General features: G+C 56.9%; 46 protein-coding genes, 1 tRNA gene, 3 pseudogenes and 1 CRISPR repeat array (1 of these 51 running past the window's edge). Of the genes and pseudogenes, 15 read left to right on the top strand and 35 right to left on the bottom strand.

Annotated features, from left to right (window positions below; genetic code table 11):
- Positions 1-35 precede the first annotated feature (35 nt).
- Together A7P95_RS06475 and cah are read left to right on the top strand one after the other, a co-directional pair.
- Positions 36-688, top strand: a pseudogene (locus tag A7P95_RS06475) (IS1595 family transposase).
- A gap of 413 nt (positions 689-1,101) precedes the next feature.
- Positions 1,102-1,860: a carbonic anhydrase gene (gene cah, locus A7P95_RS06480; RefSeq protein WP_067592898.1), complete on the top strand. Its 759-nt coding sequence runs from the start codon at positions 1,102-1,104 to the stop codon at positions 1,858-1,860.
- Positions 1,861-2,622: 762 nt separating this feature from the next.
- On the opposite strand, the gene uvrB is transcribed toward cah, so the two are convergent.
- The 4 genes from uvrB to A7P95_RS06505 all read right to left on the bottom strand — a co-directional run bounded on the left by uvrB (position 2,623) and on the right by A7P95_RS06505 (position 11,050).
- Complete coding sequence (gene uvrB / locus A7P95_RS06490) at positions 2,623-4,650, bottom strand: excinuclease ABC subunit UvrB (protein WP_067592904.1); 2,028 nt, start codon at positions 4,648-4,650, stop codon at positions 2,623-2,625.
- Positions 4,651-4,977: 327 nt separating this feature from the next.
- Complete coding sequence (locus tag A7P95_RS06495; RefSeq protein ID WP_425387464.1) at positions 4,978-6,465, bottom strand: efflux transporter outer membrane subunit; 1,488 nt, start codon at positions 6,463-6,465, stop codon at positions 4,978-4,980.
- A gap of 56 nt (positions 6,466-6,521) precedes the next feature.
- Positions 6,522-9,767, bottom strand: a complete 3,246-nt coding sequence (locus A7P95_RS06500; RefSeq protein WP_067592910.1) for an efflux RND transporter permease subunit — start codon at positions 9,765-9,767, stop codon at positions 6,522-6,524.
- A 14-nt stretch (positions 9,768-9,781) separates the two neighbouring features.
- The gene (locus A7P95_RS06505; protein WP_067592913.1) at positions 9,782-11,050 is read right to left on the bottom strand and encodes an efflux RND transporter periplasmic adaptor subunit; all 1,269 of its coding nucleotides are present in this window, start codon (positions 11,048-11,050) and stop codon (positions 9,782-9,784) included.
- A gap of 255 nt (positions 11,051-11,305) precedes the next feature.
- Between A7P95_RS06505 and mtrR the strand changes: the two genes are divergently transcribed.
- From mtrR to A7P95_RS06520, 3 genes are all read left to right on the top strand, one after another.
- Positions 11,306-11,980, top strand: coding sequence for a multidrug efflux system transcriptional repressor MtrR (gene mtrR / locus A7P95_RS06510; RefSeq protein ID WP_067592915.1), 675 nt, complete (start codon positions 11,306-11,308; stop codon positions 11,978-11,980).
- 152 nt (positions 11,981-12,132) lie between these two features.
- On the top strand, positions 12,133-13,368 hold the full coding sequence (locus A7P95_RS06515) for a chloride channel protein (protein WP_067593045.1): 1,236 nt from the start codon (positions 12,133-12,135) through the stop codon (positions 13,366-13,368).
- A 424-nt stretch (positions 13,369-13,792) separates the two neighbouring features.
- Positions 13,793-16,036, top strand: a complete 2,244-nt coding sequence (locus A7P95_RS06520) for a TonB-dependent siderophore receptor (RefSeq protein ID WP_067592919.1) — start codon at positions 13,793-13,795, stop codon at positions 16,034-16,036.
- A 107-nt stretch (positions 16,037-16,143) separates the two neighbouring features.
- Here A7P95_RS06520 and A7P95_RS06525 read toward each other — a convergent pair whose 3' ends face one another.
- The 8 genes from A7P95_RS06525 to hscB form a co-directional block, all read right to left on the bottom strand.
- Positions 16,144-16,389, bottom strand: a complete 246-nt coding sequence (locus tag A7P95_RS06525; protein WP_067592922.1) for a CsbD family protein — start codon at positions 16,387-16,389, stop codon at positions 16,144-16,146.
- A gap of 184 nt (positions 16,390-16,573) precedes the next feature.
- Complete coding sequence (locus A7P95_RS06530; protein WP_067592925.1) at positions 16,574-16,861, bottom strand: putative quinol monooxygenase; 288 nt, start codon at positions 16,859-16,861, stop codon at positions 16,574-16,576.
- 205 nt (positions 16,862-17,066) lie between these two features.
- Positions 17,067-19,919: an aminomethyl-transferring glycine dehydrogenase gene (gcvP, locus tag A7P95_RS06535; protein ID WP_067592928.1), complete on the bottom strand. Its 2,853-nt coding sequence runs from the start codon at positions 19,917-19,919 to the stop codon at positions 17,067-17,069.
- 432 nt (positions 19,920-20,351) lie between these two features.
- Positions 20,352-20,957, bottom strand: coding sequence for an NUDIX hydrolase (locus A7P95_RS06540; RefSeq protein ID WP_067592931.1), 606 nt, complete (start codon positions 20,955-20,957; stop codon positions 20,352-20,354).
- A gap of 241 nt (positions 20,958-21,198) precedes the next feature.
- A complete protein-coding gene (recX, locus tag A7P95_RS06545) occupies positions 21,199-21,663 on the bottom strand; it encodes a recombination regulator RecX (RefSeq protein WP_067592934.1) in 465 nt (154 codons plus the stop codon).
- Positions 21,650-22,348 (bottom strand): phosphoglycolate phosphatase, encoded by a 699-nt coding sequence (locus A7P95_RS06550; RefSeq protein ID WP_067592938.1) that lies wholly within the window; start codon positions 22,346-22,348, stop codon positions 21,650-21,652. The genes recX and A7P95_RS06550 overlap by 14 nt, the downstream gene beginning before the upstream one ends.
- Before the next feature lie 97 nt (positions 22,349-22,445).
- Positions 22,446-23,228, bottom strand: coding sequence for a BPSS1780 family membrane protein (locus A7P95_RS06555; RefSeq protein WP_067592941.1), 783 nt, complete (start codon positions 23,226-23,228; stop codon positions 22,446-22,448).
- A 100-nt stretch (positions 23,229-23,328) separates the two neighbouring features.
- A complete protein-coding gene (hscB, locus tag A7P95_RS06560; RefSeq protein ID WP_067592943.1) occupies positions 23,329-23,829 on the bottom strand; it encodes a Fe-S protein assembly co-chaperone HscB in 501 nt (166 codons plus the stop codon).
- A gap of 273 nt (positions 23,830-24,102) precedes the next feature.
- On the opposite strand from hscB, the gene prmA reads away from it, so the two are divergent.
- The 4 genes from prmA to A7P95_RS06580 all read left to right on the top strand — a co-directional run bounded on the left by prmA (position 24,103) and on the right by A7P95_RS06580 (position 27,207).
- On the top strand, positions 24,103-24,999 hold the full coding sequence (gene prmA / locus A7P95_RS06565) for a 50S ribosomal protein L11 methyltransferase (RefSeq protein ID WP_067592946.1): 897 nt from the start codon (positions 24,103-24,105) through the stop codon (positions 24,997-24,999).
- 139 nt (positions 25,000-25,138) lie between these two features.
- Entirely contained in the window at positions 25,139-25,963 is an 825-nt protein-coding gene (locus tag A7P95_RS06570; RefSeq protein ID WP_067592949.1) for an MJ0042-type zinc finger domain-containing protein, read from the top strand.
- Between the two features lie 100 nt (positions 25,964-26,063).
- Positions 26,064-26,609 carry a DUF924 family protein gene (locus tag A7P95_RS06575; protein WP_067592951.1) on the top strand — a complete coding sequence of 182 codons (546 nt, stop codon included), beginning with the start codon at positions 26,064-26,066 and terminating at the stop codon, positions 26,607-26,609.
- Between the two features lie 181 nt (positions 26,610-26,790).
- Complete coding sequence (locus A7P95_RS06580) at positions 26,791-27,207, top strand: hypothetical protein (RefSeq protein ID WP_179945908.1); 417 nt, start codon at positions 26,791-26,793, stop codon at positions 27,205-27,207.
- A gap of 103 nt (positions 27,208-27,310) precedes the next feature.
- Here the strand turns inward: A7P95_RS06580 and A7P95_RS06585 are convergent, their stop codons facing one another.
- Entirely contained in the window at positions 27,311-28,114 is an 804-nt protein-coding gene (locus tag A7P95_RS06585) for a c-type cytochrome (protein WP_067592958.1), read from the bottom strand.
- A gap of 217 nt (positions 28,115-28,331) precedes the next feature.
- Between A7P95_RS06585 and A7P95_RS06590 the strand changes: the two genes are divergently transcribed.
- Positions 28,332-28,408 (top strand) — tRNA-Arg (locus A7P95_RS06590).
- A gap of 82 nt (positions 28,409-28,490) precedes the next feature.
- On the opposite strand, the gene A7P95_RS06595 is transcribed toward A7P95_RS06590, so the two are convergent.
- From A7P95_RS06595 to ccoG, 4 genes are all read right to left on the bottom strand, one after another.
- On the bottom strand, positions 28,491-29,147 hold the full coding sequence (locus tag A7P95_RS06595; protein WP_067592961.1) for a protein-L-isoaspartate O-methyltransferase family protein: 657 nt from the start codon (positions 29,145-29,147) through the stop codon (positions 28,491-28,493).
- A gap of 175 nt (positions 29,148-29,322) precedes the next feature.
- Positions 29,323-31,605, bottom strand: a complete 2,283-nt coding sequence (locus A7P95_RS06600) for an NADP-dependent malic enzyme (protein ID WP_067592964.1) — start codon at positions 31,603-31,605, stop codon at positions 29,323-29,325.
- Between the two features lie 167 nt (positions 31,606-31,772).
- A complete protein-coding gene (locus tag A7P95_RS06605) occupies positions 31,773-32,360 on the bottom strand; it encodes a FixH family protein (protein ID WP_067592967.1) in 588 nt (195 codons plus the stop codon).
- A 5-nt stretch (positions 32,361-32,365) separates the two neighbouring features.
- Positions 32,366-33,814, bottom strand: coding sequence for a cytochrome c oxidase accessory protein CcoG (ccoG, locus tag A7P95_RS06610; protein ID WP_067592970.1), 1,449 nt, complete (start codon positions 33,812-33,814; stop codon positions 32,366-32,368).
- Between the two features lie 374 nt (positions 33,815-34,188).
- Between ccoG and A7P95_RS12495 the strand changes: the two are divergent.
- Positions 34,189-34,283: pseudogene (locus A7P95_RS12495) on the top strand (IS481 family transposase); the annotation flags it as partial.
- A gap of 404 nt (positions 34,284-34,687) precedes the next feature.
- Here A7P95_RS12495 and xth read toward each other — a convergent pair.
- From xth to A7P95_RS06655, 9 genes and pseudogenes are all read right to left on the bottom strand, one after another.
- Positions 34,688-35,455: an exodeoxyribonuclease III gene (gene xth / locus A7P95_RS06615; RefSeq protein WP_067592973.1), complete on the bottom strand. Its 768-nt coding sequence runs from the start codon at positions 35,453-35,455 to the stop codon at positions 34,688-34,690.
- Between the two features lie 78 nt (positions 35,456-35,533).
- Positions 35,534-35,728, bottom strand: a complete 195-nt coding sequence (gene iscX / locus A7P95_RS06620; protein ID WP_067592976.1) for a Fe-S cluster assembly protein IscX — start codon at positions 35,726-35,728, stop codon at positions 35,534-35,536.
- Between the two features lie 17 nt (positions 35,729-35,745).
- Positions 35,746-36,087 (bottom strand): ISC system 2Fe-2S type ferredoxin, encoded by a 342-nt coding sequence (gene fdx, locus A7P95_RS06625; protein WP_067592979.1) that lies wholly within the window; start codon positions 36,085-36,087, stop codon positions 35,746-35,748.
- A gap of 339 nt (positions 36,088-36,426) precedes the next feature.
- A complete protein-coding gene (gene mltB, locus A7P95_RS06630) occupies positions 36,427-37,473 on the bottom strand; it encodes a lytic murein transglycosylase B (protein ID WP_067592983.1) in 1,047 nt (348 codons plus the stop codon).
- A 215-nt stretch (positions 37,474-37,688) separates the two neighbouring features.
- On the bottom strand, positions 37,689-38,339 hold the full coding sequence (locus tag A7P95_RS06635; protein WP_067592986.1) for an FABP family protein: 651 nt from the start codon (positions 38,337-38,339) through the stop codon (positions 37,689-37,691).
- Between the two features lie 39 nt (positions 38,340-38,378).
- A complete protein-coding gene (locus tag A7P95_RS06640) occupies positions 38,379-38,771 on the bottom strand; it encodes a DarG family dialkylresorcinol biosynthesis protein (RefSeq protein WP_067592989.1) in 393 nt (130 codons plus the stop codon).
- An 86-nt stretch (positions 38,772-38,857) separates the two neighbouring features.
- A complete protein-coding gene (locus A7P95_RS06645; protein ID WP_067592993.1) occupies positions 38,858-40,018 on the bottom strand; it encodes a beta-ketoacyl-ACP synthase III in 1,161 nt (386 codons plus the stop codon).
- A gap of 121 nt (positions 40,019-40,139) precedes the next feature.
- Positions 40,140-40,639 (bottom strand): annotated as a pseudogene (locus A7P95_RS06650) (N-acetyltransferase family protein).
- Positions 40,640-40,746: 107 nt separating this feature from the next.
- The gene (locus tag A7P95_RS06655) at positions 40,747-41,730 is read right to left on the bottom strand and encodes a bile acid:sodium symporter family protein (RefSeq protein WP_067592996.1); all 984 of its coding nucleotides are present in this window, start codon (positions 41,728-41,730) and stop codon (positions 40,747-40,749) included.
- A 392-nt stretch (positions 41,731-42,122) separates the two neighbouring features.
- On the opposite strand from A7P95_RS06655, the gene A7P95_RS06660 reads away from it, so the two are divergent.
- The 4 genes from A7P95_RS06660 (at position 42,123) to cas2 (ending at position 47,514) form a co-directional block, all read left to right on the top strand.
- Positions 42,123-42,689 carry an L-threonylcarbamoyladenylate synthase gene (locus A7P95_RS06660; RefSeq protein WP_067592999.1) on the top strand — a complete coding sequence of 189 codons (567 nt, stop codon included), beginning with the start codon at positions 42,123-42,125 and terminating at the stop codon, positions 42,687-42,689.
- Between the two features lie 311 nt (positions 42,690-43,000).
- Positions 43,001-46,258 (top strand): type II CRISPR RNA-guided endonuclease Cas9, encoded by a 3,258-nt coding sequence (cas9, locus tag A7P95_RS06665; protein ID WP_067593048.1) that lies wholly within the window; start codon positions 43,001-43,003, stop codon positions 46,256-46,258.
- A 25-nt stretch (positions 46,259-46,283) separates the two neighbouring features.
- Positions 46,284-47,195: a type II CRISPR-associated endonuclease Cas1 gene (cas1, locus tag A7P95_RS11180; RefSeq protein ID WP_082890757.1), complete on the top strand. Its 912-nt coding sequence runs from the start codon at positions 46,284-46,286 to the stop codon at positions 47,193-47,195.
- On the top strand, positions 47,188-47,514 hold the full coding sequence (gene cas2 / locus A7P95_RS11185) for a CRISPR-associated endonuclease Cas2 (protein WP_082890758.1): 327 nt from the start codon (positions 47,188-47,190) through the stop codon (positions 47,512-47,514). The genes cas1 and cas2 overlap by 8 nt, the downstream gene beginning before the upstream one ends.
- Positions 47,515-47,577: 63 nt before the next feature.
- Positions 47,578-48,801: direct repeats of the CRISPR family, unit length 36 nt; unit sequence ATTGTAACACTACGAGATAAGAGAAGAAGCTACAAC.
- A 60-nt stretch (positions 48,802-48,861) separates the two neighbouring features.
- On the opposite strand, the gene A7P95_RS06670 is transcribed toward cas2, so the two are convergent.
- The 9 genes from A7P95_RS06670 to infB all read right to left on the bottom strand — a co-directional run.
- A complete protein-coding gene (locus A7P95_RS06670) occupies positions 48,862-49,668 on the bottom strand; it encodes an integrase core domain-containing protein (RefSeq protein WP_067593002.1) in 807 nt (268 codons plus the stop codon).
- A gap of 117 nt (positions 49,669-49,785) precedes the next feature.
- Entirely contained in the window at positions 49,786-50,823 is a 1,038-nt protein-coding gene (gene pyrC, locus A7P95_RS06675; protein WP_067593005.1) for a dihydroorotase, read from the bottom strand.
- Between the two features lie 86 nt (positions 50,824-50,909).
- Complete coding sequence (locus A7P95_RS06680) at positions 50,910-51,137, bottom strand: sulfurtransferase TusA family protein (RefSeq protein WP_067593008.1); 228 nt, start codon at positions 51,135-51,137, stop codon at positions 50,910-50,912.
- Between the two features lie 326 nt (positions 51,138-51,463).
- On the bottom strand, positions 51,464-52,222 hold the full coding sequence (locus tag A7P95_RS06685) for a HEPN domain-containing protein (protein WP_067593011.1): 759 nt from the start codon (positions 52,220-52,222) through the stop codon (positions 51,464-51,466).
- 48 nt (positions 52,223-52,270) lie between these two features.
- On the bottom strand, positions 52,271-53,179 hold the full coding sequence (locus A7P95_RS06690) for a DUF58 domain-containing protein (protein ID WP_067593014.1): 909 nt from the start codon (positions 53,177-53,179) through the stop codon (positions 52,271-52,273).
- Complete coding sequence (locus A7P95_RS06695; RefSeq protein WP_067593018.1) at positions 53,176-54,084, bottom strand: AAA family ATPase; 909 nt, start codon at positions 54,082-54,084, stop codon at positions 53,176-53,178. Before A7P95_RS06695 ends, A7P95_RS06690 begins: the two co-directional genes overlap by 4 nt.
- A gap of 115 nt (positions 54,085-54,199) precedes the next feature.
- Positions 54,200-54,571, bottom strand: coding sequence for a 30S ribosome-binding factor RbfA (gene rbfA / locus A7P95_RS06700; RefSeq protein WP_067593021.1), 372 nt, complete (start codon positions 54,569-54,571; stop codon positions 54,200-54,202).
- A 19-nt stretch (positions 54,572-54,590) separates the two neighbouring features.
- On the bottom strand, positions 54,591-54,923 hold the full coding sequence (locus A7P95_RS06705) for a hypothetical protein (RefSeq protein ID WP_067593024.1): 333 nt from the start codon (positions 54,921-54,923) through the stop codon (positions 54,591-54,593).
- A 291-nt stretch (positions 54,924-55,214) separates the two neighbouring features.
- Positions 55,215-57,671: the 3' portion of a translation initiation factor IF-2 gene (gene infB / locus A7P95_RS06710; RefSeq protein ID WP_067593026.1), read on the bottom strand. It continues 315 nt past the right edge of the window; 2,457 of the gene's 2,772 nt are visible here — the last part of the coding sequence; the start codon falls outside the window, past its right edge — the gene reads right to left on this strand; its stop codon occupies positions 55,215-55,217.

The following is a 57,671-nucleotide window of genomic DNA, read 5'->3' on the forward strand; positions in this document are numbered from 1 at the left end:
CTGACGTAGATTAGCAGCTATGCTAGGCTACGAAAATGCAAATAACCAATTGTAAACTAAGTGGGAAAATACAAAAGAAACTGCTCNAGTTTTTGNACTCGAAGNTACCGCCCGNGCCGCTGCTGATATTTTGGGCATNCAGNNACCNAAANCNCTCCTGTTCTACCACAAAATCCGCCAAGTCATCAGCCATCATCTGGCACTGGCGGCCGATGAAATTTTCGCCGGCCCGGTCGAATTGGACGAAAGCTATTTCGGCGGACGCCGCAAAGGCAGGCGAGGACGTGGTGCGGCAGGCAAGGTAGTGGTATTCGGCATCCTGAAACGGCAGGGACGGGTCTACACTATTGTGGTGGATAATGCCAAGTCTGAAACATTGATGCCTGTAATAAAAAGGAAAATTATGCCGGACAGCATTGTCTATACCGACAGCCTGAGCAGTTACGACAAGTTGGGCGTGAGTGGTTTTATCCATCACCGTATTAACCATTCCAAGGAATTTGCAGACCGTCAAAACCACATTAACGGCATTGAGAATTTCTGGAATCAGGCAAAACGTGTCTTACGCAAATACAACGGAATCGACCGCAAATCTTTCCTGCTGTTCTTGAAAGAATGCGAATTTCGGTTTAACTTCGGTACACCGTCCCAACAGCTTAAAATCCTGCGGAGATGGTGTGGAATTTAGGGCTAATCTACGTCAGCCCCTTGGGTTTTTACCACGCTGAAGTTTTATTTTCAGGTAGTCTTTTTGGGGGAAATAACAGAAGTGGGTAGGGAGTGTGGCACAGCCGCGCATGCGGAGATGGAATTTCAAGTAATGCGTGCGTGCCGATAGCACATAATTCTACGCGTTGTATTCACGGTTCATACAGTATGCAGTTAGTGGGGAATACAGGCTACGGCTTGCTGTTTAACACTTACCTAAAATAAAGTAGGATTTATGGCGAAATGAATTCGCTTTAACTTCATTGCACTAATGGTTTGAAGGCAGGGAAAGCTTGACCGAATCATTTAATATAGCTATCTTTCTAAAAAATAAAAATATTTATATACGCACCGCAATGCTTTTTTCCACTCCTTAATAGAAAGGATCTTGCAATGCCTTGCATCCCCCGCACTTTACCGCGCCTGACCGCCATCCTGCTGTTAACCTGTACTGCAGTTTCCGCTGCTGCACACGGTGATCATACCCATTGGGGCTACACCGGACATGATTCTCCCGAAAGCTGGGGCAACCTGTCTGAAGAGTTCCGTCTGTGCTCCACAGGCAAAAACCAATCACCTGTAAATATTACCGAAACCGTTTCCGGCAGGTTGCCTGCCATTCAGGTCAATTACCGTCCGAGTGCCGTAGAAGTCGAAAACAACGGCCACACTATCCAGATTAATTATCCTGAAGGTGGCAATACCCTGACTGTGAATGGACGCACCTACACTCTGAAGCAGTTCCACTTCCACGTGCCTAGTGAAAACCAAATCAAAGGCCACTCCTTCCCGATGGAAGCCCACTTCGTTCACTTAGACGAAAACCGACAGCCTTTGGTATTGGCCGTGCTGTATGAAGCCGGCAGAATCAACAACCGCCTGTCTTCCATATGGAACGTAATGCCGATGACATCGGGAAAAGTGAAACTCAACCAACCGTTTAATGCTTCATCCTTGCTGCCGCGGAACCTGCAATACTACCGCTTTGCCGGCTCGTTGACCACGCCACCATGCACTGAGGGCGTATCATGGTTGGTGTTGAAAACTTATGACCACATCGACCAGGCACAAGCGGAAAAATTCACCCGCGCTGTTGGTTCACACAACAACCGTCCTGTACAGCCGCTGAATGCACGAGTAGTAATCGAATAAACGATAAAGCTGAAAACAGAAGAGGCTGTCTGAAAAATTAGACGGCCTCGTTGGTTTATTTGCAGTTGGAGTGTATCCATACACGTGGCTAGTATAGATGCAGTTTGCTATTTAAGCAGTTACACTTGTTCAAGTAAATATGAATGAATACTCTCTTCCAGCACTTTCATTTGGTTTGCCATGTTGCTTATTAATGTAAATATTAGTATAGGTAATAAACTTACCCCAAGATAAGCAATACCTTTTATGACTAATCGAATCACGTTAAACTCTAAAAAAGCTATTGCTATCACTAGGTAGATTATAAAAGGGGTAACAAAACATCCGGCTGTTGCAAATAAGGTAGCAATAAAACGAATGCAAGCATCTGTTTTGTTATGTTTTTTTGTTAATTTATCCAGGTAGTACTTCCAAAAGCTGATGATATTCCGCCTTTTGCATAGATAACGGCAAGCAAATCATTCAAATCAATATTTGACTTCAAGAGGTAATCCAACTCATCAACAGAAAGATTTCGTAAATAGAGGATCTTCCTCTGTTCAATTTGCCTAATCAAATTCGATTTATGCTCACTAAATTGCAAAGGTATAATTTTTTTCAAGATATTCTTGAATTTTATCCAATTCATCCGATGCTAAATCTATCTATCCAATCAGATATTTATAGATATTTCTTCTATTCAATATTAAGAAGAAGCTAGTAAATATCTTACTCAACTGTTTCATAGTTATCTCCAATCTCTAACATTCGTCAGGGAAATATTCACTCCGCCCCAAAAAGCAGATTCTCCTTAATCCCCCGAATCCTATCCCGCAACACCGCCGCCTCTTCAAACTGCAAATCCCGTGCCGCCTGCTGCATGGCTTTTTCCAGTTTGGCGATTTCTTTGATCGCGTCTTCTTCATTGTGGATTTCGCCGACTTTAACCTTGTTTTTGCCTTTCAGACGACCTTTGCCGCTGCCTTCTTCGTGGTACACGCCGTCGATGATGTCTTTGACTTGTTTTTTAATCTGCTGCGGTACGATGCCGTGTTCTTCGTTGAATTTCATCTGTTTTTCGCGGCGGCGTTCGGTTTCGTCGATGGCGGCTTTCATGGAATCGGTGATTTTGTCGGCGTACAGGATGGCCACGCCGTTCACGTTGCGCGCTGCCCTGCCGATAGTCTGAATCAGGCTGCGGTGGGAGCGCAGGAAACCTTCTTTGTCGGCGTCGAGGATGGCGACGAGGGAGACTTCGGGGATGTCTAGGCCTTCGCGCAAGAGGTTGATGCCGACGAGTACGTCAAACAAACCTAATCGCAAATCTCTAATGATTTCAACGCGCTCTACGGTGTCGATGTCGCTGTGCAGGTAGCGCACTTTGATGCCGAGTTCGCTGTAATAGTCGGTGAGTTGTTCCGCCATGCGTTTGGTGAGGGTGGTAACGAGTACGCGTTCGCCTTTTTGGATGCGGTCGTTGATTTCGCTCATTAAGTCATCGACTTGGGTGGCGACGGGGCGGATGATGATTTGGGGGTCGACCAGCCCTGTGGGGCGGACGACTTGTTCGACCACTTGTCCGGTGTGTTCTTCTTCGTATTTGGCGGGGGTGGCGGAAACGAAGACGGTTTGCGGCATGACTTTTTCAAATTCGTGGAATTTGAGCGGGCGGTTGTCGCGGGCGGAAGGCAGGCGGAAGCCGTAATCGACGAGGTTTTGCTTGCGCGATGCGTCGCCTTTGTACATGCCGCCGATTTGGGTAACGGTAACGTGGCTTTCGTCGATGAACATGATGGCGTTGCTTGGCAGGTAGTCCATCAGCGTGGGCGGCGGTTCGCCTTCTTTTTTGCCGGAGAAGTGGCGGGAGTAGTTTTCAATGCCTTTGCAGAAGCCCATTTCGTAGAGCATTTCGAGGTCGAAACGGGTGCGCTGTTCGATGCGCTGCTGTTCGACGGGGCGTTGTTCGCGGGCGAAAAATTCGATGCGTTCGCGCAGTTCTTCTTTGATGGACTCGCAGGCGCGCAAGACGGTGTCGCGCGGGGTAACGTAGTGGCTGGACGGGAAGACGGTGTAGCGACCGACGCGCTGGTGCAGGCTGCCTGAAAGCGGGTCGAACATATCGAGGCGGTCGATTTCGTCGTCGAACAGGCTGATGCGCAGGGCGTTTTCGGAGCTTTCGGCGGGATAGACGTCAATCACGTCGCCGCGCACGCGGAAGCTGCCGCGTTTGAAGTCCAAATCGCCGCGTTCGTACTGCATGGAAACGAGCGTGGCGATGATGTCGCGCTGCTCGATGGTGTCGCCTTCTTTGACGGACAACACCATTTGTTGGTATTCGGTCGGGTCGCCGATACCGTAAATGGCGGACACGGTGGCGACGATAATCACGTCGTCGCGCGTCATCAGGTTTTTGGTGGCGGAAAGGCGCATCTGTTCGATGTGTTCGTTAATCGCGCTGTCTTTTTCGATGAACAAGTCGCGGCTGGGAACGTAGGCTTCGGGTTGGTAATAGTCGTAGTAGGAGACGAAATATTCCACCGCGTTTTCGGGGAAAAACTCGCGCATTTCGGCGTAGAGCTGGGCGGCGAGGGTTTTGTTGTGCGCCATGATGATGGCGGGGCGGCCGCTTTGGGCGATGACGTTTGCCATGGTGTAGGTTTTGCCCGAACCGGTTACGCCGAGCAGGGTTTGATAGGCCAGGCCGTCTTCCAAGCCTTCCAATAATCCTGCAATCGCAGTCGGCTGGTCGCCGGCGGGCGGGAAGGGCTGGTGGAGTTTGAAGGGGGAATTTGGGTATTGGATGATGTCCATGAGGCTACCTGAAAAATGGCAGATGGGTAAACGGGGCGGGCAAAAGGGAGATTATAACGCTAATTGATTAGTAGACCGGGAGCGGGGAGGCTACCTGAAAAGTTTCTATGCGGCTCAAATTTTTCAGGTAGCCTTTGATTGTTGGCATGGTGATACCGATTGAGGGCTGGCGGCTTAAAGGCTACCTGAAAAATAGAAAGGTGCGGCGCTTGGATTGGGGGACACGGTTTTCAGGTAGCCTCAAGCTCGCTTGGGATGCGGGCAAAAGAACTGCCGGCCATGCTGTGGTGTTGCGGCATGGCCGGCAGGCTGGGGCTGCCTGAAAAATTATTTGCTGCTGCCGGCTTCGGCAGGGGCGGATGCGTTGCCGGCGGCTGCGTTTGCAGCGGGCGCGGCTTCGCTGTATTGCTTGAGGCCGCCGCCGAGGGCTTTATACAGGTCGGCCAGGTTTTCCAGCATATTGAGCTGGGTAGCGAGCACGGCGGAATCGGCGGAGTAGCTGCTGCGCTCGGCATCAAGCACTTCCAGCGAGCTGGACACGCCGTGGCGGTAGCGCAGGTTGATCAGGCGCAGGCGGTCGTTGTAGGCCTTTTGGGTTTGCAGGCGGGAATCGTATTGCTGCTGCAGGGTTTCGCGCGCCACCAAGGCGTTGGATACGTCTTGGAAGGCAGACTGCACGGCTTTTTCATAGGCGGCCACGGCAGACTGCTGGCGCAGTTTGGCCACGTCGAGGCTGGCGCGCAGGCTGCCCCAGTTGAAGATGGGCACGTTGATGGTGGGCGAGAACACCCAGGTGCGGTTTACGCCGTCGAACAGGCGCTTCATCTCGGTGCTGCCGGTGCCGATGGTGCTGGTGAGGCTGATGCTGGGGAAGAAGGCGGCGCGGGCGGCGCCGATGTTGGCGTTGGCCTGGCGCAGGTTGTGCTCGGCGGCGCGGATGTCAGGGCGGTTTTGCAGCACGTCGGAGGTGAGGCCGGCTGGCAGCTTGGTGATGCGGAACTGCTTATCCAGCGGCAGGCCGGCGGGCAGGTTGGCGGGCACGGGCTGGTTGATGAGGGTAACTAGGGCGTTGTGCGCCTGCTCGCGGGTGCGCAGGGCGGCGGCGTAGTCGGCTTTGGCCGATTCGATCAGGCCTTCCATTTCGCGCAGGTTGACGGCGGAAATCACGCCGGCGTTGTGCTGGATTTGGTTGAGGCGGTAGGTTTGCTCGCGGGTTTGCAGCACGCGTTGCGCCAACTTCATGGATTCTTCGGCGTAGCGTTCGTTGAAATAGGCTTTGGCCACGGAGGAAACGAGCGAGAGGTGGGCGGAATCGCGGGCGGCCACGCTGCTGAAGTAGCTTTGCAGGGCGGCGCGGTTGTTGCTGCGGGCTTTGCCGAAAAGGTCGATTTCGTAGGAGGCGATGCCGAGGCCGACGTTGTAGGATTCGGCGATGTAGGATTGGCCGGTGCTGCTCAAATCTTGTGCCACGCGGGCGCGCTGGCCGGTGCCGCTGGCGTTGATGCCGGGCAGGGAGGCGGCGCGGGTGATCACGTATTGGGCGCGCACGGCTTCGGCGTTGAGCGCGGCCATGCGCAGGTCGGGGTTGTTTTTCAGCGCCAGGGTAATCAGCGATTTGAGGCGCGGGTCGGCAAAGTAGTCTTCCCAGCCGGTGTCGGCGGCGCGGCTGACGCTTTGGCCGGCGGCGGTGTCGTAGCGGAATTGGGCGGGCACGTTTACTTCGGGCTGACGGTAGCTTGGCGCCAGGGTGCAGGCGGAAAGCAGCAGGGCGGAGGCGATGCCGGCCGCAATCGGTTTCAAATTGGTTTGCATAATGGGTCCTTGTATTTTTCAGGTAGCCTCATGCGGGGCAGAGGCTACCTGAAAAAAGCTTAGTCGTGGTGCAGGTCTTGTTTCTCTTCGTCGCTGAGGCCGCGTTCGGCTTCGGAAACGTACATGTCGGCCAGCTCGTGGCTGATGTTGCTGTGGGCGGCCGTGATTTCGGTTTCATGCTGGGTGGGCTTGAACAGCTTGCGCACCAGTACGTAGAACAGCGGCACGAGGAACACAGACAAGAGCGTGCCGATGGTCATCCCCCAGAATACGGTGGTGCCGATGGCGCGTTGGCTGGCGGAGCTGGCGCCGGAAGCGATATACAGCGGCACCACGCCCAAGATGAAGGCGAAGGAGGTCATCAAAATCGGGCGGAAACGCAGATGCGCGGCAGCAAGGGCGGATTCCATGGCGGTTTTGCCCTGGGCTTGCAGGTCTTTGGCAAACTCGATAATCAGAATGGCGTTTTTCGCGCTCAGGCCGATTACCGTAATCATGCCCACCATGAAGTAGATGTCGTTGAAATACACCTCCTGCGTGCGGAGCAGGCCGTTAAACATATTGCGGCCGAACACGCCGAGCACCACGCCGAGGAAGCCCAAAGGCGCCACCAGCAGCACGGCGGCCGGAATCGACCAGCTTTCATACAAGGCGGCCAACACCAGGAACACGGCTACCAGCACGAAGATATACAGGGTGGTGCGCTGGGAGGCGCCGCTGGCCTGTTCGCGCGATTCGCCGGCCCATTCCACGCTGTAGCCGTCCATCTGCGATACGATGCGTTCCACTTCGGCCATAGCGTCGCCGCTGGCAAAGCCGGAGTTTACCGCGCCGCTGATCGACATGGAGGGATAGCCGTTGAAGCGGGTGCTCTGCTCCATGCCGGCCCCCCAAGAGGCACTCACCACGGTGGAGAGCGGCACGGCCACGCCTTGGCTGTTGGGCACAGTCATGGCCAGAATCTGCTCAGGCTGCATGCGCGCCTGCGCATCGGCCTGCACGTAAACGCGCTGCAAACGGCCTTTGTTGGGGAAGTCGTTGATATAGGAGCCGCCCAATGCGGTGCTCAAAGCGGCACGGATGGAAGCCATGCTGATGCCTTGTGCGGCGGCGGCTTCGCGGTCGATCGACAACTTGAGCTGCGGCGCGTCTTCCAGGCCGGAAGAGCGGGTGTCGCCGAACATCGGGTTTTTACGCATTTCGGCAATCAGCTGGTTGCGGGCGGCAACCAGGGCCTGGTGGCCGTGGTTGTTACGGTCTTGCAGGTGGAATTCCAAGCCGCCGTTGCCCAGCTCGCGGATGGGCGGCGGGTTCACAGCAATGGCGAAACCGTCGCGGATTAGACCGCTGCCCATAAAGGCGCCAGTGAGTTTTCTAGTAACGCTGGTGGCATCTTGGCCCGCGCCTTTGCGTTCGTCCCAGTTTTTCAAAATCACGAAGCCCAAGGCCATGTTTTGGCCGCTACCTGAAAAGCTGAAGCCGGATACGGTGAACACGTCTTTCACTTCGGGCATGCCCATGGCGATTTTTTCCACGTTCAGCAAAGTGGCGTCGGTGCGCTCTTTGGTGGCGCCGGCAGGCAGCTGGATGCTCACCATCAGGTTACCCTGGTCTTCGGTGGGCAGGAAGGAAGACGGAATGCGGGTGAACAGGAAGGCGGCCACAGCGATGAGGGCAGCATACACAATCACCATCCGGCCGGCACGCAGCAGCAGGGCGGCCACCCAGCTTTCATAGCGTTTGTTGCCGGCATCGAATTTGCGGTTGAACCAGCCGAAGAAGCCGGTTTTTTCCTCGTGGTGGCCTTTGGCTACAGGCTTGAGCAGCGTGGCGCACAAAGCAGGCGTAAGCGACAGCGCGAGGAAGGCGGAGAAGGCGATGGAAATCACCATGGTGATGGCGAACTGTTGGTAGATTTTGCCGGTGGCGCCGCTGAACATGGCCAGCGGTACAAACACGGAAATCAACACGGCGGTAATGCCGACCACGGCGCCGGAAATCTGGCCCATGGCCTTATGCGTGGCTTCTCGCGGCGGCAGCCCTTCTTCCGACATGATGCGTTCTACGTTTTCCACCACCACGATGGCGTCGTCCACCACGATACCGATCACCAGCACCATGGCAAACATGGTGAGCACGTTGATTGACATGCCGAGATAGTAGATGCCGGCAAAACCGCCCAAAAGCGAAATTGGCACCACGATGGTGGGAATCAGGGTGTAGCGGATATTTTGCAGGAACACGAACATCACAATGAACACCAACACCATGGCTTCCACCAAGGTGTGCACCACTTGGTTGATGGAGATTTCTACGAAGGTGGAGGTGTCGTAGGGTGCATTCCATTTCATGTCGCCGGGGAAGTAGTTTTCCAGCGTGTTCATGCGGTCTTTCACCAAGGCGGCGGTGGCGGTGGCGTTACCGCTGTTGGAAAGCATCACGGCTAAGCCGACGGTGGGCGTACCGTTCAGGCGGGTGCTGGAAGAATAATCTTCCGAACCCAGCTCGATTTTGGCTACATCGCGCAGGTATACGTTGGCGCCGTCGGTGGTGCTGCGCAGAATGATGTTGCCGAATTGCTCAGGAGTGCTGAGCTGGCCTTCGGCGGTGATGGTGGCGGTGATGGTTTGCCCTTGGTTGGCCGGCAGCGAGCCGAGCGAACCGGCGGAAATCTGCGCGTTTTGGGCGCTGATGGCAGAAGAAACATCGGCAAACGATAGATTGAAATTTTGCAGTTTCTGCGGATCCACCCACACACGCATGGCGCGCTGAGAAGCAAATAGGCGCACCGCGCCCACGCCTTCCAAGCGTTGCAGTTCGGGCACGATGTTGCGCTGGGCGTAGTCGGCCATTTCTTCCAAGCTTTGGCTGGTGGAAGAGAGCGCCACCACCATCAGGAAGTTGGAGCGGGATTTCGATACGTTCACACCGTATTGCTGCACGGTGGTGGGCAGGCTGGACAACACTTCGTTCAGTTTGTTGTTTACCTCAATCTGCGCCACGTCTTCGTTGGTGTCGGGGGTAAACGTGAGCGTTACCGTGCCCCTACCGCTGGAGTCGGCAGAAGTGGACATATAATCCAAGCCTTCCACGCCGTTCATGTTGCGCTCAATCACGGCCAGCACGCTGTCTTCCATCACTTGGGCGGAAGCGCCGGGGTAGGTGGCGGTAAGGTTGAAGGTGGGCGCGGCCACAGACGGATACTGCGATACCGGCAGCTTCTGAATGGCCAGCACACCTGCCAGAATAATGAAAATAGAGATAACCCACGCAAACACGGGGCGGTCGATAAAGAATTTAGCCATTTATAGCAGCCCCTTTATTTGGCTTCGGAAGCGGGTTTGGCAGTGGAAGCGGTCGCAGGAGCCGAGGCGGCGGCAGGCTGTTTGGCCGGTGCGCTAGCGGGCGCGGCTGGAGCAGGCTGCTGTTGCGGCTGCGAAGCCTGCCATTCCTGTACCTGTACTTTCTGCGCACCCATCATGCCGGCAATCATGGTGCCGTCCACGGCCACTTTGTCACCGTCTTTCAGGCCGCCGCTAACAATCCAGTTGTTGCCGCTCTGGCCGGCAATGGTCACTTCCTGCGGGCGCATCGAACCGTCGGCAGCCACCACGATTACCGTATCTTTCTCGCCACGGGTAACCGCACGCTGCGGAATCAGGTAGGCACGGCTCATCTGCGCCTGTGGCAGGCGCACCTGCACATACAGGCCAGGCAACAGGATGTTATCTTCGTTTGGCACTTCCACGCGCAGGGAAACTTGGCCGGTGGTCTCGTTCACGGTCGGGTCGGTGAAGAGCAGGCGGCCTTTTTGCGGATATTCGCTGCCGTCTTCCATGATGATGGACACTTCCACTGCGCCGTTTACCGCGCTCATCTGGCCTTCGGCAATCTGGCGGCGCAGTTTCATCACTTCCAGCGCGGATTGGGTAACGTTTACATACATCGGGTTGGTTTGCTGGATGGTGGCCAGCACGGTGCTGCTGCCGGCAGTGAGCAGTGCGCCTTCAGATACGTTGGAGCGGCCGATGTAGCCAGAAATCGGCGCGGTGATGCGGGCGTGGTTCACGTTTACCTGAGCTGAGCGGACGGCGGCGCGGGCAGCGTTCACATTGGCCGCGGCCGAGCGCTGGGCGGCCACGGCGGCATCGTATTCCTGTTTGCTGATGGCATCGGCGGCCACCAAGGGCTGATAGCGTGCCAAATCGGCATTGGCTTTGGCTTGGGCGGCTTCGGCAGCGGCCAATTGGGCGCGGGCGCTGGCCAAGCCGGCGGAATAGGTGGCATCGTCGAGCTGGTAGAGCGCTTGGCCGGCCTGCACGTAGCTGCCTTCTTGGAACAGGCGGCGCTGGATGATGCCACTCACTTGCGGGCGGATTTCAGCGGAACGGAAGGATTCCAAGCGGCCGGGCAGGCTGGTGCTGATGGTGGTGTCTTCCGCTTTCACGGTGAGCACGCTCACCACCGGCGCGGGGCCGCCCTGTTGCTGTTGTTCGTTTTCCCCGCAGGCAGACAGAGCCAAAACCGATGCAAGTGCGATTGCGCTCAGTTTGAAGCCCGTTTTCCCTGATATGTTGAAAGATGTCATTATGGTGGCCTTATGAAAGTGTCGTTTAATTAACGAATTATGGCTGCTTGTGAGCCTTGGTGGCATAAGCAGCCGCAGAGAATAAGGCCGGCATTTTACGTGCATTGATGTATGTTGTCTATGATGGTTTACAAAAAACATAGCAAAACGCCAAAAAGCAACATTGCCGGCAGAGCGGGCGGGCGGGCCACTTGAAAGCAAACTCTAGGCATGACAAAATTCGATAATAAATAAACCAGATACAATAAAATAACGATGCGAAAAACCAAAGTTGAAGCACAAAAAACACGCAACTATCTGCTAAGGGCAGCGCTGGATACGTTCTATTTGCGCGGCATCAGCCGTTCATCTCTAAATGAAATTGCGCAGACCGCCGGCGTAACGCGCGGGGCGCTGTATTGGCACTTTAAAAACAAAGAAGACTTGTTTGAGGGCTTGTTTCAGCAGGTGTTTGCCGAATTGTCGAACGAATTGGCGCACGATGTGGAAACCCAGTCGCCCGATATTTGGGAAAGCTTCGAAGTGGCCACCATCAATATGTTTCAGCGGCTGGAAACCGATGAAACCATGCGGAAGTTCTGCAATATCATCCATTTAAAATGCGAATACACCGAGCAGAACCATTCGGTGGTGAAAATTATGCGCAGCTATCAGGATATGTGGCAGCGCCTGCTTACCGATACGCTCACGCTGAGCCTGCAAAAGAAACAGCTGCCGGAGGATTTGAATGTGAATCTGGCGGTGGTGTTTATGATGTCAGTGATTAGCGGGCTGATGAATATTTGGCTGAATATGCCGGAGCAGTTCAGCATCGGCAAAACCGCGCCGCATATCATTCGGGCGGCGATGGGGGCGTTGAAATATTCGCCGGATTTGTGTTCGCCGTCTGGCAAACAATTGCCGCTGAGTATGCGCCAGTATCGCGCTTAGGCTGATGCGCGAGTGAGGCTACCTGAAATTTCAGGTAGCCTTTTGGTTTTCTTTGGGCTACATTGCAGCAGCTTGAGGCTACCTGAAAATATGGTTTCAGCGAAGTGAAATATTTTCCTGTGTTTGTTGTGAATCTCAAAAATCTTGTTCTCATGAAATCCCTTTCTCCCAAATTGATTGTTTCCCTGCTGGCGGTGGGTGTGGCGGCGGGCATCACGGGCATTGTGCTGACGCTGCTGCTGCATGCGGTGCAGCATTGGGTGTTCGGCTATCCGGCGGATGTGGTGTTGCCGTATCGGGTGATGGTGGAGGAGAGCTCGCCGCTGCGGCGTTGGCTGGTGTTGCTGCTGTGCGGCGGGGTGGTGGGCGCGGGCTGGGTGTGGCTGCACCGCAAGGCGGCGCCGTTGGTGCCGATTAAAACGGCGGTGGTGAGCGGGCGGGAAATGCCGCTGGCGGCAACACTGCTGCACGGTTTGTTGCAGATTGTTACGGTGGCTTTGGGCTCGCCGCTGGGGCGGGAGGTGGCGCCGCGGGAAATCAGTGCGGCGCTGGCGGAGCGGTGGGCGAAGTGGCGCGGGCTGGATGCGGAGGAGCGGGGGGTGCTGCTGGCTTGTGCTTCGGGGGCGGGCTTGGCAGCGGTGTATAACGTGCCGCTGGCGGCGGCAGTGTTTGCGCTGGAAACGCTGATGTTGTCGTGGTCGCGGGAGCGGTTGTTGGCGGCGCTGATTGCTTGCGGGACGGCGGTGTTGGTGGTGCGCGCGGGGCTAGGGGATGTGATTCAGTATCCGATGCCGGCGTTTCCGCTGCCGGATTGGGGGTTTAATGTGTGGGCTTTGGCAGTGGCGCCGTTGTTGGCTTTGGGGGTGTGGGGCTTTGAGCGGTGTATGGGGAGGCTACCTGAAATTCCGCGGCGCAGTGTGCGGATGGTGTGGGTGGCGTTGGCGGCGTTTGGGCTGATCGGGTTCTTGGCTTGGTGGTTTCCGGAGATTATGGGCAACGGGAAGGCGGGCAATCAGCTGAGTTTTGCGGGGGATTTGGATTGGCGCTATGCGCTGGGGCTGCTGGGGGCGAAGTGGGCGGCGCTGCTGCTGGCCACGCTGGCGGGGGCGTATGGCGGGCGGATTACGCCTTCGATGATGTTGGGCGGGCTGATTGCGTTTGCGGCGGCTTGCGGGTGGAATGTGCTGCTGCCGGGGGTGGATGCGGGGGCGGCGGCGTTTGTGGGGGCGGTGGTGTTTTTGGGTGTGGCGCAGAAAATGCCGGTAACAGCGCTGGTGTTTATGCTGGAGCTGTCGCGCCAATCGCCGGCGCTGTGGCTGCCGCTGTGTTTGTGTATGGGGCTAGCACTGGGGGTGTACCGTTTGCTGCCGGCGGGGGAGGGCGGCTGAGGCGGGCTGTGTGGGACGGGAAAAGGCTACCTGAAAAATGGTTTCAGCTTTGCAGAAACTTGCTTTGCTTGTTTCGCTGCGTTGAAGCTTGCGTTTTAGCTTCGCTGAAACTCAGCCTTGCTTTACAAGATATCGTTTTCAGGTAGCCTTTTGTGTGGGCGTGGTGGCTACCTGAAAATGGGGCAGGGCTGATGTGCGGGATTTTCAGGTAGCCTGTTCTGCGGCGGGTAAGTGTTTGTCTAAAAGAATAATTGTGTTCTTGGGTTGGGCGCGCAGGGAATAACCTTGGCGGCGGCTGTGGTTATTTATCAACAGCCGGGCTGTTAATAAGAATTAAATTTATTTGCACTCGTTTGCAAAAGATTATAATGCGCCGCGTTGTTCTATTCTATTGCTTACTTTGTTTAATTTAAAGGGAAAAATCATGCAGCATCCGTTCAAGCCCACCCTCATCGCCGCCCTGCTGGCTGCCGCCGTGCCGGCCTGGGCCGACCAAAGCCCCGAGCCGGCCGATTCCGCCGAGCTGGAAACCATCCAAATCACCGCCCGTAACCGCAGCACGCGCACCGAAAACAGAAACAGCTACACCACCTCCGCCATGCGCACCACCACCGGTCTGGCCCTGTCGCCCAAGGAAACGCCGCAGTCGGTGAGCGTGATCACCAAAACCCAGTTGGATGACCAAAACATCAGCCGTATTGAAGATGCACTGAAAACCACCACCGGCGTGAATGTATTCCGTGATAGCAACCGTTTCCGCTTTCAATCACGCGGTTTCTACATCAACCGTATTGAAGAAGACGGCATGGCAGTAACCGTGAGCGGCTCGATGTTGAATACCAACGCTGATCCGCACAGCCAAACCGATTTGGCGATTTACGACCACATCGAAGTGGTGCGCGGCGCCACCGGTCTAACGCAAGGCAACGGCGAGCCCGGCGGCACCATCAACGTGGTACGCAAACGCCCGACTTCTATGAGGCAGGCCAGTGCCAGCATCAGCGCCGACCGATTCGGCAGCGTGCGCGGCGTGGGTGATTTCTCCGGCGCACTCAATGAAGCCCGTACCGTGCGCGGCCGTGCTGTGGTGGCAGCCGAACGTAGCGACTCGTTTAAAGATGAGGTGGACGGTCGCAAATATGTGCTTTACGGCGTATTGGATGCAGACCTTGGCGAAAACACCAAAGCCACCGTCAGCGCAACTTATCAAAACGAACACTCTGTTCCCGACCGCTACGGCGTGCCGATGGCTTTGGGCGGAGGTGATGCGGGTTTCTCGCGCAAAACCTTCCTCGGTGCTGGCTGGAATACCGAAGAAACCAGCAAGCTTAACCTATTTGGCGAAGTGGAATATCGTTTTAATGAAGACTGGAAGCTGACAGGCAAAGTCAATTACACCAAATCCCGCTACATGACCGAATGGGCAGCCTTGGGCAACACTAATAACACTTACACAGGCTTGCCGGCAGATGGCACTTTAGCTGTGAGCGGCCGTGCCACGCGCATGGACAATGACGGTTCGCAGTTTGGTCTCCAAGCCAATCTGGTCGGCAAATATCGGCTGCTCAGCCGTGAGCATGATGCATTCGTTACCCTGAACCACACCCGCGAAAAACTGCATGCCCACTGGCGCCAGCACACCAGCACCGCCAATTTCAACGCCTACGATTTCCACCACAACATCGCTTATCCCGATTTCAACACTGGCCCATACCGTTTTCACGAATATGAAGACTACACGCTGACTACGCAGGGGATTGCTGCCGGCACGCGCTTCAATATCCTAGACAACCTGCACTTGATTGCCGGCACGCGCTACACCCGCTGGAAAAGCGATTATCACGACCGCTATGCCGGTACGAGCGGCGTATGGACTTACGACCCCAACTACAAAACCAAAAACCGTTTCGTTCCCTATTTCGGCCTGACTTGGGACATCAACCCCAACCACAGCCTGTATGCCAGCTACACTCAAATCTTCAACCCGCATCTGAGTGCGAGAGATGCGGTAGGCAAACCCCTAACCCCGATGACCGGCACCAATATCGAAGTGGGCTGGAAGGCCGACTGGTTTGGCGACAACAAGCTCAATACCGCATTGGCACTGTTCCACATCATCCAGAAAAACCGTTCGATCAGTTCTGCCGACCGCAGCCCCTATACCGGCCGTTATTACAACATTCCGCTAGGGCGCATCCAAAGCCACGGTTTTGATGCCGAAATTTCAGGTAGCCTCAATGAAAACTGGAAAATCTTTGCCGGCTATACTTTCAATACCAGCAAATACCGTACAACAGAAGGCTCGCAGGCATATTTCCAAGAAGGCGCCAACTACAACAGCTGGACGCCGAAGCATATGTTCCGGCTTTATACCAGCTACCGTCTGCCGTTCGGCGAACGCAGATGGACAATCGGCGGCGGTGTGAGTGCGCAGAGCAAAACCGGCAATCTCTACACCGGCACGTTGCAAAGTACCACCCAGGGCGGCTACGCTTTGTGGAATGCCAACGTGCAGTACGAGTTCAACGACCACATTAAGCTGAGCCTGATCGGCACTAACCTGACCGACAAACGCTATTACGAAAACAATCGCGTGCGGAGCAGGGGCATCAATAACTTCTTCGGCGAACCGCGCAACATCATGTTCAAGCTCGATTGGAAGCTGTAAGCCAAACGCTTAAGCAATAAGAAAGGCTACCTGAAAACGTAGCGCAGTGAAGTTTCTGCGAAGCTAAAATTTTCAGGTAGCCTTTTATCCGTGCAGGATGAAGCGGTTTAGAACTTGCCTTTGATCTCGTTGATCAGGCCTTCGGCTTTGCCTTTGGCTTCGTTCACCAGCTCTTCGGCAGATTTCTTGCCTTTTTCCAGCACATCGGCGGCTTGTTTTCCCACGTCGGCAATGGCTTCTTTGGCTTTGCCCACTCCTTCCTGAATCAGGCCTTCGGCCTGCAGCTTGCCGCTGCCTACGGCGTCGCCCACTTCTTTCTTCACTTTGCCTACGATTTCGTCGAAATTGCTCATATTGATGCTCCTTGGTAATGAGTGTGGAAAGGAATACGCACTATAACCCGCGCGGGCGGCGGCGTAAAACCGATTAACGCGGCTTTACGGTTTGCTTTGGATGTGCACACGGTGCCCCGCAAGCCAAAAGGCTACCTGAAAACCGTGTTGCAGTTTTCAGGTAGCCTTTTGGTTTGGCAGGGGGTTACTTAATCTGGGTGTAGAGCTGGATTACGGGCGGTTTTTCGCAGGCTTCCACTAGGATGGGCACGATGCGGGTAAAGTGGGCGGAGGCGGAGTGGGTGTCGAGCACGGCTTGGTTTTGCCACAGTTCGATGAAGCTCACTTGGTTGGGCTGCTGGGTGTTTTGGTAGAGGTGGTAGGAGAGGCAGCCGTTTTCTTTGCGGGTTTCGGCAATCAGCTCGTCGCAATGCTTGAGGAAGGCGTCGAGCTGGGCGGGTTTGACTTCAAATTGGGCTACTACGGTAATCATGGAGGTCTCCTTGATGAGGGTGGGAAAAATATAGTGGATTAAAATAAGAATGCTACCGCGTTGGCTCGCCTTGCCGTACTACTTGTACTGTCTGCGGCTCGCCGCCTTGTCCCATTCTTATTTTAATCCACTATAAAGAGGCTACCTGAAAACGGAAAACAGGGTTTCAGGTAGCCTCTTGCGTTCAGACTAACCTTGGAGGGGCTTAGTCTTCATAGTGCTCGATGCTGGGGCAGGAGCAGACGAGGTGGCGGTCGCCATACACGTCGTCGATGCGGTTTACGCTCGGCCAGAATTTGTTTTCGCGCACGTAGGGCAGCGGATAAACGGCTTCTTCGCGGCTGTAGGCACGGTTCCATTCGCCGGTTACGTCGGCGGCGGTGTGCGGTGCGTTCACCAGCGGGTTGTCGTCTTTCGGCCATTCGCCGCGCTGCACTTTGAGCGCTTCCTGCTTAATCTGCTTCATGGCGGCAATGAAGCGGTCGAGCTCGGCCTTGCTTTCGCTCTCGGTGGGCTCGATCATTAGCGTTCCGACCACGGGGAAGGACATGGTGGGCGAATGGAAGCCGTAGTCCATCAGGCGTTTGGCGATGTCCAGCTCGGTGATGCCGCTTTCGGCTTTGAGCGGGCGCAGGTCGATGATGCACTCGTGGGCCACGCGGCCGTTTTTGCCGGTGTAGAGCACGGGGTAGTCGGCGGAGAGCTGTTTGGCCACGTAGTTGGCGTTGAGCAGCGCGGTTTCGGTGGCGCGGCGCAGGCCTTCGGCGCCCATCATGCTGATATACATCCAGGTAATCGGCAGGATGCTGGCGGAACCATACGGGGCGGCGGCCACGGCGCTCATGCCGGGCGTGAAGCCTTCCACGGGGGCGACTGCGTGGCTCGGGGCGTAGGGGGCGAGGTGGGCTTTGAGGCCGATGGGGCCCATGCCCGGCCCGCCGCCGCCGTGCGGGATGCAGAAGGTTTTGTGCAGGTTCATGTGCAGCACGTCGGCGCCCACTTCGGCCGGCTGCATGATGCCCACTTGGGCGTTCATGTTGGCGCCGTCCATATACACTTGGCCGCCGTTTTCGTGGATGATGCGGCAGATGTCGCGGATGCCTTCTTCATACACGCCGTGGGTGGAGGGATAGGTGATCATCAGCGCGCCGAGGTGGTCTTTGTGTTGCTCGGCTTTGGCCTTCAGGTCGGCGATGTCCACGTTGCCGTGTTCGTCGGTGTCCACAATCACAATCTGCATGCCGGCCATATGGGCGGTGGCAGGGTTGGTGCCGTGGGCGGAACGCGGAATCAGGCACACGTTGCGCTCGGGGTGGCCTTGCGCTTCGTGGTAGCGGCGGATGGTGATCATGCCGGTGTATTCGCCTTGCGCGCCGGAGTTGGGCTGGATGCAGACGGCGTCAAACCCGGTTACGGCTTTGAGCTGCTCTTGCAGGCCGTGAATCATTTTCAGGTAGCCTTGAACCTGCTCGCGCGGGGCGAAGGGGTGGATTTCGGTGAACTCGGGCCAGGTGATGGGAATCATCTCGCTGGTGGCGTTCAGCTTCATGGTGCAGGAGCCGAGCGAAATCATGCTGCGGTTCATGGCCAGGTCGCGCTCTTCCAGTTTTTTCAGGTAGCGCAGCATTTCGTGTTCGGTGTGGTAGCTGTTGAACACGGGGTGTTGCAGGATGTTGCCTTGGCGCTGGAGTTTTTCAGGTAGCCTGCTGGCCGGGGCGTTTTCGGGCAGGGCGGCTGCCTTGCCGGTGAAGAGTTCGGCCAGCTGGGCAAATTCTTCGGCGGTGGAGGTTTCGCTGAAGGCGGCAGCCAGCACCTGATCGCCGATGCGCAGCAGGTTGTAGCCTTTGTCTAGCGCTTTCTGATACACGGTATCTGCCTGAGCCTTGCCGCCGAAATCTACGGCCACGGTGTCAAAGAACACGGAATGGAGCACTTTGCAGCCGGCTGCCTGCAACACGTCGGCAAAGGCGGAGGCCAGCGCGTGGATGCGGCGGGCGATGCGTTTTACGCCTTCGGGGCCGTGATACACGGCATACATGCCGGCTAGGTTGGCCAGCAATACTTGCGAGGTGCAGATATTGGAATTGGCTTTTTCGCGGCGGATGTGTTGTTCACGGGTTTGCAAAGCCATACGCAGCGCCGGTTTGCCTTTGGCATCCACGGATACGCCGATGATGCGGCCGGGGGCGGAGCGTTTGTCTTTGTCTTTGAAGGCGAAATAAGCGGCGTGCGGGCCGCCGAAGCCCATCGGGATACCGAAGCGCTGGGTGCTGCCCAAGGCGATGTCGGCGCCCAATTCGGCCGGCGCTTTCAAGAGCACGAGGCTCATGATGTCGGCAGCCACGGCCACAATCGCGCCTTTGGCTTTCACGGCGGCAATCACGTCGCCCAGGTCGGCCACGTCGCCGTCTTTGCCCACATATTGGAACAGGGCGCCGAAGTATTCGCCGTTGCGCGCGGTGTCGAAATCGCCCACCACCAGCTCGAAGCCGAAGAATTTGGCGCGGGTTTTGAGCACGTCGAGCGTTTGCGGATACACGCGCTCGTCCACAAAGAATTGGTTGGATTTGGATTTGCCCACGCGGCGCGCCATGGCCATAGCTTCGGCGGCGGCGGTGGCTTCGTCCAGCAGGGAGGCGCCGGCCAGCTCGAAGCCGGTGAGGTCGAGGCACACTTGCTGGAAGTTCAGCAGGGCTTCGAGGCGGCCTTGCGAGATTTCGGCCTGATAGGGGGTGTAGGCGGTGTACCAGCCTGGGTTTTCCAGCACGTTGCGCAGGATCACGTTGGGCAGGCGGGTGGGGTAGTAGCCCAGGCCGATGTAGCTTTTGTTGATGCGGTTTTCGCTGGCGATGCCTTTGAGTTTGCCTAAGGCATCGGCTTCGCTCAGGGCTTCGGGCAGCTTGATGGTGCCGGGCATGCGCACGTTGTGCGGCACGGTGTTTTCCAAAAAGCTGTCGATGTCTTTTTCGCCCAGGGCGGCCAGGAGCGCGGCGCGGTCGGACAGGCTGAGGTGGCGTCCGACAAAGTCGTTGCCGTGGAAGAGTTCGTTAAACTTCATGTTTCTGCATCCTTTCTACTGACTCAGTGTTGAGATGGAGGGGGATTGGAACAGACGGTTAATATTGTAGCGCAAAACGGGGTGGCTGCGGCGGGCGGCGGGTGGAAATATTTTTGTGTTGGGTCATGATAACTTTAATAAATGCCTTGCACGCGGCATTTTATGCTTGGCATGGGGCGGATTGGCAGCGGGGATTGCGCGGTGGGGGGGATGGGCAGGCGTGGGGCGTGAAGATTTCAGGTAGCCTGTAGTAAGGATTGGGAGGCTACCTGAAAAGTATTGGCAGCGGGTTTTCAGGTAGCCTTTGGGGTGTTGGGGCTACCTGAAAAATGGTTTTAGCAGGATGGCTGATGTGTCGGCGGTTTGGGAAGGTGGCTTTTGCTTGTGTTTTAAGCGGGTTTTTGTTTCCAGGTAGCCTGAGATTTGGGGTGTTCAGCTGGTTTGGCAGTAATCGGCATGGATGTGGGCGAGGCGGTAGAGGATGGCGGCGGTGGCGCCCCAGATGGTGCGGTGATGGTATTGCAGCACGGGCATGACGGCGCTGAGGCCTTGGTGTTGGTAGGTTTCGAGGCGGTAGGCGGCGGGGTTGAGGGCGAGGCTGTTCGGCACGATGAAGGCTTCGGCCACTTCTTGCGGGTTGGGGCGGCAGGCGGGCTGCCGGCGGGCGGTGGCGAGTACGGGGGTAACTTGGTAGCCGCTGGGCAGGTAGCTGGGCGGGAGGCTGCCGTGGATTTGCCAGATGCCGGGCGGGATGCCGAGCTCTTCTTGGGTTTCACGCAGGGCGGCGGCGGTGTGGCCGGCGTCGGCGGGGTCGATTTGGCCGCCGGGGAAGGAGATTTGGTTGCCGTGGTCGCGCAGGCTGCTGCTGCGCAGGGTGAGGAGGATGCCGCTGCCTTGCTCGGCGGGTACGAAGCCGACGAGTACGGCGGCGGGGGTGAAATGGCTGCGGAGCGGTTGCCAGATGAGGCGGCGCTGGCGGAAGCTTTCGGGCTCGGGGGCGGTGGCGGCGAAGTTGAGGAAGGTGGCGGGGTGGGGCATGGTGTGGTGTTGGGGTGTGGGCTACCTGAAAACTCTGCCATTTTCGGCAACTTCGTTTTAGCTTCGCAGAAACTTCGCTGCCTTCGGCAACGTCGTTCTCAGGTAGCCTGAACTTGGTTTGATTGGAAGGATTGAATGGATTGCAGGCTACCTGAAAAATGATGTTTGATGCAGCTAAGGCGCAGGTTTCTTCGGAAACGCTGTTTTCATTCCGCTGAAATTTGTGTTTTCAGGCAGCCTGTTATTCTGCCTGCTCTTCGTCTTCTTCCTGCCAGGCGTGGTCGAGGGCGTGGCGGATGGTGTCGCTGTCGAAGCCGCGGTAGGCGAGGAAGCGGGCGGCGCGTTGCTGCTCAGCAAAATCGGCGGGCGGCTGTTTGAACTTTTTGCGCAGCACGGCGCGGGCGGTGGCGCGTTCGTTGTCGAGGCTGGGCAGGGCGGCTTCGATGAGGCCGCTATCGAGGTTTTGCTGTTGCAGGCCTTGGGCGAGGCGCAGGCGGCCGTAGCGGCTGCCTTTGCTGTATACATAGCTTTCGGCGTAGCGCTGGTCGGATTGCCAATTGCGATCGGCGAATTCTTGCAGCAGCGCGTCGATTTCGGCGGGGTCTTCGGCGTAGGGGGCGAGCTTGCGCCGCAGCTCGGCCTGCGACATTTCGCGCCGCGAGAGCAGGGCGAGGGCGCGGCTGCGCAGGGATTTAACGGCGCTCATCGGCACGCAGGCGGTCGTAGATTTCGGGCAGGGTGGAAACGATCCAGTCGGCTCGGGTGGCGGGGTCTTCGGCCAGTTTGTCCATGTCGGCATAGCCGTAGCGCACGCCGATGACAAAGCAGCCGGCTGCTTTGGCGGCGAGGATGTCGTTGCGCGAATCGCCCACCATGGCCATGTTTTCCGGCTTCACGCCCAATACTGCGGCGGCGTGCAGCAGGGGCTCGGCATCGGGCTTGCGCTGGGGCAGGGTGTCGCCGCCCACGATGAGGCTGAAGAGGTCGGCCAGGCCGAGGCGGCGCAGCAGCTCGGCAGCCCAGGCTTCGCGTTTGTTGGTGACCACGGCCAGCGGCAGGCCGAGGGTTTTGAGGAGCTGGAGGCCGGTTTGCACTTCGGGGTAGATGTAGGTGTGGCGGTCGAGGTGTTCGGAATAGTGTTGGGCAAACACGGCGAAGGCGCGCTGCCACACGTCGTCGGGGGCTTGGCCGTTGGGGTCGGCGGTGAGGGCGCGGTGCACGAGGGTGCCCACGCCGTCGCCCACGTAGGACATCATTTGCTTTTCTTCGAGCAGGGGCAGGTTTTCGCTGCGGCGGGCTTCGTTGGCGGCGGCGGCGAGGTCGGCGAGGGAATCGACTAGGGTGCCGTCGAGGTCGAAGGTGGCGGCGCGGATATCGGGGCGGGTGGTCATGGGATGGCCTCGGGGTTGGGGTGGGAAAAGATGGCGGATTTTAGCATGGGCGGGCGATAAGAAGGCTGCCTGAAAATTTTCAGGTAGCCTTTAGCCATTATTTGAAGAATAAATCGCGATACACGGTATAAGGCACCATCATCAATGTGGGCATCACCACCAGCAGGCCGAGCAGCAGGGGGATTGCGCCGGCAATCATCAATAACATCGACATCAGGCCGCATAATGCCGCGCCGACGATATTGCGGCTGAAACCTTGCCAGCTCAGCAGTATGGAGCGTTTGGGTGTTTCGTTTTCCAAGATAATCAAGGCTGGGGCGAGGAAGGTGAAGGCGGAATAAATGATGCCTAACAGCAAGGACAGCGCTATCACGGAAAGGCCGGCAGACATAATTTGCGCCTCATCCATATCTAGATTGGCGGCACTGCTGACATCGCCTGCTTGCCCGACCAGCAAGGCTACTAAGAGAAGGTTGCTAATCAAAGCCACTACCGCGCCGATTGCGCCGATAGTCAGCAGCGCTTTGGTGTTTTCCTGAAAGCCGATGAAAATCTGGCCGAAGTCGAAATCACCTTCTTCTTCCAATTGTTGGGCAATAAATGAAAAGCCGGCAACGACAAAGATGGCGAAGGCCGACTGCAACAGGCCGCCGATATATGGCAGCATGCTCAAGCCGATATTGATGGCGCCAACCAACAGCGCGGCGCCGATGAGCTTGCCCGGGCGCAGCTTGAACAAGCGCCAAGCATCGCCAATCCATGCTTTGGCATTGCCGGCCGGCACGGCCTGCGGCTCGGCCAGGTAGTCATTGTGGGCTGTGGAGTCTGGCTCGTTACTAATGCGCGGCGGGGCGTATCGGTTGAATTGCGGGTTGTCCATTATGGTTTTCCTTATTTGGTGGAAAGATGAGTGCAGGCTACCTGAAAATTTAGTGGCATCACATTGCGGCGATGGTTTTCAGGTAGCCTTGCACTGGTGTTTACAAAGCGGCGCGGATTTCTTGCCGCAGTTTGGCGAGGAAGCGGCCTTGCGGCACGAGTTCGGCGGCTTGGGCATAGTTTTCCTGCCGGAAGGCGGCGCTGAGTTTGGCCAGCAGCTGCGTTTCTTCGGCGGCCACTTGCGTATCCAGCGCGGCAAGGCGTTCGGCAGAGGCTTCGGCGCGGGCGTCGGCCAGCTCTTCGCGCCATTCCATCTGCTGCATGAGGAATTCGGGGTCGAAGGCGGTGCGTTCTTCGGAGTCGGCCTGGATGCCTCGCGCTTGCAGCAGCAGAACGGCGCGTTCCAGCGGCTGGCTGAGCTGGCGGTAGGCTTCGTTTACGGCGGCGGCCATCATCACGGCTTGTTTCTGCTCGAAGGCGGAGGCGGTGGCGGTTTTGTCGGGGTGGAAGCGGGCGGCGAGCTGGCGGTAGGTGTGTTCGAGTGCGGCGGGGTCGAGGTCGAACTGGAGGGGGAGGTTGAAGAGCTGGAAGGGGCGGGACATGGTGTGTTTTTCAGGTAGCCTTTGGAAGTGGGCATTGTATCGGCAAATAGCGGATTGCTCCAAATATCGTGAATTGGGATAAGAACGTTGCGGCGTTGGCCTGCCGCTTTGTCCCATTCTTATTTTCATCCATCATTAAGAGGCTACCTGAAAAATGAGGGCCGGGATTTTTCAGGTAGCCTGCCCGCGCGCAGGCAGGCACAGCCCCGGCTGGCGGATAGGCGGCGGCTTGCTATACAATACGCGCCCTTACCGTTTGAAAGAGTTGCGATTATGCCTTATCAACAAGCCAGTATTCCGGTAAACGCCGCGCATGCCGAGCAGTTTTCCGATGCGCTGATGGCCGCCGGCGCGCTGTCTGCCGCGATTGAAGACGCCTACGCCGGCACGGATGAAGAACAGGCCATTTTCGGCGAGCCGGGCGAGGAAACCGGCCAAATCTGGCAGCGCAGCCGCGTGATTGCCCTGTTTGACGAACGCGCCAACGTGGCCGCCGCCGTGTCTGCCGCCGCCGCCGAATGCCGGCTGGATGTGCCGGAATACCATATCGAGCAGCTGCCGGAGCAGGATTGGGTGCGGCTCACGCAATCGCAGTTCGACCCCATCCGCATTTCCGGTCGGCTGTGGATTGTGCCCACCTGGCACGACATTGCCGACCAATCCGCCGTAAACCTGAGGCTCGACCCCGGCCTCGCCTTCGGCACCGGTAGCCACCCCACCACCCGCCTGTGCCTGCAATGGCTGGATGAAAACATCCAAGCCGCCGACCGCGTGCTCGACTACGGCTGCGGCTCCGGCATTCTGACCATTGCCGCGCTCAAGCTCGGCGCCGCCGCTGCCGACGGCGTGGACATCGACGAACAAGCCATTGTCGCCAGCCGCAGCAACGCCCGGCAAAACGAAGCCGCCGCCCGCTTCTTCCTGCCCGACGACCTGCCCAAAACGCAGCAATACGACGTGGTGGTGGCCAATATTTTGGCTAACCCGCTGCGCCTGCTGGGCGGCATGCTGGCCGCGCGCACCAAGGCCGGCGGGCGCATCGTGCTCTCCGGCATCCTGGCCGAACAGGCGCAGGAATTGGGCGGCATTTACAGCGAATGGTTCGACATGCAGCCCGCGGCAGAAGAGGGCGGCTGGGTGCGGCTCACCGGCGTGCGTAAAGCCGGGTAAACGCCCGATCAGCCCTTCGGCCGCCCCAAAATATACAAAAAACCGACAGTTAGCCGCCAAGAGGCTACCTGAAAATGGTAAAAGCGCATTAATTTTCTTAAAATAGCGGCCGAAGCATCAGTATTGGAATGCCGAACACATGAAAACCGTGAAACTCAATTGCCCCCGCTGCCGCGCGGAGAACCACTATGCCGTAGCCGATTTGCAGGCGGCCAACGGCCGGGTGCAATGCAGCCAGTGCCGGCATGCCTTTACCGTGGCGCGCAAGCCCAAAGTCCAGCCCGCCGCCGCGCCGGCCGATGAAGGCATCCTGAAAGAAGACCTCATCCACGCCAAAATGCCGCTGCGCGAAAAGCTCGCCCGCCTCAAGCAGCAATCTGCCGACCTGGCCGCCCGGCATGAAGCCGAAGAAGAGCGCGCCCCGTCGCAGAAAAACGCCGTGGCCGCCGAGCTCGACGAAATCGACAGCCGCCTGCGCCGCCAGCGCATGGCGCTCGACAACGACACCGGCCAGGCCATGCCGTTCAAGCTTTATGCCGACGAAGCCGCCTCCGCCGCCGTCAATACCGACGCCTCCGCCATCGAAGCCCTGCTGCAACGTTCCGCCGCCGCCCCGCCGCCTCCCGCCGTGCTGCCCAGCATCGACACCCTGCTCAAAAGCGCGCAATCGGCTGCCGCCGGCAACGGCCAAACGCAAAATATCCACATCCAGGCCGAAAGCCTCGTGTTCAACCTGGTATCCGGCCGCGAAGGCGGCGCGCTGCACCTGCCCACCGCCGCCGCCAAGCTGCCCGCCGTGATCGACCAGCCCGCTGCCGACAACGCCCCCGCGCCCGCCCCTGCCGCATCCGGCGGCGGTGCTGCCGCCACCCACAGCGAATTCAACTGGACGCTGGCCTCGCTGGTGGCGCTCACCGTATTGATTATGCAGCTGTTTTACTATCTGCTGATTATGAAGCACTGATTGCTTTGCATGAAATGTTTGCCAAAGGCTACCTGAAAAACTTCCGCAGCTTTTTCAGGTAGCCTTTATCTTATTGAACCGAATTAAGAAAGGAAGTGCGATGGCTGTCCGCCCCGAAGATGTGTTGGCATTTTGGTTTGCCGAGGAGAACCAGCCGTTTTGGTTTGCCAAGAGAGAGGATTTCGACCGGCAGATCTGCGAGCGTTTTGCCGAAGTGTGGGCGCAGGCGGCACAGTCGGAGCTGGATGCCTGGCGCGGTACCCTGCGCGGCCGGCTGGCGGAAATCATCGTGCTCGACCAATTCTCGCGCAACCTGCACCGCCACAGCCCGCTGGCTTTCGCGCAAGACAATATGGCCGTGGCGCTGGCGCAGGAAGCCGTGCGCCAGCCGGGCTTTGCCGAGATGCGGCAGGAGGAGCGGCACTTTATGCTGATGCCGCTGATGCACAGCGAAAGCCGCGCCATCCACCGGCAGGCGGTGGCGCTATTTACGCGCTACACCAATGAATATGCGCTGGATTTTGAAATCAAGCATCAGGCAATCATCGAGCGCTTCGGGCGCTATCCGCACCGCAACGCCGTGCTCGGGCGGCAGAGCACGGCTGAGGAGCAGGAATTTTTGCAGCAGCCGGGTTCGTCGTTTTAAGCACACATTCTGGCGGGAGGCCGGGAAAAGGCTACCTGAAAAAAGCACAGCGGAAAATATTGCCGGAGGGCAAGGAAGTATGTTTTTCAGGTAGCCTGTTACCGGGGCGAATGCTAGACTGCCTGTGGTTGCTCACTCTGCGGAATATCCGTGATAAATTGGGAGAAAAACGATGAAAAAGATGATGTTGGCTATGATGCTGCTCGCTTGCGGCGGCCTGGCTTCGGCTCAGCAATACGGTTCGGCGCAGCAGATACAGAGCTTGCGCGGCGAAACGGCGCAACTGCTGAAAACGGCGCCGCGCGCGTCCGACCGTGCGCTGATTGAGCGCTACCGGCTGGAAAATCTGGAAGGCAATATTTGGGAGGGGCTGTATGTGGAAGGCGACAGCCGCCCGAGCACGGCGCCGAGCGGCTATTTTCTGCTGAACCGGCGCGGCTTGCAGGCCTATATCGGCTGGGAGAAGCTGAACGGCGTGCGCTGCCGGCCGTTAAACGGCTACCGCGAAGCGCAGCTGTGCACGGCGCCGCGTGCCGACCAGCGGGCTGTGCGGGCGTTTGAGCGCAGGATGGTGGAATTTTTGAAGGCGGCGGGGTAGTGCGGCTTCCTGACTGATACGAAATAAAGGCTACCTGAAAATTTTGCTTCGCAGAAACTTGCGTTGCTCGTTTTCAGGTAGCCTTTTATATGGGCGGGATGGCTTACAGTTTGCCGCCGGATTGGTTGGCCATATACACCACAGCGGCTTCCACGTCGGCATCGCTCAGGTTGGCATCGCCGCCGCGGGCGGGCATGGTTTTGAAGCCTTGGATGGCGTGCTGCACCAGGGTGGCGCGGCCTTGTGCCAGGCGGGGCGCCCAGTCGTCGTTGTGGGTGATTTTGGGCGAGTTGGGGAAGGCGGAATTGGCGGCGTGGCAGGCGATGCACAGTTTGTTGAACACGGCTTCGCCGTTGGCGGCTGCGCTCTGGCCGGCGGGGGCGGAGGCGCCAGAAGCGGCGGCATCGCCTTTCTGCACGGCGGGGGCGGTGAAGTTGCCGCCGGATTGGTTGGCCATATAGGCCACGGCGCGGGCCACTTCGTCGTCGGTGAGGGTGGTGTCGCCGCCGCGTGCGGGCATTTGGCCGCCGTCGGGGCCGTTGAAGCCGTTCACGGCGTGGTTCACGAGGGTGTCGAAGCCTTTGGCGATGCGTGCGGTCCACTCGGCGTTGTGGGTGATTTTGGGGGCGAAGGCGACATTCACGTCGGCGCCGTGGCACTGGATGCAGACTTTGTTGAAAACCTGCACGCCTTCGCGCTCGCCCACGGGGGTGCCGTCGCCCATTTGCAGGCGGCCGACGGGCTGGATGCGGGTTTCCACGGCGCTGGGTGCCATGTCGGCCACTTCGCTGGAATAGCCGGTGGTGGCCAGTTTGACCAGTAGGAATAAAACAATCAGCAAAACGGCTAAGCCGCCGATAAAGGTAACGGCGGCGGAGCCTCTGATGCTGGCGGTGGTGGTGTTCATGGCGGGAGCCTCGCTGTTTTGGTAGTTATTGGAGACAACCGTACCCGGCGGGATGTGCCGCGTAGCGGTTTGTTAAGCGGTTTGTAATATTTTGCCAAATTATACTGAATTTGGCAGGTGCTTCCAATTGCAAATTTATATTCTGTGCCGGTGTGCCGCCCCGAGGCGACAAAATTTTTTGCCTTTGCGGCGGTTTTGCGTTACTCTTACGCGCTTCGCACCCATAGCTCAGTTGGATAGAGTGTCAGTTTCCGAAGCTGAAGGTCACAGGTTCGATCCCTGTTGGGTGCGCCAGTTTCTTTGAAAAAGCAGCCGTTTGGCTGCTTTTTTGTTTTTCAGGTAGCCTTTTTGCGCTGAGTGGGGCTACCTGAAAATTTTAGAAACGGAATGCGGAGGGCGTGTTTACTGCGGGGCTGCTCAGGGCGGGGGCAACGGTGTCGAACAATACGCTTTGTTCGAAGCCTTCGCTGCTGCGGCGCACGAGCAGGGCGCGCATCACGGGCTCTTGGCCGACGATGACGGCCATGCGGCCGCCGGCTGTTAATTTGTTGCGCAAGGTTTCGGGCATCACGGGGCAGGAGCCGCCCACGTAGATGGCGCTGACGGTGGCGATGGGCGGGTTGGCCAGGCCGTCGCCGGTGCGGTATTCGATGTTGGTGATGCCGAGGCGTTCGAGCACGGCGCGGGCTTTTTTCTGCTGGGCTTCGTCGGTGTCAACGGTGATGACGCGGCCGGCGAGTTTGGCGAGGATGGCGGTGGCGTAGCCGGAGCCGGTGCCGATTTCGAGCACGGTGTCGTCTTTGCCCAGCTTGAGGCCTTGAATCAGGCGGGCGACGATTTTGGGCTCGAGCATGGCGCCGCCGTTGGGCAGGGGCAGGTGGGCGTCGGCATAGGCGTAGGGCTGCTGCTCGGGGGAAACGAATTGTTCGCGCGGCAGCTCGGCCAATACGTCGAGGATGTCGAAATCGAGCACGTTCCACGGGCGGATTTGCTGCTCGACCATATTGAAGCGGGCTTGTTCAAAGTTGTTCATTGTCTGCTCCGGCGGCGGGATGGGTATGTGGTTTGGGACGGGATTATAGCTGAAGCTGTCTTGATCCGATATATTTTGGATAAATTCGTTTGGCTGCTTCGGCCGTTAATAAAGGCTACCTGAAAACGGGGTTTCGGTTTTCAGGTAGCCTTTTGGCTGTTATGGATTCAGCGGCTTAGCCTTGGCGCTGTGCATCCACGGCGGCGAGCGCCACCATGTTGACTAAGCGGCGCACGGAGGCGAACTGGTTCACGATGTGTACCGGTTTCTTCATGCCCAGGAGGATTGGGCCGATGGTAACGCCTTCGGGGGTGGCGACGCGCAGCAGGTTGCAGCTGATGTTGGCGGCTTCCACGTTGGGCATCACCAGGAGGTTGGCGGCGCCTTTGAGGGTGGATTCGGCCAGGCTCTGCTGGCGCAGGCTTTCCACCAGGGCGGCATCGCCTTGCATCTCGCCGTCGATTTCCAGCTGCGGGTTGGCTTCGCGGATGAGCTCAAGGGCGCGGCGCATTTTGCTGGCGCTTTCGGAGGGCACGGAGCCGAAGTTGGAATGCGAGAGCAGCGCCACTTTGGGAGTAATGCCGAAGCGTTTGATTTCTTCGGCGCACATCAGGGTGCTCTGCGCAATCTGCTCGGCGCTGGGGTTGGCGTTTACATAGGTGTCGGCGATGAAGAGGTTGTGGCCGCTGAAAATCAGGGCGTTCATGGCGCAGGCGGTGTGCTGCGGGTTGTTGTAGCCGACCACGTTGGAGATGATGCCGAGGTGGTGCTGGAAATGGCCGACGGTGCCGCACACCATGGCGTCGGCGTGGCCGAGCTCCAGCATCAGCGAGCCGATGAGGGTGGTGTTGGAAATCACGCGGCGTTTGGCCAGATCGGGGGTGATGCCGTTGCGCTGCTGGAGGCGGTAGTATTCCTGCCAATATTCTTTATAGCGCGGGTCGTTTTCGTTGTTTACAATTTCAAAATCGGTGCCCGGGCGGATGGTGAGCCCCATTTTCTGGATGCGCTCTTCGATCACGTTGGGGCGGCCGATCAGGATGGGGGAGGCGAGCTTGCCGGCCACAATCTGCTGGGTGGCGTGCAGCACGCGTTCGTCTTCGCCTTCGGCCAGCACCACGCGTTTGAGCTCGGTGCGCGCCTGGGCGAAAATCGGCTTCATAAACAGGCCGGATTTATACACAAATTCGTTCAGCTTCTCTTCATAGGCGGCGAAATCGGCAATCGGGCGGGTGGCGATGCCGGAATCCATGGCGGCTTTGGCCACGGCGGGCGCCACGCGGGCAATCAGGCGCGGGTCGAAGGGCTTGGGAATCAGGTATTCGGGGCCGAATTTCAGCTCGGCGCCCATATAGGCGGTGGCCACTTTGTCGTTCTGCTCGGCCATGGCCAAATCGGCGATGGCACGCACGGCGGCCAGCTTCATTTCTTCGTTGATGGTGGTGGCGCCCACATCCAGCGCGCCGCGGAAGATGAAGGGGAAGCAGAGCACGTTGTTCACTTGGTTCGGGAAGTCGGAACGGCCGGTGCCGATGATTACATCGGGGCGGGCGGCTTTGGCTTCCGGCGGCCAGATTTCCGGCTGCGGGTTGGCCATGGCCAGCACGATGGGCGAGGCGGCCATCTGTTTGAGCATATCGGTGCTCAGCACATTGGGGCCGGAGAGGCCGAGGAAGATGTCGGCGCCGGGCACGGCGTCGCCCAGGGCGCGCCAGCCGTTGTCGGCGATGGCGTAGCGCACTTTGCTTTCGTCCATGCGGTCGCGGTCGGCGCGGGTTTGGTAGATGACACCTTTGGAATCGCACACGGTGATGTTTTCGCGCTTCATGCCCAGGGCCACGAGCAAATCGAGGCAGGCGATGGCGGCGGCGCCGGCGCCGGAGCACACCAGGCGCACTTGGCCGATGTCTTTATTGACCACGCGCAGGCCGTTGAGGATGGCGGCGGCGGTGATGATGGCGGTGCCGTGCTGGTCGTCGTGGAATACGGGGATTTTGCAGCGTTCGCGCAGTTTTTTCTCAATATAGAAGCATTCCGGCGCTTTGATGTCTTCCAGGTTGATGCCGCCGAAGGTGGGCTCTAGGGAAGCGATGATTCCCACCAGTTTTTCGGGGTCAGTTTCGTTGATTTCGATGTCGAACACGTCGATGCCGGCAAATTTCTTAAACAGCACGCCTTTGCCTTCCATCACCGGCTTGCTGGCCTCGGCGCCGATGTTGCCCAAGCCGAGCACGGCGGTGCCGTTGGAGATTACGGCCACCAGGTTGCCGCGGGCGGTGTATTTGTAGGAATCTTGCGGGTTGGCGTGGATTTCCATGCAGGGGGCGGCCACACCGGGGGAATAGGCCAGGGAGAGGTCGTATTGCGTGGCCAGCGCCTTGGTGGGGGCTACCTGAATTTTGCCCGGCTGGGGATATTGGTGGAAATCGAGGGCGGCTTGTTTGATCATGTCGTCCATGTGGGGAGTCCTTATGATGAGAAGATAAAGAGGGGAAACCTGGGGCTACCTGAAAAGGCAAAGGCTACCTGAAAAATACCGGCCGCCAAACAGTTGAAACATGGTTTTGCCAGGCTTAAAGGCTACCTGAAAATCCGGCGGGGCGAGGTTGGTAACGCCCCGCGCCGCTATTTTTCGGCGGCAGGCGGATTGGGCGCCACCGGCTGCCGCTGCGGGATCAGGCTCAGGCTGTGGCCGTTTTGGGGATGCCAAACGCCCTGCACGCGCCATTTGCCGGAGCCGTCTTCCACGCGCACATACCAATGGTCGGTGGGGCGCAGCGGCTGGAAAACTGCCGCGTATTCTACCCGATTGGCGGCGCTTGCGGCACTGCCTTGGCGCTGCATTTCCACGGTTTGGTCGTATTGGTCGCGTGCGGGGTGCAGCCAGACGAGTTTGAGCGGGGTGTCGGGGTTGATTTGGCCGCTGAGCAGGATTTTGGCGCGGCTGTTGTCGGGGCTCACCAACACATCGGCGCGGATTTGGCGGCGCTCGGCTTTTTCGTCGCGCTCCATTTGCAGGGCGATGTTTTTGCCTTCACGGTAGTAGTCGTCGGTAACCAGCGAGGGGTTGTTGCGGTGGGCGGCCAGATAATAGGTGTAGAAGCCGGCCACCACCACGATGGCGGGCCCGGCCATCAGCAGCCACGGCCAAGGGTGTTTATACCACGGTTTGGCCGGCGTGCTGCCGGGGCGGGGCGGGCGGTGGTTGCTCATTGGGTTTACTCTCCGATGAATGTGCTTTTGGCGTTGATGGTGGCGGCTTCGGCAGCAGGTTTGCCTTCGGCGGCATAGTGGAAGGTGAACACGATGGGGTTGCTGCCTTTTTCGGCGTAGTCGGGAATCACGGCCACCTGAACGGGGATGGTGATGCTGTCGCTGCCGCTGATGCGCAGGCCTTCGGCAGGCAGGCCGGTAATTTTGATGTCTTCCAGGCCGGATACGCTGGCGGTGAGGATTTGCGGCTGTTCGCTGGCGTTGGTGATACGCAGGTTGTAGGCGTTTTCCAGCCAGCCGTCTTGGTTTTGGCGCACCATCACGCCGCGGTCTTTCACGATGTCGATGTGTACTTCCTGCCGCATCAGCAGGCCCACCGCCAAGCCCACGGCCACTGCGGCCAGCACCGCGCCGTAGCCCAACACGCGCGGGCGCAGCATGCGGCGCGGAATTTGTTTTTCCGGATAGTCTTTTTCCAGCGCGCCTTCGGTGGTGTAGCGGATGAGGCCGCGCAGGTAGTTCATTTTATCCATGATTTCGTCGCAGGCATCGATGCAGGCCGCGCAGCCGATGCATTCGTATTGCAGGCCGTCGCGGATGTCGATGCCCACGGGGCACACCTGCACGCACATGGTGCAGTTGATGCAGTCGCCCAGCTCGGTGTCTTCGCGGCTCACGTTTTTCTTGCGCGCGCCGCGCGGCTCGCCGCGGGCAGGGTCGTAGGAAATAATCAGCGTGTCGCGGTCGAACATGGCGCTTTGGAAGCGGGCGTAGGGGCACATGTATTTGCACACCTGCTCTCGCATGATGTGGGCAAACAGCCAGGTGAAGGTGCCGTAGAGCGCGGCCGCAATCAGCGCGGCGCCGGATACAGCCGACCAGTTGAGCGTGAAAATGTGCGCCACCAGCGCGCGGATGGGGCTGAACCAGCCGGCAAAGGTGATGCCTGTCCAGGCGCAAACGGCGAAAATCAGCAGGTATTTGGTGAGCTTGATGCGGATTTTGGTGAAGTTCCACGGCGATTTGGCCAGCTTGAGGCGCTTGTTGCGGTCGCCTTCCACCAGGCGGTCGATCCACAGCATGATTTCGGTGTATACCGTTTGCGGGCAGGCATAGCCGCACCACAGGCGCCCGGCAATGGTGGTCCACCAAAACAGGCCGAAGGCGGAGAGCAGCAAGAGGCCGGTGAGGTAGATTAAATCGTTGGGCACGAGGGTGAAGGCGAAAATGTGGAAACGCCGCCCGGGAATGTCAAACCACACGGCTTGGCGGCCGTGCAGGTTGAACCAGGGAATCACGTAAAACACGAACTGGGTGGCGAGGATGGCCAAGATGCGCAGGTTGGCAAAGCGGCCTTTGGCCTGCTTGGGATGGATGCGCTTGGCACCCTGATACAGGAAAATCACCTGCTCTTTTGGGGCGGGCTGGGGCGCTTTGGCTGCGGGTTCCGTCATGGTGGTGTTCCTTTTTGGCGCCGTTATGCTGCGGCTTGTTTTTTGGTATGGATACTGCGGTTTGCGGCGGGATTATACGCTGCGGGGGGATGGGTGTCAGCAGCTTGGAGTCTCTTGGAGTAGTGTGATAAACAGCGGTAAAGGGCTATCTAGAAACTAGAGGGGATGCTGTATGTGGAAATCAACAGCGTTGTTTACACTTTCGGCTTTTGCTTGAAGACCCGATTGAGCTCTGGCATTGTCAAGAATGTCGATAGACACGGAAAACCGATTTGTTCTTGATGATGACGGATAGCTGCTCAAAAATCATTTAAGCAAAAACAAAAGCAGCCTGCTGTAGAAAAAGTGTAAACAACACGACGATTTCCTACAGTAAGCCGCACCGCAGCTTGAACGGCGATACGCCGTTTGAGGTGTTGTAGGCTTACTTTTCCCAAACTGTGGTGTAAACAACGCGGTTATTTTCTACAATCCAATCATGCTGTTTCGGTACAATTATATTACTGTTCAGGCTGGAACTGTTGGTAACCCTTTTGAAGGTTTAAAGTTTTGGATAGATGAAATGGATAGTTGTCCACAGAGCCAATTGGCAAATGATCTTATTACTGATTTTGTAAATTTTAAAGAGAAGGAATAAAAATGGAAAATTTTAATATCACAAAGAGTGTTCTTCTCGTAGAAACAGTACGCGTAGATTGAGTTAGCCGTTTAAGGTGTAACCCGACACAATAGAAATGACCTAGATCATATTGTTTTTTAACCCGATCTACCCGTTCTCGGGTTTCGATATGAAAGGCTACCTGAAAACGAACTGCGCAGAAAATCGCACAGCTAAATTTTCAGGTAGCCTTTTCTAAGTGCAGAAAGAATGCCTTAGGCAAACTCCGCCCACACCGGCGCGTGGTCGCTGGGGCGTTCGAGCGCCCGCGGGGCGGTGTCCACGCCGGCGGCGGCGAGGCGCGGTAGCAGGGCTTGGCTGGCGAGGATGTGGTCGATGCGCAGGCCGAGCTTGCGGCGGAACATGTTCATGCGGTAATCCCACCAGGTGTAGAGCGGTTCGGCGGGGTGCAGGTGGCGCAGGCTGTCGGTGAGGCCGAGGCCGAGCAGGGTTTGAAACCAGGCGCGCTCTTCGGCGGAGCAGAGGATTTTGCCCTGCCATTTTTCGGGGTCGTACACATCCAAATCGGCGGGGGCGATGTTGAAATCGCCGAGCAACACCAGCTCGGGATAGCGCGCCAATTCTTCGCGCAAAAATTCGGCCAGCGCGGCAAACCATTGCTGCTTATAGGCAAATTTTTCGCTCCCCACGGCCTCGCCGTTCACGCAATATACGTTCACCACGCGCACGCCGCCGATGGTGGCGGCAATCACGCGCCGTTGCGGGTCGTTCGGCAGGGCGGGCAGGCCTGTGTGTACGTCTTGGGCGGCTTCGCGGCTGAGGATGGCGACGCCGTTGTAGGTTTTCTGCCCGCTCCACACGGCGCGGTAGCCGGAAAGCTCGAAGGCGGCGAGGGGGAATTGGTCTTGGTCGAGCTTGAGCTCTTGCAGGCAGAGGATGTCGGGCTGTTGTTGCAGCAGCCAGTCGCTTACGTGCGGCAGGCGCACTTTGAGGGAGTTGACGTTCCAGGTGGCGATTTTCATGCTTGGCTTTCGGAATGAATTTTTCAGGTAGCCTGTGTGCGGGATACGGGCTACCTGAAATGTGGTGATGGCTTCAGCTTACTCGGCTTCGTCGATCCAGGCCTGCTGCACGGCTTCGAGGATGCGTTCGCCGCTGCGCTGCGGGTCGTCGTCGAATTCGGGCAGCTCGAGGATGAGCTGGCGCAGCTGGGTGAAGCGGATGGTTTGGGGGTCGATATCGGGGTGGCGGTCGAAGAGTTCTTCGGCGATGCGCTGGGTGTCGGTCCATTTCATGATGGGCTACCTGAAAATCAGTGGTGCTCGCGGGCGTGGTTGATGGTGTATTTGGGGATTTCCACCACGAGGTCTTCGCCGGCCACTTTGGCCTGGCAGCTGAGGCGCGATTCGGCTTCCAATCCCCAGGCTTGGTCGAGCAGGTCTTCTTCGATTTCGCTGGGCTCTTCCAGGCTGTCGAAGCCTTGGCGCACGATCACGTGGCAGGTGGTGCAGGCGCAGGACTGCTCGCAGGCATGCTCGATTTCGATGCCGTTTTCCAGCAGCAGGCTGCAAATGCTTTCACCTTCGGGGGCGTTTTCGATGACTTTGCCTTCGGGGCACAGCTCGCTGTGCGGCAATACGGTGATTTTGGGCATGGTGTGTGGCTTTCTTGCTGATATTGTGAGTGGCGTATTGTAGCGGAAAAGGCTACCTGAAAACAGTTGATTGGTTTTTCAGGTAGCCCCGATAGCCGTGCCGGATGGAAACGATATGCCGTGGCGCCGGATATGGCGAATTAACTTAACCTTCGCCACGGCGTTGGCTCGCCTTGCTGTACTTCTTGTACTATCTGCGGCTCGCCGCCTTGTATCGAAGGTCAATTTAATCCGCTTATATAAGGCAATCGCCCGGCGCTGCGCCAAAGGAAAGGCTACCTGAAAACCGGTTGCTGTTTTTTCAGGTAGCCCTATCGCCGAATGGATGCGTATGGATGCTTACAGCTTGCCGCCACCCACGCCGTTGGCGATCTCGCGCACGGCGCTCACATACAGGCGGCTGTGGTTGTATTGCCAAACGGCGTAGAAATTGTTCAGGCCGATATAGTATTCATACTGGCCGGGCGCGGTTTCCAGGCGGAACAGCACGGCCTTTTCGTGGTCGGGCACGTCTTCGAGCAGCACCACGCCCATCTGCCGCAGCTCGCCCACGGTTTTATTCAGCGTGGTTTTTTCTTCAATCAGCGCCGAAAGCTCGGGCGTGGGCGTGAGCGCCACGGGCACCATCATCCTGCCGCCGCGCTGCCAGCCGTGGGCTTTCAGATAGTTGGCCACGGAAGCGGCCACATCGGGCACGCTGCCCCAAATGTTGCGCTGGCCGTCGCCGTCGTAGTCCACCGCCCATTTGCGGTAGCTGGAGGGCATAAATTGCGGCATGCCCATGGCGCCGGCGTAGCTGCCGGTGAAGCCGAAGGGGTCGCGGCCTTCTTCTTTGACCATCAGCAGGAATTCGTGCAGCTCCTGCTGGAAAAATTCGCTGCGGCGCGGGTAGCCGAAGGCGAGGGTGGGCAGGGAATCGGCCAGGCGGAAGCTGCCCATATTGCTGCCGTAGTTGGTTTCGATGCCCACAATCGCCACCAGCACTTCGGCCGGCACACCGTATTCGCGCGCCACTTGGTTGAGCACCTGGCGGTATTGCTGGTGGAAGCGGCGGCCGCCGTTGATTTTGCCGGCGCCGGCATTGCCGCTGCGGAATTCATACCACGGGCGGGAAGTGCCGGGGCGGTTCATGATATTGATAATATTGCCCTTATACACCGACTGCGCGAAAAACTGCTGCAACTGCGCCTCGCCCATCACGCCGGCGGCAGCCTGCTGGCGGATAAAGCGCTGCACTTGGGGGTTTTGGCTGAAGCCGGTTTCGGAGAGCGGCAGGCTGGCTTCGGGCGTGATTTTCGGGCTGTCCACGGGTTGCACAGGCTGCTCGCTGCTGCAGGCGGCGAGGATAAGCAGGACGCTGAGGGCGGGGGCGAGTTTGCGTTTCATGGCGTTTGGAAAAAATCAATTGGGAAAACAGGGCGCAGTGTAGCACAGGCGGGGGCGACGGGCGAACGGGAGGGTGGGGCGCCCTGCGCGAAATATGGCGATAAATACTGGAATAATCAACAAAATTTTATTTTCCGGCTGACATAAAGGCTACCTGAAAACCGTCTTCGGGATTTTCAGGTAGCCTTTTGCGCTGCTAGCGGTGTAACGGGGATTCAGCTGTTTTTCTGCGCGGCGAGGGCGGTGGGATTGGGGGTGGGCTCGCCGATTTTGTGCAGGGTGTTGTGGTCGGTGTGGGCGAAGGGTTCGCTTTGGCCGGGAATCCGCAGGGTGGTTTCTTGGCGGTAGGCCCAGGTGCCGTCGTCGTTGATGCGCACTTGGATGGTGTAGCGCTCGGTTTGGAAGGCGTGTTCGAGGAAGGGGTTGGAGGAGATGCCGTTGGTGGTGGAGCCGCGAGAGGCGGTGAGGGTGAAGCTTTTGGCGTCGGGAGCGGCTTGGCCCACGGCCATGGCGGTTTGGCCGCGCGGGATGGAAAGGGTGAGGATGATGTTGCCGGTGGCGGGCTCCCACAGCCAGTAGCCGACTTGGTCGTGGAAGGTTTCCACTTCGCCGGGCTGGACGATGCGGGTGTGGTAGCGCAGGCCGTAGAAGAGCTGGGGGCCGTTGGTTTGGCCGTCGATGGGCTGGAGCTCGTAGCGCTTGATGTAGGCGTCGGTTTCGGGGCCGTCGGCTTTGGGGTTGACGTCGGTGCCTTTGCGGCCTTCCCAGATGCCGGCCATGGGGGCGAGCGGGCCGAGGTTGGCGAGGGTGTCGGGATCGACTTCGGGCTCGGTGTAGATGTCTTTGGGGAAGCGGGGTGCGTTCATGGCGGGCTCCTTGGGTTGGGGTTTGAATATATTCGATAATCAGAATGGCTGGCGCAGCTCGTCCAGGCTGATGCCAAGGGCTTGGGCGTATTTGGCAAGGATTTTTTCAGGTAGCCTTTGGAAGGCGGCGGGCTGCATGTGGCGGCGTACTTGCCAGCGCCATACGCCGGCGGCTTGGGCGAGGCTGGCTTCGTCGTGGCGGCTGCGGTACATGTGGTAATAAAGGGGGGAGCGTTCGCCGCGCGCCACGGCTTGCCGAGCGGCTTGGGTTTGCGCTTCGAGCTCGGCCACGGCTTGGCCGGTGGCGTAGGCTTCGTCTTGCCAGCCGGTGCTGGTGGCAGCTTGGTAGCGGCCGTTGCGGGTGCCGTAGATGATTTTTTGGTGGCCGTGGTAGCTGGGGCTGTCGTCTTGGGGGATGTCGTTGATGTCCATCTTGGCTCTTTCCAAGCGGGTGTGGGGCGGGATGATATTGCGGCTACCTGAAAAGCGGCGGGGCTTTTTTCAGGTAGCCTCTGCTGTTAGGCATACACGGCTTCGAGCAGCATAAAGCAGGTGGAAAAGCGGCCGCTTTCGGGAATGTAGCACAAGATTTTCTGGCCGGCGCGGATGTCGGGGCGGCGCATGAATTCTTCCAGGATGATGTAGATTGCGGCGGAGCCGGTGTTGCCTTTATACGGCAGGTTGGTAAACCATTTTTCTTCGGCAATCGGCAGCCCGGCGGCGGCAAGGCCTGCTGCCAGCTTGCTGCGGAAAAAGCCGGAGGAATAGTGCGGCAGAAACCAATCGATTTCTTCGGCACGCAAGCCGTGTTTGGCGATGAGGCGGCGCAGCGGCTTTTCCACGGTGTAGGCCACGATGTTGTCGTTGAGCAGCTTCACGTCCTGCTTCACCGCCATCAGGCTGCGTTCGGCGCAGGCGGCGGCATCGGCCTCTTTCCAGCTCAGCCATTCGCCGCCCTGCCCCACTTCGCCGCCGGCATACATGCACACCGGCATTTCGTTGGCATAAGACAGCAGCTCGATCCAATGGATTTTGAAATTGAGCTGCCCGGGCAGGGGCTCGCTGCCCAGCTGCACCGCGCCGGCGCCGTCGGAGAGCATCCAGCGCAAAAAGTCTTTTTCAAACGCGATTTCCGGCTTGGCCTCTTGTAGGCGCAGGCTGCCGGTTTCGGCTTGGAAACGCTCGCCGCGCAGCACCGCGGAAGCCGCTTCCGAAGCCGCCGCCACCGCCTCGCGGCATTCGCCGGTGCGCACGGCGCGTTCGGCCTGCTTCATCGCCGCCATGCCGGCCACGCACACGCCCGCCGTGCTCACCACTTCGCAGGGCGGAATCTGCGGCAGCAGCCCGTGCACCATCACGGCGTGGCCGGGCAGGATTTGGTCGGGGTAGGAAGTGCCGCAGGCTAGGCTGCCAATGGCTTCGGGCGGCAGGCCCTGCTCCAGCAGGCCGCGGATGGCCAGCGCGGAAAGCTCGGTGTTGCTATGGGTGGTGCGGCGGGTGTGCGGGTCGATGGCGTAGTGGCGGCTGGTGATGGCGTTGGAACGCAAAATCATTTTGCGCACGCGCGAGGGCGTTTCGCCCGCCATGCCGAGCACGGCTTCCATTTCGTCGTTGCCCACCGGCGGGTTGGGCAGGAAGGCGGCGATACGCTTGATGTAAACATCGGATAGTGTGGCCAATTATTGTTTTCCTTCGGTAGCCGTTGTGTATTGGGGTCGTGCTTGCAGGCAAGCATAATCGATGCCGTTTGCCGGTGTTTGAAGCTGTATGCCAAGCCGGCGGATATTTTTCAGGTAGCCTTTAGGCCGGCGGCAAGGCCTTGCCGAGAATCACGATATCCGCCAGCCGCGTTTCCAAATCGCACACCTGCGGCAGCCGGCCTCCCTCGGCAAAACCATAGCGCCCGAACAGCGCCAAGCTCGCCGCATTATGGGCAAACACCACCGCCAGCACATTGCGGATACCCAAGCCCGGCGCCTGCGCCAGCATATGCTCCAACAGCCGGCGGCCATGCCCGGCGCCCTGCTCTGCGGGGCAAACGTAGATGCTGATTTCGGCGCTGATGTGGTAGGCACGGCGCGGGTAATAATCGCTGAAACTGCCCCAGGCGCACACTTTCCCCGCCGCGTTTTCCAACACATACAGCGGGCGCGTGCCGCCGTGCGCCGCAAACCACGCTTCGCGCTCCGCCACGCTCACCGGCTGAAATCGGCGGTGGATTGATGCCCGGGGATGCTGGCGTTATAAATGGCAACGATGGCGGGCAAATCGGCATGGGCGGCGGGGCGGATGGCGGGCATGGTTCAAATGGTAAACACAAGGATAAGGCGCGACAAGTATAGCAAATCGCGCCTTAAAATTTTCAGGTAGCCTTTACTGCACGGCAGGCTTGCGGGCAACACAGGTTTCATTGCTGCCCGGGGTTTTCCTGAGCTTTGGCCGCCTCCTGCTCCGCCTTTTCGGCTTTGGCCGCCCAGTAAGACGCCAAGAGCGAACCGGAAATATTGTGCCACACGCTGAAAATCGCGCTGGGCACGGCCACCAGCGGCATGGCGGCAAAATGCCCCTTGGCCAGCGCCGCACCGAGGCCGGAGTTTTGCATGCCCACCTCAATAGCCAGCGTTTTCTGCGCATCATAAGGCAGCCTGAACAGCTTGGCGGCAAGGAAGCCCAGCGCATAGCCGATGGCGTTGTGCAGCACCACCACGCCGAAAATCAGCAGGCCGGTTTCAATAATCTGCTGGCGGCTGCCCGCCACCACCGCGCCGATAATCAGCACAATCGCCAACACCGACACCAGCGGCAACACATCCGCCGCCGCTTCCGTCTGCTTGCGAAACAGCGTGTGCGCCACCACGCCCAGCACAATCGGCAACAGCACCATTTTCATGATATCGGTCAGCATCTTGGCAACGGAAATATCCAGCCACTCGTGCGCAAACAGGTAAAACACCGCCGGCGTGAGCAGCGGCGCCAGCAGCGTGGTGATCGAAGTTACCGCCACCGAAAGCGCCACATTGCCGCGCGCCAGGAAAGTCATCACATTGGAAGCCGTGCCGCCCGGGCAAGAGCCCACCAGCACCACGCCGATGGCCACTTCCTTGGGCAGGTTCAACGCCAGCGACAGCAAATAAGCCGTGGTCGGCATAATCACAAACTGCGCCACCACACCGATGAGCACCGCCTTCGGATGCTGGCCCAAAATCTTAAAATCGGCAGGCGTGAGCGTGAGCCCCATGCCAAACATCACAATGCCCAGCAGCCAAGGGATATACGGCGCCACCAGCTGGATAAACACATCCGGCACCACAAAGCCGGCCATGGCAAACAGCGCCGCCCACAGTGCAAAAGTTTTGCCGACGAGGCGGCTGAATCTCTGTAAAACGTTCATGGTGGAATTTTGCAATTTTTAACGGAAAGGGCGCAAGGATACAAGAAAGCGCCGGCAAACGAAAGGGGGAAAAGCCGCATCATGCCGGCTTTACATTTCGGGCGCACGGCAGACCGCGTGTTCACCGCGTTAGGGATACCGTTTTTCAGGTAGCCTCTCACCCCTTGCCCAAGAGGCTACCTGAAAACGGAGCTTCCGAAGGAAGCGAAGTTTCTGCGAAGCTAAAACGATGTTTGGGCGTAGCCCAAGCTGAGTTTCTGCGAAGCTAAAGCGATGTCTTGGAGCAGACAAGGCACAGCTTCTTCCCGGCCCGAAACTGCCGCCCAATCGAATCCCAACCCATTTCGCATTACAATACCCCCTCCGCAGCACGCCGCACCCCACCCGACACCATGTTCCCCCGCATCCTTTCCGCCAGCGCCGCCCGCCGCCTGCAAGCCCACCTGCGCCGCGGCGGCCTCGTCGCCTACCCCACCGAATCCAGCTACGGCCTCGGCTGCCTGCCCACCAGCCCGCACGCCCTGCGCCGCCTGATGCAGCTCAAACAACGCCCACAGCACAAAGGCCTCATCGTAATCGGCAGCAGCCTGCCCCAACTGCTGCCCCTGCTCGGCAGGCTACCTGAAAACCAAAAACAGCTCGCTGAAAACACCTGGCCCGCCCCCGTTACCCTGCTCTTCCGCGCCGCCCCCCGCATTCCCGCCATCCTGCGCGGCCGACACCGCAGCAAACTCGCCGTACGCATCCCCGCCCACGACGGCGCCCGCCGCCTGTGCGCCGCCCTCGGCACCCCCCTCGTTTCCACCTCCTGCAACAAAAGCGGCCGCCGAGCCCTGTGCCAACAGCGCGAAGTGCAGCGCTGCTTTGGCCGCAAAGTATGGGTGCTGCCCGGCCGCTGCGGCGGCGCCAAACAGCCCAGCCGCATCATCGACGCCGAAACCGGCAAACGGCTGCGCTGAACGTGCGGCAGGCAAAAAGGCTACCTGAAAATATTTAGCTCGGCTGAACCACAACTTCAACATAGACGATGCCCCTGTTTGGATAGACCAAACAGGGGCTCATACATTTCTGTACTTTACGTCGCGGCATACCTTTATAGGCAGCCTTATTGTAGCAACGGCTCTTATCTCGTAGTGTTACAAAACATTGCATACAACTGTGGAGAAGTATATCGGCATGGATAATGCTTGTCAATATTTCAGATGAAGCGTTAAATTACATCCATGAAATGTTTGCTAACTTAAATTTCATACTTAGAAAGGATTCTTCGATGAAAGCGCAACGCTATATTTTGGGCTTAGATCTAGGCATTGCCTCCATTGGCTGGGGCTTGGTTTGGGTAGATGAAGACGAGCTTCCTATCGGACTACTGGATTGCGGCGTACGTACCTTTGAACGCGCAGAAGTGCCAAAAACTGGCGATTCTCTAGCTGCCGCGCGCCGGCAGGCGCGCAGTATGCGTCGATTAATCCGCCGTCGAGCACACAGACTATTGCGGATGCGACGCTTACTAAAACACGAAGGTGTGCTAACAGCAGCTGATTTTGATGAAAACGGTTTGCCAATCGGATTGCCTATTGATGCTTGGATATTGCGTGTAGCGGCACTAGATAGAAAACTCTCTGCTCAGGAATGGGCGGCGGTATTACTGCACATAGTCAAACACCGTGGCTATCTGTCACAACGCAAGAGTGAAGTTAAAACGAAAGACCAGGAATTAGGTCGTTTGTTGGCAGGTGTAAACGAAAATCATCAATTGCTGCAAGATAAATTCACTCAATACCGTACGCCGGCAGAATTGGCTATAAAAAAATTTGCTGTAGAAAGCGGGCATATACGCAATAAAGGCGGTGATTATTCCCATACCTTCAATCGCAAAGATGTGGAATGTGAACTGCACATACTGTTTGAGCGGCAGCGTGCTTTAGGCAACCTATTTGCGTCGACCGGATTGGAGGAAAAAACGGCAAGCTTGCTCATGACGCAACGTGCCGCCTTACAAGGCGAAGCCGTGCTAAAAATGCTCGGACATTGCACGTTTGAGAAGAACGAATTCAAAGCTGCAAAAAACACTTACAGTGCCGAGCGCTTCGTGTGGCTGAGCAAATTGAACAATCTTCGTATCTGCCACAGCGGTGAAGAACGGCCACTGGATGCAGCCGAAAGAGCCCTATTGCTGGACGAACCGTATAAAAAAAACAAATTGACCTACAAGCAAGTCCGTACTTTGCTCAATTTACCCGAGGCAACTGTATTCAAAGGTTTACGCTATGGGAAAAGCGAAGACGGCCTTGCCGTAGAAGGTAAAACGGCTTTCATGGAAATGAAAGCCTATCATGCGGTACGAAAGGTTTTAAAAGACGCCGGATTAGAAACCGAATGGAACAACCGCATCCGTAATCCGCATGTTTTGGATGCCATCGGTACAGCATTCTCACTATACAAAACTGATACTGATATAACACATAATCTAGAACCATATAGGCTACCTGAAAATGTATTAAATGCCTTACTAAGTGGTATAAGTTTTGATAATTTTATTCAAATATCACTTAAAGCCTTAACTAAAATTTTGCCAAAAATGGAACAGGGGCTCCGTTATGACGAAGCCTGTACTACAGTATACGGTAACCATCACGGCCATAACGAGCAACACGACAATCGGCTGTTGCCTCCGATTCCGAAAGATGAAATCCGCAATCCAGTAGTACTTCGCACCCTTACACAAGTACGGAAAGTAGTGAATGAAATTGTACGACGTTATGGCTCACCATTGCGTATACATATCGAAACCGGACGTGAAGTAGGCAAATCATTTACTGACCGCAAAGAAATTGAAAAACGACAGGAAGAAAACAGAAAAGACCGTGAGAGGGCTGCCGAACGTTTCAAAGAATTATTCCCCAATATAATAGGAGAACCTAAAGGTCGCGATATTCTCAAGCTCCGCCTGTATGAACAACAACATGGCAAATGCTTATATTCCGGCTCTAAAATCGACTTGAGTAGGCTACCTGAAAAAGGTTATGTGGAAATTGATCATGCGTTACCCTTCTCCCGAACTTGGGATGATAGTTTCAACAATAAAGTACTGGTTTTAGGAAGTGAAAATCAGCGGAAAGGCAGTCAGACGCCATACGAGTATTTGGGAGGTGGACATGACAGCGAACGCTGGCATGAGTTTGCCGCACGGGTTTCCGGTAGCCGTTTCCCTTTTGGTAAAAAACAGCGCATCATGACCAAAAAGCTGGATGAACAAGGTTTTATTGAGCGTAATTTGAACGATACCCGATATATTGCCCGCTTTTTATGTCAATTCATCGAAAACAATATGCATCTAGAAGGCAGTAGTAAGAAACAGGTATTTGCCTCCAATGGGCAGATTACTTCCCTGCTCCGTGGTCGCTGGGGCTTGCATAAAGCACGCGAAGAAAACGATAGACATCATGCATTGGATGCGATTGTGGTAGCTTGTTCCAGTCACTCGATGCAACAAAAAATTACCCATTATGTGCGCCAACAGGAAATGAATGTATTTAACGGAGAAATAATCGATAAAGAAACAGGAGAAATTCGTCATATATACTTCCCTGAACCATGGCCTTTCTTCCGTAAAGAAATAATGATTCGCGTATTCAGTGAACATCCACTGGAAGAGCTAGCAGAAAAATTAACATCTCGCCCCGAAGCCGTACATGAGTTTGTGACACCTTTATTCGTATCCCGTGCACCAACTCGGAAAATGACTGGCCAAGGCCATTTGGAAACTATTAAGTCGGCTAAGCGCTTAGATGAAAAGTTAAGTGTTATTCGTTTACCACTGACTCAATTGAAATTGAAGGATATTGAAAGGATTGTTGGCTATCCAAATCGTGAACCGGCTTTATATGCTGCATTAGCAAACAGATTAAAATCTTTTAATAACGATCCAGCCAAGGCTTTTAATCCTAAGGAACATCCTTTTTATAAGGTAGGTAAGAATGGTCAGCACAGAACACAAGTGAAAGCTATACGTGTAGCAACTATACAGAAATCTGGTGTCATGGTGCGAAAAGATAAAAATGATATATATCATGGAATTGCAGATAATGCTACTATGATACGGGTAGATATTTTTGAAAAAAATGGTAAAAATTATGTAGTTCCTATTTATTCTTGGCAAGTAGCAAAAGGGATATTACCAAATAAAGCAGTAGTTGCTTATGCTGATGAAGATGATTGGATTGATGTTGATGAAACTTTCCACTTTAAATTTTCACTATATCCTAATGACTTGATTAAAGTCACTACAAAAAAAGGAGATTTCTTCGGATATTATAATGGATTAAACAGATCTACTGGAGCCATTAATATTAAAACTCATGATCTAAACATCCATTATGGTAAAGATGGTATCTGGGAAAGTATTGGAATAAAAACCGCATTATCCATAAAAAAATATCAAATAGATCCTTTAGGTAAATCCATCAAGATCTGCAGATCTGAAAAGCGTATCATGCTTAGAAAGAAAAATAAAAAATACATATAACTCTGAATAAAATAAGATTTCTATTATGACTTGGCGCAGTATACTCATCAGCAACTCAGCACGGCTTTCTTTACGACAAAATCATTTGTTGATACAACAAGGGGAAGATATTCCTATACCACTAGAAGATATTGCCGTGATTGTGATCGACTCGAAAGAAGTCATCATTACTGTACCATTACTATCTGCTTTGGCTAAAAATGGCATTACTCTATTAACTTGTGATGAACAGTTTTTACCCTGTGGACAATGGCTACCGTTTGCTCAATATTATCGCTATTTAAAAATATTGAAACTACAAATAAATATGTCGTTACCGCAGAAAAAACAACTGTGGCAGCAAATTATAAAACAGAAAATCCATAATCAGGCATGGCTATTGGATTATAGTGGGAATGATATCGCAGCTAATCGGCTAAAAAACTTGGCAGGATGTGTAAAATCCGGTGATAAAGGATACGTGGAAGGACAAGCTGCTGCACTTTATTTTTCAATATTATTTGGCAGTAACTTTACACGATCTGAAACAAATATAGTTAATGCCTGTTTAAATTATGGATATAGTGTTATACGTTCAGCTGTAGCACGTTCTTTGGTGCAATATGGATTTTTACCTGCATTAGGTTTACAACATCATAACGAATTAAATCCATTTAATTTAGCAGATGATTTTATCGAACCTTATCGGCAGATTGTGGATTTATTGACCTATCACCTATTGCTTTCAGGCAGCTTAAAGAGCGATATACTGACTATACCATTAAAACAAAAGCTAATCTCTTTACTGTGTCATCAAATTTTACTTGGAGAACAGCGTTATACGGTTTTGTCAGCCATTGATCGAACAATCCAATCATTTCAAGCTATTTTAATGTACGGAGAAAAAATGCTCAGGCTACCTGAAATGTTGGATCTGAAGGTACACGGCTATGAGTGAGGCTAAATTTATGCGGTTAATTGTCTTTTTCGACCTACCGGTTACATCTGCATCAAAACGTAGGGCTGCAAACCAGTTTCGGCATTTCTTGCAAAAAGATGGTTATCAAATGTTGCAATTATCAGTATATGCAAGAATTGTACGTGGCCGTGATGCGTTGGAAAAACACCACAAACGATTACGCGCTCAATTGCCCAGCGAAGGATCTATTCGGTGTTTGGAGGTAACTGAAAAGCAGTTTGCAGGAATGTCTATACTGCTCGGAGAACGGAAAACTCGTGAAAAAAAGGTCAATGCAGATCAACTTTTGCTGTTTTAGTGCAAATTTTTAGATGAACATAAAGCAGGAAGTCATTATTAAACAATAACTTCCTGCCTGTCTATTGTAACACTACGAGATAAGAGAAGAAGCTACAACATATATCGACTACGAAGGCCAATATGAACAATTGTAACACTACGAGATAAGAGAAGAAGCTACAACGAATCGTACTACGTTCAATTTCGGCATCATATTGTAACACTACGAGATAAGAGAAGAAGCTACAACTACCGACCGCCACGCCGACAACATCTTGGAATTGTAACACTACGAGATAAGAGAAGAAGCTACAACTTCGAGTATGCGCATACCGACCCTGTGTTCATTGTAACACTACGAGATAAGAGAAGAAGCTACAACTGCCGGATTCTTCAAGCAGGGCATAGATGGATTGTAACACTACGAGATAAGAGAAGAAGCTACAACCTAATGATGGCAATTACCTTCTTGGCTTTGATTGTAACACTACGAGATAAGAGAAGAAGCTACAACGTTCGAAAAGCTATTGTACTTTCGATGGCAATTGTAACACTACGAGATAAGAGAAGAAGCTACAACCTTGGTGAACTCGATACTGGGCGTGGCCGTATTGTAACACTACGAGATAAGAGAAGAAGCTACAACGGGTTCGATTTCCCATAGTACAACATCTGTATTGTAACACTACGAGATAAGAGAAGAAGCTACAACTCGGTAAATTCCATACTGGCGGCGTGATAGATTGTAACACTACGAGATAAGAGAAGAAGCTACAACGACAAGGAATAAGTCGCATTGCCTTGGGTAATTGTAACACTACGAGATAAGAGAAGAAGCTACAACAACGAAATGGCAATATCGTACAAATGATTCATTGTAACACTACGAGATAAGAGAAGAAGCTACAACCAGATTGTAAGGCTTACCTTCAACACGTTTATTGTAACACTACGAGATAAGAGAAGAAGCTACAACGGCACAACAGCAATTTAGCCAATATCAAGCATTGTAACACTACGAGATAAGAGAAGAAGCTACAACCAACATCTAACCCGCCTCAAAGCCCAAGGCATTGTAACACTACGAGATAAGAGAAGAAGCTACAACCTTGTCTTCGGTTTCCCATTTCTTGTTGACATTGTAACACTACGAGATAAGAGAAGAAGCTACAACGGCAGAGAAAGCGGATGGCTAAAGCTTGTTATTGTAACACTACGAGATAAGAGAAGAAGCTACAACCGAAGTCCCGCTCGTCCAGCAGCACCGTGTATTGTAACACTACGAGATAAGAGAAGAAGCTACAACTACGAAAACAGCCCTGAAACTGTTGTTACTATTGTAACATGTAGGAAATAACCGCGTTGTTTACACCACAGTTTGGGAAAAGTAAGCCTGCAACACCTCAAACGGCGTATCACCGTTCAAGCTGCGGTGCGGCTTTACCGTGTTATAAAAATTGACAAAGCGGCACAGCTCCTTCTGCCGGTGTTCGGGACTGTCAAACTCCTGCTTATCGTGCCACATCTCCATCAAGGTACGGATCACCCGTCCCGCCTTACCGTTGGTCTGCGGACGGGCGACACGGGTAAACTTTTGGCCAATCCTGTTCTCATAACAGGCGACACCGAAAGCATGGTTGGCCGAGCCTTTGTATTCCGTCCCGTTGTCGGAATAGACGCATTCGATCAGGTATGGGCAGGGTTCAATCAGCTGTTCGGTCAGAAATTGGGCGGCACTGTCTGCGGTTTTGTCCGGCAGGATGGCGGCATACCGTTCCCTTGAAAAGTCATCGATGGCGACAAACAGGTAGTCGCGCCTGTCGGTGGCTTTCTGGCCTTTGAGCAGCGGCAGCCGTTTGGTGTCGAGGTGTACCATCTCGCCGGGGTAGGATTTATTGTAGCGTTTGGCCTGTTTTTTGAGCTTGTCCTGAATGCTGTGTTCTACCTTGGCCAGCCGCTTCATACCGTATTTGGCCTGTTTGAAGCGGTTGTTGGTGCTGGTTTGGGGTTTGAGCAGCCTGCCTCTGGCAGCTTTGAGTGCGCGGTAGATGGTTACCCTGCTGACTTGGTAGCGGCGGGCGAGGGAGGAAACGTTTTCCTTCTCTTGGGTATAGGCCAGCCAGATGGCTTGGCGGTGGTGCGGGGTGAGCCGGGTGTTTTTGTGCATGTTCATGTTTCAGTATTCTCCTGGAAATACTGTAAACAACGCTACTGGTTTCTACAGCTACCTGAAAAATTCAACCCTTGTTTTTCAGGTAGCCTTTTTGTATCGGAAGCCGAGCGGCTGGGTTTATTCCTGCATGGTCCAAGCCACGCTGCCGCCGGCGCGCATGGGGACGAGCTGCCCGCCGTGGCCGATGGGGAAGCTGCCGGGCACGGTTTGCGCTTGTTTCACCAGGGTGATGGTGTCGGTATTTTCAGGTAGCCCGTAGAAGCGGGCGCCGTTTTGCGAGGCGAAGGCTTCGAGTTTGTGGAGCGCGCCGATTTGATCGAAGGCTTCGGCGTAGAGCTCGATGGCGGTGGCGGCACTGAAGATGCCGGCGCAGCCGCAGGCGTTTTCTTTGGCGCTTTGCGGGTGGGGCGCGGAGTCGGTGCCGAGGAAGAATTTGTGCGATTGCGCGCCGGATACGGCTTCGAGCAGGGCGCGGCGGTGGCTTTCGCGTTTGAGCACGGGCAGGCAGTAGTGGTGGGGGCGCACGCCGCCCACGAGCAGGTCGTTGCGGTTGAGCAGCAGGTGCTGGGGGGTAACGGTGGCGGCGAGGTTGCTGCCGCTGCTGCACACGAGGCGGGCGGCTTCGGCGGTGGTGATGTGTTCGAACACGGTTTTGAGACCGGGCACTTGGTCGAGCACGGGCAGGAGGATGCGGTCGATGAAGGCGGCTTCGCGGTCGAAGATGTCGATGGCGGGGTCGGTGACTTCGCCGTGCACGAGGAAGCGCATATCTTGGGCGGCGATTTCTTCGAGCACGGGGAGGAGTTTGAACAGGTCGGTTACGCCGCTGTCGGAGTTGGTGGTGGCGCCGGCGGGGTAGAGTTTGAAGGCGGCGATGCCGGCAGCTTTGGCTTCCCGTACCAGGGCGGGGGTGGCGTGGTCGGTGAGGTAGAGGGTCATCAGGGGCTGGAAGGGGCTGCCGGGGGGCAGGGCGGCGAGGATGCGCTCGCGGTAGGCGAGGGCGTCGGCCACGCTGGTAACGGGGGGTTTGAGGTTGGGCATGATGACGGCGCGCCCCATCTGTCGGGCGGTGTGGGGCAGGACGTGGCGAAGGGTGTCGCCGTCGCGCAGGTGGAGGTGCATGTCGTCGGGGCGGATGAGGGTGAGGGTTTGCATGATGGGCTTTCGTGTGGGGGTGATGTTTTAGCTTGGCTGGGGCTTACGTTTTCAGGTAGCCTGCGGAGGGGTAGGCTACCTGAAAATTATTTGTGTTGGATCACGAGGCGGAATACGCTGTTTTCGGTGTCGGAGGAGAGGAGCCGGTGGCCGGTTTGGCGGCAGAAGGCGGCGAAGTCGTCGGGGGCGCCGGGGTCGGTGGCGCGCACGGACAGGATTTGCCCGGCCTGCATGGTGGCAAGGGCCTTTTTGGCGCGGAGGATGGGCAGGGGGCATTTGAGGCCGGTGAGGTCGAGCTGGAGGTCTGGGGTCATGGTGTGGGTTCTGTTGGTTTGGATGGGCGGATTATAGCGGAAAGTGGCAACGCGAACTTTGGTTTGAATGTGGAAAGGCTACCTGAAAATGGGAAAAATGGTTTTCAGGTAGCCTTTAGCTTGGCAAGATTATCGGCGGGAGAAAATCCGTTGCAGCCAATCGGCTTTTGCTGTTTGCAACGTAAAATCTGCGCCACCGCATTTGGTGCAACGTTCCGGCTGGGGAATGCCTGCGTCCGAACGGGCAAATGCTGCATATTTCTGCCCGCAATTTCGGCATATCCAGTAAGCGGTTTTGCCGCTTTCCCTTGGCGCAATCGGCATTTTCAGTCTTCTTTCACAAAAGGGTAATACGGTTTGCCCCAGGCATAGTCGGGATGTTGCTGCATGATATGCAGTACCAGCGGCAGCAGGCTGGTGAGGATGCGGCAGGCGTCTTTTAGTTGATTGCGGTTGGCCGAACTGCCGTAGGTTGCACCGCCGTGGATAATTTGGTTGCGCAGGGTGTAGAGGCGGTCGAACATAATCAGCAGCACGGTATCGGTATCTTGTGCGGCTAAGGCGCGTTGTGCTTTTTCCCCTGCTTTTTCAAATTCTTCTTGCCAAGCGGTTTCTGAAATTTTGCCGTTATGGAAATCCCAAAACGGCTGGAAAACATAGCGGTTGCCCAAGAGGGAGCGGATGGCGCCGGGAAAGGTTTGCCATACTAAGGCATAAATCAGCTTTTCTTCATCCAAACGGCAGATGGTGTTTAGGAATTGGCGGAAATGGCTTCGGTCGCCGGATATTTCCCGTTCATCAATTTCGCGGGCATAGGCAGCATTGAAAGCAATCCATAATGCTTGGAAGCCGGTATCCCAATCCGGCGCGAAAGAAAGCCGCCCGCCCTGCTGGGCCAGCATTTGCTGCATATGCTTGGGGATAGCCGGCTGCTTGGCATGATTGGCCGCATCTGTGCCGCTCAACAATTCTCCAGCCTTACCCAACCAGCTTAACGCACGGTGGATGCGCAGGCGGAATGGGTCGGAGTAGGTATCGCGGTGTTGGTGGTAATGGGTTTGGATGGTGGATAGGTTGATGCTCATAGGGGATTCCTGTTTTCAGGTAGCCTTTTATTGCCTGCTCATAATTATTCACATCACCGCCAGCGCGGCCAGGCACTTTTCGCGTTGGCCGTTTTGCGGGGGGATGGTTTGGCCGGGCAGGATGAGGGTGTAGCGCTGGCCGCGGCCGTGGGCTTCGAGCACGCGGTAGCACAGGAGACCGGCGAGGCGGTCGGCGCTGGTGCCGGCGGGGTAGTCGGCGTAGCTGATGATGTGGTCGGCGGCGTGGAAGGCGGGCTCTTCGAAATGCTTGTCGAGCAGGCGGCCGCTTTTGGCGTAGTTTTTCCAGGCGATGTGTTGTAGCGAGGTGCCGGGCTGGTGGTCTTGCAGGTGGGCGAGGTCTTCGTTGCCGCCGAGCTTGCGGCGGGGTTCGCCTTCTTCGGCGGGGGTGCTGCCGGGCGGGGCGGTGTGCGGCTGGGGTGCGGGGTAGACCAGGCCTTCTTCCGGCCAATGCCACACGCATTCGACGCTGCTGATGGCAAACGGCCACACGCTCGCGCAGCGCAGCGGCGGCAGCATCAGGCGGCCGCGCCTTGCGGGCAGCACGGGCCAGGCGAAGGGCTGCGGCTGTTTGGCGGTGAAGAGGGCGGCCCGGAATTCGGGTTCATCGTCGCGGCGGCTGTCGGCCGCGAACCACAGCTGGCGGTGGCGCATTTTGGCCGAGGGGGCGGGCAGCAGCAGGATGTCGGCGGGCTGGCCTTGGAAGATTTCTTCGGGCAGGGTGAGGTCGAGGCGCAGGCCGATAAGTTGCAGGCAGTTGAGCAGGATGCCCACGCACAGGAAGCCGGCCAGCCAGAAGGCCACCAGATAGGCGAGGTTCACTTGATAGTTCAAGCCCACCAGCCACAGCAGCACCACCATCACGGCCAAGGTAACGCCGAGGCGGGTGGGGCGCAGGCGCAAATCGCGCAGGCGGGGGCTGTATTGGCCGGCGCTCACGATACGGCTACCTGAAGCAGCATCTGCTCCAAAAGCTGGGTGATGGACTGCGGTTGCAGGGTTTGCAGGCGGTGTCCGGCCACGGCCACCCACACGGCTTTGATGTCTTCCGGCAGCACATAATCGCGCCCGGCTAGAAATGCCCAGGCTTTGGCGGCTTTCACCACGGCTAGGCCGGCGCGCGGGCTCAGGCCGTTTACAAACAGGCCGGGCTGGCGCGTGGCCTGCACCAGGCGGTACACATAATCAGCGGCTTGCTGCGAACATTGCACCTGCATGGCTTCGGCCTGCCATTGCAGCAGGATTTCGGCGTTGCACACGGCTTTGAGCGCGGGCAGCAGGCGGCGGCGGTCGCCTTGGGCATAAAGCTGGCGTTCGGCTTCGGCGGAGGGGTAGCCCAGCGAGAGGCGCATCATGAATCGGTCGAGCTGCGATTCGGGCAGCGGGAAAGTGCCGAGCTGCTCCACCGGGTTTTGCGTGGCGATCACGAAGAAGGGTTTGGGCAGGCGGTAGGTTTTGCCGTCTACGGATACCTGTTTTTCTTCCATGGCTTCGAGCAGGGCAGACTGCATTTTGGGCGAGGCGCGGTTGATTTCGTCGGCTAGCAGGAAGTGGTGGAAAATGGGGCCGGGGTGGAATTTGAACTGGCCGTCGGCGGGCTGGAACACGTTCACGCCCAGGAGGTCGGCGGGCAGCATGTCGTTGGTGAATTGCACGCGGCGGTAGCCCAGGCCGAGCACCACGGCCAGGCCGTGCGCCAGCGTGGTTTTGCCCACGCCGGGCACGTCTTCGAGCAGCACGTGGCCGTCGGCCAGGATGCTGGCCATCAGATGCTGGAGCACGGTTTCTTTACCGAGAATCAGGGCGTTGAGTTGGGTGAAGACGTTTTGCAAGTGGGGGTTCATATTGTGTTTAATCCTGATATTGTGCGAATGGGGCTACCTGAAAAAGGCTACCTGAAAAATAGGGAATAGGCGTGAAGAAGCCCTGTTAAATCAACAGGGCTAATTTTCAGGTAGCCTAATCTTGCACCGGCTCTTCGGCAGCGGCTTGTTCGATCAGCTGGGAAATGCTCATGCCGCGCTCGAGCGACTGGTCGTATTTGAAGTGCAGCTCGGGGGTTTTGAAGAGCTTGATGCGGCGGGAAAGCTCGCTGCGCAGGTGGCCTTTGGCGTGTTCCAGCGCTTCGGCGGTAATATCGCGGGTGGCGTCGTCGAGCACGGTGTAATACACGGTGGCGTGGCTGTAGTCGCGGGTGAGCTCGACTTCGTTGATGGTGATGAAGCCGGCGCGCGGGTCTTTGAGGCCGGTGCGCACGAGCTCGGCCAGCTCGCGCATGATTTGTTCGCGTACGCGGTCTTGGCGGGCGTAGCCGCGGTGGGATTTGGCCATGGGGTTCCTCTCTGGCGGGTTATTTGAGCTCGCTGGTGCGGTCGAGCAGGGCATCCATCAGGGTGTCGTATTGTTTTTTACGGTGCTGGATGCGCAGTTGGTCGAATTCTCCCAGCTGCCCTTCGAAGGTGTGGGTTTTGAAATAGGGCTTCAGGTCGAAGGCCTTTTCCAGAAAACGGATAACGTTGAGCTCGTTTTCCCGGTCGACGGGGCGTAGGGGAAAGCGCCCGGTGAGCACGAAGTTGTCGGGCATCACGGCGGTGACCACGAGGAGCGGCTTGGCGTTTTCGCGCCGGCGGATTTCGAGCAGCAGGCTGTAGGTTTCGAAGGTATAGGTTTGTTTGTCGTTCATCTTCGCATACTCAAATGGGTGGGCAGCGGTTTGGATTGGGGGGAAACGGTGGTGTTTGCCGATTATACGGCATAGGCGGCATGATACGACAAGCGCCGCCGGCTTGGTAGGGGGTGGCTGCCGTGAGCCGTTTTAATCTGCCGGCATGCGGGGCGGCATGGCGGATGAATTTGCCGGTTTTCTGTTTTTATTGGCATTTTCTGCCAGAAATATCCAGCAGGGAATGGCCGAGTATGTGGAAGGAGGCTACCTGAAACGGGTTCGGGCAGCCTCCGGTTCGCTGGTGTGGCGCTACAGGGTGCGGGCCACTTCCACCACGTCGAAGGCTTCCAGCAGGTCGCCTTCCTGGATGTCGTTGTAATTTTTCAGCATCAGGCCGCATTCGAAGCCCATGCGCACTTCTTTCACATCGTCTTTGAAGCGTTTGAGCGATTCCAGCTCGCCGGTGTGGATAACCACATGGTCGCGGATGAGGCGCACGCGGCTGTCGCGCTTGATTACGCCGTCGGTTACCATACAACCGGCAATGTTGCCCACTTTGGAGATGTTGATCACCTGGCGGATTTCCACGGTGCCGGTTTGCTGCTCTTTCTGCTCGGGGGCGAGCATGCCGCTCATGGCTGCTTTCACATCGTCGATGGCATCGTAGATGATGTTGTAGTAGCGGATTTCGATGTCTTCGTTTTCGGCCAGCTTGCGGGCGGAGCCGTCGGCGCGCACGTTGAAGCCGATGATGAAGGCGCCGGAGGCGATGGCGAGGTTCACGTCGCTTTCGGTGATGCCGCCCACGCCGCTGTGCAGCACTTCCACTTTCACTTCGTCGTTGGACAGCTTTTTGAGGCTACCTGAAAGTGCTTCGTAGGAGCCTTGTACGTCGGCTTTGATGATCACGGCCAAATTCTGCGCGGCCTGGCCTTCGCCGGCGTTGGCAAACAGGTTTTCCAGCTTGGCGGCCTGCTGTTTGGCCAAACGCACGTCGCGGTATTTGCCTTGGCGGAACAGGGCGATTTCGCGCGCCTTTTTCTCGTCGGCCAGCACCATGGCGTCTTCGCCGGCATTGGGCACGTCGGAGAGGCCGAGGATTTCCACCGGAATGGAGGGGCCGGCTTCCTGCACCTGCTTGCCGTTTTCGTCTACCATGGCGCGGACTTTGCCAAACGCCGTGCCGGCCAGCAGCATATCGCCTTTTTTCAGCGTGCCGCTCTGCACCAGCAGGGTGGCCACGGCGCCGCGGCCTTTGTCCAAACGGGCTTCCACAATGATGCCTTTGGCTGGCGCTTCCACCGGCGCTTTCAGCTCCAGCACTTCGGCTTCCAGCAGCACGGCTTCCAGCAGTGCGTCGATATTGGTGCCTTTTTTGGCGGAAACGTCGATAAACTGCACATTGCCGCCCCAGCTGTCGGGGATCACGTCGTGCGAAGTCAGCTCTTGGCGGATACGCTCGGGATTGGCCGCTTCCTTATCGATTTTGTTCACGGCCACCACCATCGGCACGCCGGCCGCTTTGGCATGGGCGATGGCTTCGATGGTTTGCGGCATCACGCCGTCGTCGGCGGCCACCACCAGAATCACGATGTCGGTGGCCTGCGCGCCGCGGGCACGCATCGCGGTAAACGCTTCGTGGCCGGGGGTGTCGAGGAAGGTGATCACGCCGCGCGGGGTCTGCACGTGGTAGGCACCGATGTGTTGGGTGATGCCGCCGGCCTCGCCCTGCACCACTTTGGCGCGGCGGATGTAGTCGAGCAGCGAAGTTTTACCGTGGTCCACGTGGCCCATCACGGTTACCACCGGCGGGCGCGGCAGAGCCTCGGCCTGAACGGCGGTTTCGCTGTCGTCCAAGAAGGCTTCGGGGTCGTCTGCGGCGGCCGGTTTGCCGATATGGCCCATTTCTTCCACCACAATCAACGCGGTTTCTTGGTCGAGTGATTGGTTGATGGTTACCATCATGCCCATCTTCATCAGGGCTTTCACCACTTCCACGCCCTTCACCGCCATTTTGTGCGCCAAATCGGCCACGGTAATGGTTTCGGGCACCAGCACTTCGTGCACCACGGGCTCGGTGGGCGCTTGGAAGGCGTGTTGGTTCGGCTCCAGCTTGAGCTGTTTCTTGCCTTTTTTGCCGCCGCGTACGCGGTCGTCATCGCTGCGGCCGCCGCGTTCCTTGCCTTTGCCTTTGGTTGAACGGCCGCGCGGCATATCGTCGTCGCGCTGTTGGTGGCGGTCGCCTTTTTTCGGTCGACCGTTGCCGCTCGGGGCGGAGGTAGACAGCGGGGCTTTCTCGCTTGGTGCGGCGCTGCGCGGGGCAGACTGCTGCTCTTTGGCGATTTTGGCTTCTTGCTGTGCCTGCAGTTTGGCGGCTTCGCGGCGTGCCTGGCGTTCCTGTTTTTCTTTCAACAGGGCTTGCTGGTGTGCACGCAGGGCTTCGGCACGGCGGGCTTCTTCGTCGCGCACAGCCTGTTCGGCGGCGCTCACCACTTCCACCGGCTGCGGCGGCGGCTCGGCGGCTTTTTCTTTCTTCGGCTTGCGGCTGCGTTTCGGTTTGGCTGCCGGGGCTTCGGCCGGTGTGGCTACCTCGGCGGCCGGTGCAGCGTCGGCTTGGGCAGCAACAGGCGTTTCAACGGCCGGGGCTTCCGCAGCAAGCGTTTCGGCAGCTTCTGAGGCTACCTGAAAATTCTGTTCTTCCGCAGCGGGGGCGGCGGTGGGCGCTTCCACGGTGGCGGGCGCGGCTACCGCCGGCTCGGCTGCGGC

This window comes from Eikenella longinqua, from assembly GCF_001648355.1.
Taxonomy (GTDB): domain Bacteria; phylum Pseudomonadota; class Gammaproteobacteria; order Burkholderiales; family Neisseriaceae; genus Eikenella; species Eikenella longinqua.

Excerpts from the sequence above, each read along its gene's own strand:
- A7P95_RS06680 (WP_067593008.1), bottom strand. The coding sequence starts at position 51,137 with ATGACCCCAGACCTCCAGCTCGACCTCACCGGCCTCAAATGCCCCCTG.
- A7P95_RS06605 (WP_067592967.1), bottom strand. The coding sequence starts at position 32,360 with ATGAGCAACCACCGCCCGCCCCGCCCCGGCAGCACGCCGGCCAAACCG.
- uvrB (WP_067592904.1), bottom strand. The coding sequence starts at position 4,650 with ATGGACATCATCCAATACCCAAATTCCCCCTTCAAACTCCACCAGCCC.
- recX (WP_067592934.1), bottom strand. The coding sequence starts at position 21,663 with ATGAGCGCCGTTAAATCCCTGCGCAGCCGCGCCCTCGCCCTGCTCTCG.
- mtrR (WP_067592915.1), top strand. The coding sequence starts at position 11,306 with ATGCGAAAAACCAAAGTTGAAGCACAAAAAACACGCAACTATCTGCTA.
- hscB (WP_067592943.1), bottom strand. The coding sequence starts at position 23,829 with ATGTCCCGCCCCTTCCAGCTCTTCAACCTCCCCCTCCAGTTCGACCTC.
- A7P95_RS06585 (WP_067592958.1), bottom strand. The coding sequence starts at position 28,114 with ATGAACACCACCACCGCCAGCATCAGAGGCTCCGCCGCCGTTACCTTT.
- A7P95_RS06570 (WP_067592949.1), top strand. The coding sequence starts at position 25,139 with ATGAAAACCGTGAAACTCAATTGCCCCCGCTGCCGCGCGGAGAACCAC.
- fdx (WP_067592979.1), bottom strand. The coding sequence starts at position 36,087 with ATGCCCAAAATCACCGTATTGCCGCACAGCGAGCTGTGCCCCGAAGGC.
- A7P95_RS06660 (WP_067592999.1), top strand. The coding sequence starts at position 42,123 with ATGTTCCCCCGCATCCTTTCCGCCAGCGCCGCCCGCCGCCTGCAAGCC.
- A7P95_RS06635 (WP_067592986.1), bottom strand. The coding sequence starts at position 38,339 with ATGAACGCACCCCGCTTCCCCAAAGACATCTACACCGAGCCCGAAGTC.
- cas2 (WP_082890758.1), top strand. The coding sequence starts at position 47,188 with ATGAGTGAGGCTAAATTTATGCGGTTAATTGTCTTTTTCGACCTACCG.
- A7P95_RS06670 (WP_067593002.1), bottom strand. The coding sequence starts at position 49,668 with ATGAACATGCACAAAAACACCCGGCTCACCCCGCACCACCGCCAAGCC.
- mltB (WP_067592983.1), bottom strand. The coding sequence starts at position 37,473 with ATGAAACGCAAACTCGCCCCCGCCCTCAGCGTCCTGCTTATCCTCGCC.
- A7P95_RS06530 (WP_067592925.1), bottom strand. The coding sequence starts at position 16,861 with ATGATTACCGTAGTAGCCCAATTTGAAGTCAAACCCGCCCAGCTCGAC.
- A7P95_RS06705 (WP_067593024.1), bottom strand. The coding sequence starts at position 54,923 with ATGAACGACAAACAAACCTATACCTTCGAAACCTACAGCCTGCTGCTC.
- A7P95_RS06555 (WP_067592941.1), bottom strand. The coding sequence starts at position 23,228 with ATGGACAACCCGCAATTCAACCGATACGCCCCGCCGCGCATTAGTAAC.
- A7P95_RS06540 (WP_067592931.1), bottom strand. The coding sequence starts at position 20,957 with ATGCCCCACCCCGCCACCTTCCTCAACTTCGCCGCCACCGCCCCCGAG.
- xth (WP_067592973.1), bottom strand. The coding sequence starts at position 35,455 with ATGAAAATCGCCACCTGGAACGTCAACTCCCTCAAAGTGCGCCTGCCG.
- A7P95_RS06525 (WP_067592922.1), bottom strand. The coding sequence starts at position 16,389 with ATGAGCAATTTCGACGAAATCGTAGGCAAAGTGAAGAAAGAAGTGGGC.
- prmA (WP_067592946.1), top strand. The coding sequence starts at position 24,103 with ATGCCTTATCAACAAGCCAGTATTCCGGTAAACGCCGCGCATGCCGAG.
- A7P95_RS06580 (WP_179945908.1), top strand. The coding sequence starts at position 26,791 with ATGATGTTGGCTATGATGCTGCTCGCTTGCGGCGGCCTGGCTTCGGCT.
- cah (WP_067592898.1), top strand. The coding sequence starts at position 1,102 with ATGCCTTGCATCCCCCGCACTTTACCGCGCCTGACCGCCATCCTGCTG.
- A7P95_RS06575 (WP_067592951.1), top strand. The coding sequence starts at position 26,064 with ATGGCTGTCCGCCCCGAAGATGTGTTGGCATTTTGGTTTGCCGAGGAG.
- rbfA (WP_067593021.1), bottom strand. The coding sequence starts at position 54,571 with ATGGCCAAATCCCACCGCGGCTACGCCCGCCAAGACCGCGTACGCGAA.
- A7P95_RS06640 (WP_067592989.1), bottom strand. The coding sequence starts at position 38,771 with ATGGACATCAACGACATCCCCCAAGACGACAGCCCCAGCTACCACGGC.
- A7P95_RS06515 (WP_067593045.1), top strand. The coding sequence starts at position 12,133 with ATGAAATCCCTTTCTCCCAAATTGATTGTTTCCCTGCTGGCGGTGGGT.
- cas1 (WP_082890757.1), top strand. The coding sequence starts at position 46,284 with ATGACTTGGCGCAGTATACTCATCAGCAACTCAGCACGGCTTTCTTTA.
- A7P95_RS06505 (WP_067592913.1), bottom strand. The coding sequence starts at position 11,050 with ATGACATCTTTCAACATATCAGGGAAAACGGGCTTCAAACTGAGCGCA.
- A7P95_RS06595 (WP_067592961.1), bottom strand. The coding sequence starts at position 29,147 with ATGAACAACTTTGAACAAGCCCGCTTCAATATGGTCGAGCAGCAAATC.
- pyrC (WP_067593005.1), bottom strand. The coding sequence starts at position 50,823 with ATGCAAACCCTCACCCTCATCCGCCCCGACGACATGCACCTCCACCTG.
- A7P95_RS06520 (WP_067592919.1), top strand. The coding sequence starts at position 13,793 with ATGCAGCATCCGTTCAAGCCCACCCTCATCGCCGCCCTGCTGGCTGCC.
- gcvP (WP_067592928.1), bottom strand. The coding sequence starts at position 19,919 with ATGAAGTTTAACGAACTCTTCCACGGCAACGACTTTGTCGGACGCCAC.
- A7P95_RS06550 (WP_067592938.1), bottom strand. The coding sequence starts at position 22,348 with ATGACCACCCGCCCCGATATCCGCGCCGCCACCTTCGACCTCGACGGC.
- ccoG (WP_067592970.1), bottom strand. The coding sequence starts at position 33,814 with ATGACGGAACCCGCAGCCAAAGCGCCCCAGCCCGCCCCAAAAGAGCAG.
- A7P95_RS06500 (WP_067592910.1), bottom strand. The coding sequence starts at position 9,767 with ATGGCTAAATTCTTTATCGACCGCCCCGTGTTTGCGTGGGTTATCTCT.
- A7P95_RS06685 (WP_067593011.1), bottom strand. The coding sequence starts at position 52,222 with ATGAGCATCAACCTATCCACCATCCAAACCCATTACCACCAACACCGC.
- iscX (WP_067592976.1), bottom strand. The coding sequence starts at position 35,728 with ATGAAATGGACCGACACCCAGCGCATCGCCGAAGAACTCTTCGACCGC.
- A7P95_RS06695 (WP_067593018.1), bottom strand. The coding sequence starts at position 54,084 with ATGAACCCCCACTTGCAAAACGTCTTCACCCAACTCAACGCCCTGATT.
- A7P95_RS06600 (WP_067592964.1), bottom strand. The coding sequence starts at position 31,605 with ATGGACGACATGATCAAACAAGCCGCCCTCGATTTCCACCAATATCCC.
- cas9 (WP_067593048.1), top strand. The coding sequence starts at position 43,001 with ATGAAAGCGCAACGCTATATTTTGGGCTTAGATCTAGGCATTGCCTCC.
- A7P95_RS06655 (WP_067592996.1), bottom strand. The coding sequence starts at position 41,730 with ATGAACGTTTTACAGAGATTCAGCCGCCTCGTCGGCAAAACTTTTGCA.